This window comes from Streptomyces sp. NPDC048734 (genome assembly GCF_043198675.1).
Taxonomy (GTDB): domain Bacteria; phylum Actinomycetota; class Actinomycetes; order Streptomycetales; family Streptomycetaceae; genus Streptomyces.
Genome location: NZ_JBICUZ010000023.1, coordinates 1 through 56,277 on the forward strand (window position 1 = coordinate 1; position 56,277 = coordinate 56,277).

At 73.9% G+C, this 56,277-nt stretch carries 51 protein-coding genes; 36 read left to right on the top strand and 15 right to left on the bottom strand.

What is annotated here, in order from left to right; all coding sequences use genetic code 11:
• From ACGFQC_RS33955 to ACGFQC_RS33965, 3 genes are all read left to right on the top strand, one after another.
• Positions 1-176, top strand: a 176-nt coding sequence (locus ACGFQC_RS33955) for a carboxyl transferase domain-containing protein (protein ID WP_363092576.1), incomplete at its 5' end; no start/stop codon positions are given.
• 13 nt (positions 177-189) lie between these two features.
• Entirely contained in the window at positions 190-807 is a 618-nt protein-coding gene (locus ACGFQC_RS33960) for a ScbR family autoregulator-binding transcription factor (RefSeq protein WP_363092506.1), read from the top strand.
• Positions 808-1,190: 383 nt separating this feature from the next.
• Positions 1,191-2,018, top strand: a complete 828-nt coding sequence (locus ACGFQC_RS33965) for an AfsR/SARP family transcriptional regulator (protein ID WP_363092507.1) — start codon at positions 1,191-1,193, stop codon at positions 2,016-2,018.
• Between the two features lie 179 nt (positions 2,019-2,197).
• Here ACGFQC_RS33965 and ACGFQC_RS33970 read toward each other — a convergent pair whose 3' ends face one another.
• Together ACGFQC_RS33970 and ACGFQC_RS33975 are read right to left on the bottom strand one after the other, a co-directional pair.
• Entirely contained in the window at positions 2,198-3,187 is a 990-nt protein-coding gene (locus ACGFQC_RS33970) for an AfsR/SARP family transcriptional regulator (RefSeq protein WP_363092508.1), read from the bottom strand.
• A gap of 163 nt (positions 3,188-3,350) precedes the next feature.
• The gene (locus ACGFQC_RS33975) at positions 3,351-3,647 is read right to left on the bottom strand and encodes a hypothetical protein (protein ID WP_363092509.1); all 297 of its coding nucleotides are present in this window, start codon (positions 3,645-3,647) and stop codon (positions 3,351-3,353) included.
• 309 nt (positions 3,648-3,956) lie between these two features.
• On the opposite strand from ACGFQC_RS33975, the gene ACGFQC_RS33980 reads away from it, so the two are divergent.
• Entirely contained in the window at positions 3,957-4,778 is an 822-nt protein-coding gene (locus tag ACGFQC_RS33980) for an AfsR/SARP family transcriptional regulator (protein ID WP_363092510.1), read from the top strand.
• A 31-nt stretch (positions 4,779-4,809) separates the two neighbouring features.
• Here ACGFQC_RS33980 and ACGFQC_RS33985 read toward each other — a convergent pair whose 3' ends face one another.
• Positions 4,810-5,043: a DUF6059 family protein gene (locus tag ACGFQC_RS33985; RefSeq protein WP_363092511.1), complete on the bottom strand. Its 234-nt coding sequence runs from the start codon at positions 5,041-5,043 to the stop codon at positions 4,810-4,812.
• A 1,162-nt stretch (positions 5,044-6,205) separates the two neighbouring features.
• Here ACGFQC_RS33985 and ACGFQC_RS33990 point away from each other — a divergent pair.
• From ACGFQC_RS33990 to ACGFQC_RS34000, 3 genes are all read left to right on the top strand, one after another.
• Entirely contained in the window at positions 6,206-7,183 is a 978-nt protein-coding gene (locus ACGFQC_RS33990) for an SRPBCC family protein (RefSeq protein ID WP_363092512.1), read from the top strand.
• Between the two features lie 91 nt (positions 7,184-7,274).
• Positions 7,275-9,107: an acyl-CoA dehydrogenase gene (locus ACGFQC_RS33995; protein WP_363092513.1), complete on the top strand. Its 1,833-nt coding sequence runs from the start codon at positions 7,275-7,277 to the stop codon at positions 9,105-9,107.
• A 120-nt stretch (positions 9,108-9,227) separates the two neighbouring features.
• Positions 9,228-10,187: a 4'-phosphopantetheinyl transferase superfamily protein gene (locus tag ACGFQC_RS34000; protein WP_363092514.1), complete on the top strand. Its 960-nt coding sequence runs from the start codon at positions 9,228-9,230 to the stop codon at positions 10,185-10,187.
• Between the two features lie 121 nt (positions 10,188-10,308).
• On the opposite strand, the gene ACGFQC_RS34005 is transcribed toward ACGFQC_RS34000, so the two are convergent.
• Positions 10,309-10,764 carry a nuclear transport factor 2 family protein gene (locus ACGFQC_RS34005; RefSeq protein WP_363092515.1) on the bottom strand — a complete coding sequence of 152 codons (456 nt, stop codon included), beginning with the start codon at positions 10,762-10,764 and terminating at the stop codon, positions 10,309-10,311.
• A 219-nt stretch (positions 10,765-10,983) separates the two neighbouring features.
• Between ACGFQC_RS34005 and ACGFQC_RS34010 the strand changes: the two genes are divergently transcribed.
• The 8 genes from ACGFQC_RS34010 to ACGFQC_RS34045 all read left to right on the top strand — a co-directional run bounded on the left by ACGFQC_RS34010 (position 10,984) and on the right by ACGFQC_RS34045 (position 18,948).
• Positions 10,984-12,417, top strand: coding sequence for an FAD-dependent monooxygenase (locus ACGFQC_RS34010; RefSeq protein ID WP_393289086.1), 1,434 nt, complete (start codon positions 10,984-10,986; stop codon positions 12,415-12,417).
• Between the two features lie 51 nt (positions 12,418-12,468).
• Positions 12,469-13,164 (top strand): antibiotic biosynthesis monooxygenase, encoded by a 696-nt coding sequence (locus ACGFQC_RS34015; protein WP_363092517.1) that lies wholly within the window; start codon positions 12,469-12,471, stop codon positions 13,162-13,164.
• Positions 13,165-13,281: 117 nt separating this feature from the next.
• The gene (locus ACGFQC_RS34020) at positions 13,282-13,611 is read left to right on the top strand and encodes a TcmI family type II polyketide cyclase (protein WP_363092518.1); all 330 of its coding nucleotides are present in this window, start codon (positions 13,282-13,284) and stop codon (positions 13,609-13,611) included.
• Between the two features lie 101 nt (positions 13,612-13,712).
• On the top strand, positions 13,713-13,988 hold the full coding sequence (locus ACGFQC_RS34025; RefSeq protein ID WP_363092519.1) for an acyl carrier protein: 276 nt from the start codon (positions 13,713-13,715) through the stop codon (positions 13,986-13,988).
• Positions 13,989-14,001: 13 nt separating this feature from the next.
• Complete coding sequence (gene fabG / locus ACGFQC_RS34030; protein ID WP_363092520.1) at positions 14,002-14,787, top strand: 3-oxoacyl-ACP reductase FabG; 786 nt, start codon at positions 14,002-14,004, stop codon at positions 14,785-14,787.
• Between the two features lie 81 nt (positions 14,788-14,868).
• A complete protein-coding gene (locus ACGFQC_RS34035; protein ID WP_363092521.1) occupies positions 14,869-15,813 on the top strand; it encodes an aromatase/cyclase in 945 nt (314 codons plus the stop codon).
• 1 nt (position 15,814) lies between these two features.
• On the top strand, positions 15,815-17,320 hold the full coding sequence (locus tag ACGFQC_RS34040) for an FAD-dependent oxidoreductase (protein WP_363092522.1): 1,506 nt from the start codon (positions 15,815-15,817) through the stop codon (positions 17,318-17,320).
• A 95-nt stretch (positions 17,321-17,415) separates the two neighbouring features.
• Complete coding sequence (locus ACGFQC_RS34045; protein WP_363092523.1) at positions 17,416-18,948, top strand: FAD-dependent monooxygenase; 1,533 nt, start codon at positions 17,416-17,418, stop codon at positions 18,946-18,948.
• 434 nt (positions 18,949-19,382) lie between these two features.
• Here ACGFQC_RS34045 and ACGFQC_RS34050 read toward each other — a convergent pair whose 3' ends face one another.
• A complete protein-coding gene (locus tag ACGFQC_RS34050) occupies positions 19,383-20,465 on the bottom strand; it encodes a methyltransferase (RefSeq protein WP_363092524.1) in 1,083 nt (360 codons plus the stop codon).
• A gap of 333 nt (positions 20,466-20,798) precedes the next feature.
• On the opposite strand from ACGFQC_RS34050, the gene ACGFQC_RS34055 reads away from it, so the two are divergent.
• The 8 genes from ACGFQC_RS34055 (at position 20,799) to ACGFQC_RS34090 (ending at position 29,654) form a co-directional block, all read left to right on the top strand.
• Complete coding sequence (locus tag ACGFQC_RS34055; RefSeq protein WP_362038165.1) at positions 20,799-21,128, top strand: 4Fe-4S ferredoxin; 330 nt, start codon at positions 20,799-20,801, stop codon at positions 21,126-21,128.
• Positions 21,125-23,173, top strand: a complete 2,049-nt coding sequence (locus ACGFQC_RS34060; RefSeq protein ID WP_363092525.1) for a hypothetical protein — start codon at positions 21,125-21,127, stop codon at positions 23,171-23,173. Before ACGFQC_RS34055 ends, ACGFQC_RS34060 begins: the two co-directional genes overlap by 4 nt.
• 11 nt (positions 23,174-23,184) lie before the next feature.
• Complete coding sequence (locus ACGFQC_RS34065; RefSeq protein WP_363092526.1) at positions 23,185-24,573, top strand: amidase family protein; 1,389 nt, start codon at positions 23,185-23,187, stop codon at positions 24,571-24,573.
• A 38-nt stretch (positions 24,574-24,611) separates the two neighbouring features.
• Positions 24,612-26,129 carry a glutamine synthetase family protein gene (locus tag ACGFQC_RS34070; protein WP_363092527.1) on the top strand — a complete coding sequence of 506 codons (1,518 nt, stop codon included), beginning with the start codon at positions 24,612-24,614 and terminating at the stop codon, positions 26,127-26,129.
• 51 nt (positions 26,130-26,180) lie between these two features.
• Positions 26,181-27,467 (top strand): adenylosuccinate lyase, encoded by a 1,287-nt coding sequence (gene purB / locus ACGFQC_RS34075; protein WP_363092528.1) that lies wholly within the window; start codon positions 26,181-26,183, stop codon positions 27,465-27,467.
• On the top strand, positions 27,451-27,855 hold the full coding sequence (locus ACGFQC_RS34080; protein WP_363092529.1) for a GNAT family N-acetyltransferase: 405 nt from the start codon (positions 27,451-27,453) through the stop codon (positions 27,853-27,855). Before purB ends, ACGFQC_RS34080 begins: the two co-directional genes overlap by 17 nt.
• 256 nt (positions 27,856-28,111) lie before the next feature.
• The gene (locus ACGFQC_RS34085; RefSeq protein WP_363092577.1) at positions 28,112-28,777 is read left to right on the top strand and encodes a response regulator transcription factor; all 666 of its coding nucleotides are present in this window, start codon (positions 28,112-28,114) and stop codon (positions 28,775-28,777) included.
• Positions 28,778-29,237: 460 nt separating this feature from the next.
• Positions 29,238-29,654, top strand: a complete 417-nt coding sequence (locus tag ACGFQC_RS34090) for an enediyne antibiotic chromoprotein (protein ID WP_363092530.1) — start codon at positions 29,238-29,240, stop codon at positions 29,652-29,654.
• A 125-nt stretch (positions 29,655-29,779) separates the two neighbouring features.
• Here the strand turns inward: ACGFQC_RS34090 and ACGFQC_RS34095 are convergent, their stop codons facing one another.
• Positions 29,780-30,412, bottom strand: coding sequence for a glyoxalase (locus tag ACGFQC_RS34095; protein ID WP_363092531.1), 633 nt, complete (start codon positions 30,410-30,412; stop codon positions 29,780-29,782).
• A gap of 329 nt (positions 30,413-30,741) precedes the next feature.
• Between ACGFQC_RS34095 and ACGFQC_RS34100 the strand changes: the two genes are divergently transcribed.
• The gene (locus tag ACGFQC_RS34100; protein WP_363092532.1) at positions 30,742-31,605 is read left to right on the top strand and encodes an AraC family transcriptional regulator; all 864 of its coding nucleotides are present in this window, start codon (positions 30,742-30,744) and stop codon (positions 31,603-31,605) included.
• Here ACGFQC_RS34100 and ACGFQC_RS34105 read toward each other — a convergent pair.
• From ACGFQC_RS34105 to ACGFQC_RS34115, 3 genes are all read right to left on the bottom strand, one after another.
• Entirely contained in the window at positions 31,594-32,724 is a 1,131-nt protein-coding gene (locus ACGFQC_RS34105; protein ID WP_363092533.1) for a ParB N-terminal domain-containing protein, read from the bottom strand. The genes ACGFQC_RS34100 and ACGFQC_RS34105 overlap by 12 nt on opposite strands.
• A 195-nt stretch (positions 32,725-32,919) precedes the next feature.
• On the bottom strand, positions 32,920-33,759 hold the full coding sequence (locus ACGFQC_RS34110; protein ID WP_363092534.1) for an ABC transporter permease: 840 nt from the start codon (positions 33,757-33,759) through the stop codon (positions 32,920-32,922).
• Complete coding sequence (locus tag ACGFQC_RS34115) at positions 33,756-34,682, bottom strand: ATP-binding cassette domain-containing protein (protein WP_363092535.1); 927 nt, start codon at positions 34,680-34,682, stop codon at positions 33,756-33,758. The genes ACGFQC_RS34110 and ACGFQC_RS34115 overlap by 4 nt, the downstream gene beginning before the upstream one ends.
• A 226-nt stretch (positions 34,683-34,908) precedes the next feature.
• Between ACGFQC_RS34115 and ACGFQC_RS34120 the strand changes: the two genes are divergently transcribed.
• A complete protein-coding gene (locus ACGFQC_RS34120) occupies positions 34,909-35,679 on the top strand; it encodes a gamma-glutamyl-gamma-aminobutyrate hydrolase family protein (protein ID WP_363092536.1) in 771 nt (256 codons plus the stop codon).
• A 42-nt stretch (positions 35,680-35,721) separates the two neighbouring features.
• Positions 35,722-36,243: a carboxymuconolactone decarboxylase family protein gene (locus ACGFQC_RS34125; protein WP_363092537.1), complete on the top strand. Its 522-nt coding sequence runs from the start codon at positions 35,722-35,724 to the stop codon at positions 36,241-36,243.
• Positions 36,244-36,319: 76 nt separating this feature from the next.
• Here ACGFQC_RS34125 and ACGFQC_RS34130 read toward each other — a convergent pair whose 3' ends face one another.
• The 3 genes from ACGFQC_RS34130 to ACGFQC_RS34140 all read right to left on the bottom strand — a co-directional run bounded on the left by ACGFQC_RS34130 (position 36,320) and on the right by ACGFQC_RS34140 (position 39,467).
• Positions 36,320-37,702 carry an NDP-hexose 2,3-dehydratase family protein gene (locus tag ACGFQC_RS34130; RefSeq protein ID WP_363092538.1) on the bottom strand — a complete coding sequence of 461 codons (1,383 nt, stop codon included), beginning with the start codon at positions 37,700-37,702 and terminating at the stop codon, positions 36,320-36,322.
• Positions 37,699-38,679 (bottom strand): dTDP-glucose 4,6-dehydratase, encoded by a 981-nt coding sequence (gene rfbB, locus ACGFQC_RS34135; RefSeq protein WP_363092539.1) that lies wholly within the window; start codon positions 38,677-38,679, stop codon positions 37,699-37,701. Before rfbB ends, ACGFQC_RS34130 begins: the two co-directional genes overlap by 4 nt.
• A gap of 434 nt (positions 38,680-39,113) precedes the next feature.
• The gene (locus tag ACGFQC_RS34140) at positions 39,114-39,467 is read right to left on the bottom strand and encodes a VOC family protein (RefSeq protein WP_363092540.1); all 354 of its coding nucleotides are present in this window, start codon (positions 39,465-39,467) and stop codon (positions 39,114-39,116) included.
• Between the two features lie 162 nt (positions 39,468-39,629).
• On the opposite strand from ACGFQC_RS34140, the gene ACGFQC_RS34145 reads away from it, so the two are divergent.
• Positions 39,630-41,177: an alpha/beta fold hydrolase gene (locus tag ACGFQC_RS34145; protein WP_363092541.1), complete on the top strand. Its 1,548-nt coding sequence runs from the start codon at positions 39,630-39,632 to the stop codon at positions 41,175-41,177.
• A 205-nt stretch (positions 41,178-41,382) separates the two neighbouring features.
• Here the strand turns inward: ACGFQC_RS34145 and ACGFQC_RS34150 are convergent, their stop codons facing one another.
• The gene (locus ACGFQC_RS34150; RefSeq protein ID WP_363092542.1) at positions 41,383-42,702 is read right to left on the bottom strand and encodes an activator-dependent family glycosyltransferase; all 1,320 of its coding nucleotides are present in this window, start codon (positions 42,700-42,702) and stop codon (positions 41,383-41,385) included.
• Between the two features lie 81 nt (positions 42,703-42,783).
• Positions 42,784-44,004, bottom strand: a complete 1,221-nt coding sequence (locus ACGFQC_RS34155) for an MFS transporter (RefSeq protein WP_363092543.1) — start codon at positions 44,002-44,004, stop codon at positions 42,784-42,786.
• Between the two features lie 77 nt (positions 44,005-44,081).
• Between ACGFQC_RS34155 and ACGFQC_RS34160 the strand changes: the two genes are divergently transcribed.
• A complete protein-coding gene (locus ACGFQC_RS34160; RefSeq protein WP_363092544.1) occupies positions 44,082-45,359 on the top strand; it encodes an ATP-grasp domain-containing protein in 1,278 nt (425 codons plus the stop codon).
• Positions 45,360-45,396: 37 nt separating this feature from the next.
• On the opposite strand, the gene ACGFQC_RS34165 is transcribed toward ACGFQC_RS34160, so the two are convergent.
• Positions 45,397-46,197 (bottom strand): phytanoyl-CoA dioxygenase family protein, encoded by an 801-nt coding sequence (locus ACGFQC_RS34165; protein ID WP_363092545.1) that lies wholly within the window; start codon positions 46,195-46,197, stop codon positions 45,397-45,399.
• 321 nt (positions 46,198-46,518) lie between these two features.
• Between ACGFQC_RS34165 and ACGFQC_RS34170 the strand changes: the two genes are divergently transcribed.
• From ACGFQC_RS34170 to ACGFQC_RS34205, 8 genes are read left to right on the top strand one after another with little or no spacing between them, the layout of a single operon-like run.
• Positions 46,519-47,886, top strand: a complete 1,368-nt coding sequence (locus ACGFQC_RS34170; RefSeq protein ID WP_363092546.1) for an SUMF1/EgtB/PvdO family nonheme iron enzyme — start codon at positions 46,519-46,521, stop codon at positions 47,884-47,886.
• Positions 47,886-49,292: an MBL fold metallo-hydrolase gene (locus ACGFQC_RS34175; protein ID WP_363092547.1), complete on the top strand. Its 1,407-nt coding sequence runs from the start codon at positions 47,886-47,888 to the stop codon at positions 49,290-49,292. Before ACGFQC_RS34170 ends, ACGFQC_RS34175 begins: the two co-directional genes overlap by 1 nt.
• A complete protein-coding gene (locus ACGFQC_RS34180; protein ID WP_363092548.1) occupies positions 49,289-50,293 on the top strand; it encodes an alpha/beta hydrolase-fold protein in 1,005 nt (334 codons plus the stop codon). The genes ACGFQC_RS34175 and ACGFQC_RS34180 overlap by 4 nt, the downstream gene beginning before the upstream one ends.
• Positions 50,281-52,125, top strand: coding sequence for an asparagine synthase-related protein (locus tag ACGFQC_RS34185; RefSeq protein WP_363092549.1), 1,845 nt, complete (start codon positions 50,281-50,283; stop codon positions 52,123-52,125). Before ACGFQC_RS34180 ends, ACGFQC_RS34185 begins: the two co-directional genes overlap by 13 nt.
• On the top strand, positions 52,064-53,164 hold the full coding sequence (locus tag ACGFQC_RS34190) for a hypothetical protein (protein ID WP_393289084.1): 1,101 nt from the start codon (positions 52,064-52,066) through the stop codon (positions 53,162-53,164). The genes ACGFQC_RS34185 and ACGFQC_RS34190 overlap by 62 nt, the downstream gene beginning before the upstream one ends.
• Entirely contained in the window at positions 53,161-54,564 is a 1,404-nt protein-coding gene (locus ACGFQC_RS34195) for an aldehyde dehydrogenase family protein (RefSeq protein WP_363092551.1), read from the top strand. Before ACGFQC_RS34190 ends, ACGFQC_RS34195 begins: the two co-directional genes overlap by 4 nt.
• A gap of 4 nt (positions 54,565-54,568) precedes the next feature.
• Complete coding sequence (locus tag ACGFQC_RS34200) at positions 54,569-55,687, top strand: GntG family PLP-dependent aldolase (RefSeq protein ID WP_363092552.1); 1,119 nt, start codon at positions 54,569-54,571, stop codon at positions 55,685-55,687.
• The gene (locus ACGFQC_RS34205; protein ID WP_363092553.1) at positions 55,684-56,142 is read left to right on the top strand and encodes a pyridoxamine 5'-phosphate oxidase family protein; all 459 of its coding nucleotides are present in this window, start codon (positions 55,684-55,686) and stop codon (positions 56,140-56,142) included. Before ACGFQC_RS34200 ends, ACGFQC_RS34205 begins: the two co-directional genes overlap by 4 nt.
• Positions 56,143-56,277 lie beyond the last annotated feature (135 nt).

Here is a 56,277-nt window from a genome sequence, read left to right on the forward strand (position 1 = left end):
TGGTCAAGGAGTACAAGTCCGAGCTCATGCACCCCTACTACGCCGCCGAACGCGGCCTGGTCGACGACGTCATCGACCCCGCCGAGACCCGCGAGGTGCTGATCAGGTCCCTGGCGATGCTGCGCACCAAACAGGCCGACCTTCCCTCACGCAAGCACGGCAACCCCCCGCAGTAATGGAGCACCTTGAATGGTCAAACAGGAACGAGCGCTGCGTACCCGCGAGGCTCTGATCGAGTCGGCCGCCACGGTCTTCGACCGGGACGGCTTCAGCGTGGCCTCGCTCACCGCGATCAGCTCGCTGGCCGGAGTGAGCAACGGAGCGCTCCACTTCCACTTCGCGAGCAAGGCCGGCGTGGCCGACGCGGTGGAAGAGGCCGCGTCGGAACGGCTGAGCCGCATCGTCGCGGCGCACGAGGGCGCGGTCGGCAACGCCCTGCAGCTGCTGGTGAACGCCTCGCACGACCTGGCCCGCCGGCTCGGCGAGGACGTGGTGCTGCGCGCGGGCTTCGACCTGAGCCGTGAACAGGTCCACCAGGGCGGGCAGGACCTCTACCGCCAGTGGCACGACTGGGTCGAGGGGGCGCTGAAGCGCGCCGACGGCGAGGGCGTGCTCAACGAGGTCACCCCCGAGCAGGTGACGTCCTCGGTGGTGGCGGCCACCACCGGCTTCGAGGTGCTGGGCGCGCGGGACCCGCACTGGCTCTCGCGCCACACCGTCACCAGGTTCTGGCAGCTGCTGCTGCCCCGGCTGGCCACGCCCGCCGTGCTCGGCGATCTCACGGCGGCCGGCGGCCCGCCCCGGTGACCACCGCCTGACCACCGCCGGCGGGCGGAGGGGCACCGGGATCCGTGGGACGACCCGGAGGGTGCGGGGCCGGGTCCCCGCCTTCCGTTCGCTCCCGCCGGTCCTCCGCCCGCACGCGCGTCCAGAACCTCCGGAGGGCCTCGAAGGCCGTTCCCCCGGGGGCTCTGAGGGCTGTCCGGACCCTGTGCGAACGCGAAGCGGACCCTCCGCCGGCGGCGGTGTGCGCGCCGGGGGGACATCTTCACTTCTCATTGACAAACCGACTGTGCTGTTTTTTACTCGTGCTCAAGCAGAAGCCTTGGCGCACCGTCCAGGCTTCCAAGCGGTGGTCCCCGCGGCATGGACTCATACGCAACCGGCACCGGACAAAGGGGGAGAAGACAGTGGACATCGAAGTTCTGGGCGCGCTGTCGGTAAGCGAGCACGGCATCTCTGTCACACCGACGGCTCCCAAGCCGCGGCAGGTGCTGGCCCTGCTCGCTCTGCACGCGGACCGAGTGGTCCAGGTCTCCTCCCTGATCGAGGAGCTGTGGGACGACGAACCGCCGCGCAGCGCCCGCACCACGCTGCAGACGTACGTGCTGCAACTGCGTGAACTCATCGGTGAGGCGCTGGCCAAGGCAGGCGAGAAGGGCGTCACCGCCAAGGACATCCTCGTCACCCTCCCCGGCGGCTACCGTCTGAACACCCGCGGCGGCCGGGTCGACTTCCGCGAGTTCGAGAAGCAGGCCGGGGCGGGCTACCGGGCCATGGACGCCGACGACTTCTCCGGCGCGGCACGGCGGCTGCGCGAGGCACTGGCCCTGTGGACCGGCCCCGCGCTCGCCGACGTCACCGCCGGCAGCCGGATCGGCCTCGAGGTCAAGCGCCTGGACGAGGCCCGGCTGTGCGCCCTGGACCAGCGCATCGAGGCCGACCTGCGACGCGGCCGCCACCGCGAGCTGCTGTCCGAGCTGACCGTCCTGGTGAACCGGCACCGCATGCACGAGAGCCTGCACGGCCAGTTCATGGTGGCCCTGCACCGGTCCGGGCGGCGCGGTGACGCCCTCAACGTCTACCAGCGGCTGCGCACCACGCTCGTGCGCGAGCTGGGCCTGGAGCCGTCGGCGACGCTCAGCCGGCTGCAGCGCTCCATCCTGATGACCACCCCGGAGACCGTCCCGGCCCGCGACCCGGAGATCACCGGACCGCCCATGGCCCGGGTGGGCTGACCCGCGCCTTGCCCGACCGGGCCGGCCGCCCGGTGCCGAGCGGTCCCGTCACCGGACCCGCGCCGACGCCGCCGACGCCGGCGGGGCCGACAGGTGGTCGAGGCGGCGGATCAGGGCCTCCTGCTCCACGGTGAGGCGCTCCACATGGCGCCGCAGGCGGGCGATCTCGTCGGTGAGGGTCAGGACCGCGGCCTCCTGACAAGGGTCCGGTGCCGGGCAGGGCACAGAGATGACCGGGGCGACTGGGGGACGGCCGCCGGGAACGGATCGGCGGGGCCGGGGAGCGCGAGCGCCGGGTCGTGGTGGAGGATCGCCTCCCTCCGGCCGCGCAGCACCGGACCGGGCTCGACGCCGAGTTCGAGGGCCAGGCGCTTGCGCGCCCGGTCGTGGACGCCGAGGGCCTCCGCCTGTCGGCCGCAGCGGTGCAGGGCCACCATCAGCAGGTCGTAGAAACGTTCCCGCACGGGTGGGGCGCCGGTCAGTTCCTCCAGCTCGCCCGTTGTCCCGGCGTGCCGGCCGGTCCGCAGGCACACGTCGTACAGCGCCTCCGGCACCGTCAGCCGGTTCTCCTCCAGCAGGGCCGCCTCGGCCGCGCAGACGTCTCCGCGCACGCTGCCCTCCAGGGCCCGCCCCCGCCACAGCGACAGCGTCCGGCGCAGCAGGCCGGCGGTGCGTCCGGGATCGCCGACCGCCGCGGCCCGGCCCTCGGCCGCCGGGCGGTTGAAGAGCTCGGCGTCGGCGGTGGCCCCGCCCAGCCGCAGCGCATGACCGAGGGAGCGGGACATGACCCCGTCGTGGTGCGGCTCGCCGGCCGCCCCGGGCACCGTCGGCAACAACCGGCGCAGCCGGGCCACACGGGTCTGCAGGGCGTTCCCCGCGTGCGCCGGAGGATGCCCGCCCCACAGCTCGTCGATGAGCCGGTGGGCGGAGACGATCTGCCCCGCCTTCACCAGGAGCACGCCCAGCAGAGCCCGCTGCTCGGCCCCCGGGGGCCGGATCCGCAGCCCGGCGCGCTCGTCGTGGAACTCGACGGGGCCGAGGACCCGGAACCGCACCCCCTCCACGGCTCCGGGCCCGGCCGTCTCCGGCCCCGTACCGCCGTACCCGCTCACGCCGCCGTACCCGCTCACGCCGTCGCTCTCCGGACCGGGGACCGGAGAGGAGTGCACACCGCATTCCATGGATGGCTCCGTCTGGTGATCCGATTCCGGTCGGCCGGGAAAAGGAAAAAGGGCCCTTCAGTTCCCCCGGCTGTCGGACCATAGACGCCGCACGCGAACGGCGGGTAAAAAAACCGCTCCAGCTCCAGCGGAATTCCGGAGTTCTTCGAGTTCACGTCATGCGGCGTGCGCGGCTCACCGGTGGGCGCCGCCGGCCGCAGGCCGGAATCGCCGTCAGCTCGGGAAATCCGACCTCGATGCCGCGCCGGTGCAAGGCGGAGACCAGTTCCATGAGGGCGATCGAATCCGGGCCCCGGTACGTCGATTCCGTGCCGGGGCCCGGCGCGTCGTGCCCCGCGTGCCGGACGCGGGGGGCGGTCATCAGCCGCAGCAGCTGGTGCGTCAGCGGGTCCGGGCCCGCCGGTCGGCCCTGCCCGCCGTCCCGCCCGGTGCTCTCGGTGGCTTCCATGGCGCGGAAAGCCAACAGCGAGGGTCCGCCCCGCGGAAGACGGCGGGCTCGTTTTTCTCCCGGCGGCCAGGGACGCATCAGGAATATGTCAGTCCGCCCCCGGCGGACGGGACACGACAAGAAGCTCACTCAATGACTCCTCGATTATATTCGAGGGCCGGGTTGCGGCGGGATACGGTGCGCCTCGTACATGCGTCGCGGGAAAGGACGTCCGGTCCCCGCGTGGCGCAATATCGACGAACCTCGGGCACTGATTCGCACGCCGGATCGGAAAACCGACTACAGCCGTCGAGGTACGGGGAGGAAACCATGAAGATTCGTGTTCTTGGTCCACTGAGTGCCGACGTCAACGGGATGTCGATCGTCCCGACGGCCGGGAAGCCGCGCCAGATCCTGGCCCTGCTCGCCCTCTACCCGGGCCGGGTCATGCCCGTGCCCACGCTCATGGAGGAGATCTGGGGCACCGACCTCCCCCAGAGCGCCCTCACCACCCTGCAGACCTACATCCTCCAGCTGCGGCGCCGGCTCGGTACCGCCATGGGACCCGGCGCCCCCGGCGCCGCCAAGGACGTGCTCGCCACCCGGCACGGCGGTTACCTGTTGCAGATACCGGCCGACGCGGTCGACGTCCACGAGTACGAGTGCCTCGTCGCCGAGGGCCAGCAGGCCTTCGAGAAGGGTGACGACGAGCTGGCGGCCCGCACCTACCGCCGGGCGCTGGACCTGTGGCAGGGGCCCGCCCTGGTCGACGTACGCGTCGGCCCGGTGCTGGAGATCGAGGCGATGCGGCTGGAGGAGAGCCGGCTCGTCACCCGGGAGCGCCGCATCGACGCCGACCTCCGGCTCGGCCGGCACGCCGAGGTCACCGCCGAGCTGATGGACCTGACCGCCCGGCACCCCGAGCACGAGGGACTGCACTCGCAGGCCATGGTGGCGCTGTACCGCTCCGGTCGGCAGGCCGCCGCGCTCGACGTCTACCACCGGCTGCGCCGCCGCCTGGTCGACGAGCTGGGCGTGGAACCCTCGCCGCAGTTGCAGCGGCTGCACCAGGCGATGCTCGCCGTCGACCCCCAGCTGGACGTGATGTCCGGTTCCCGGCGCTCCTCCACCTTCGACCTGTACGCGGCCTGACGCCGCGGCGCCGCCGGGCACTCCGGTCCGGTCAGTCCGCGGGGCCCAGCTCCCTCAGCAGGGCGCGCTCCAGCGCGGTCAGGGGCAGGTCCGGACGCAGACGCTCGGGATGGCCCGGCGGTGGTGCGTGAAGCAGCCGGGCGGCATCGGCCCGGGCCGCCTCGCCCGCCATGTGGACGGCGCCGGCGGCCACCAGGCACTGCCAGACGCAGGCCGCCAGGGCGCGGGCGGCCCGCCGCACGCGCCGGGCACCGGAAAACGCCATCAGAACTCCTTCGGGCGGCGGACACCGTTCCCCGTCCGTCAGATTCGGTCCGTGCACTCGTGAACCGCCTGACACGGTCTCGAGCGCGGAGCCGGCGGAAGCGCCGGGGCCGAACAGCGGCCCGGGACCGCCCGGCCGCGTGTGCGCGACCAGCGCGCGGTACTCGGTGCGCACGGTGCCGTCGGCCCGGGGAAGGCCCGGAGCATGCCGACCGGGGGGAGGGGGCGGGCCCGGCGGTGCTTACTTCCGACGCCGGGCGGGCCGCGTGCTGCGCGACCCGCCGCGCTGTCGCCGGACCGCGCGGGAGGTGCCGGGGCGCGCGGGAGGTGCCGGGGCGGCGGTCCCGGATCCGCGAAGAGCAGGTCACGGGTCACGGATCACGGGTCACGAGTCGCGGGTCGCGCAGGCGTGCACCGCCCCGGCCGGGGCCGGGAGAGCGGCAGGCCGCCCCGGACCACGGCCGCCCCGCCGGCACTCGTCGGCAGCCGGTGCCCATCGGCAGCCGGTGCCCATCGGCAGCCACTGCCCTGCCGGGAAGGACGTGCGGCAGAACGCCCCGTCGGTACACCGCCCCGCGGGCAGAACGCCCCGTCGGTACACCGCCCGCTCGGTACACCGCCCCCTCGGTACACCGCCCGTCGGCCCGGCCGAAGCACATCCGACGGGACACAACTCACCCGGAACGGCGGCGGCGACGGGCCGGCGGCAGCCAGGGGTGACGACAACCACGGGCGACCCCACCCAGTAGCGGGCGACCCCAGCAGCGGCAGGAAGGGCCGTCGAAGCCCTCAGTACCCCGCCGGTACCTCCTCCCGTCCTCCCGTCCTCCCCGGCACCCCCTGCATCCCGGCACCCCGGACGTCCGCTGAAGGAAGCGAGGCGGAGCCCCCGTCCTCGCCCGGTCGGCACCCCCTGCTCCCGGCCGGGGCCGCAGGGTCGGCCGGAGCGGTCGGGCCCGGGTCGAGCCGGCGTCGAACGGGGCGCCCCGCGGACGGGCCCGCCGGCGCCGTGCTGGGGATTCGAGCGTCGGTCCAGCGGTGGCCGAGGTGTTCTCCACCCGATCAGGACACAGTCCATGGCGAGCCTGTACGGGCCGGACCGGTCGCGGCGTCCCGTGGCCGGCCCGGCCTTCCGGACGTCCGAGACGAGAGGGGTGTGGTGGATGTACCTCGCGCCTGTGCACCGTATGGCCCAGCACGCGGAGGTGGACGCCCCGGCCGGCGTACTCTACGGCCTGATCGCGGACGCCCTGCGCTGGCCCGTCTTCCTGCCGCCCACGGTCCACGTCGAACAACTGGAGTTCGACGGTGGGTCGGAGCGGCTGCGGATGTGGGTCACCGCCAACGGCGAGATCAGGTCCTGGACCACGCGGCGCGTCCTGGACCCCGTGGCACACCGCGTCGACTTCCGTCAGGAAGTGCTGCCCCGCCCGGTGACCTCCATGGGCGGCAGCTGGACCGTCGAGCCCCGCGGCCCCGGGAAGTCCCTCGTCACCCTGCGCAACGACTTCGCCGTCACCGACAACGTGCGCGCGGACGTCGACTGGGTCAAGCGGGCCACCGCCGCCAACACGCGTGCCGCGCTCGCCAACCTCCGGCAGCTCGCCGAGCGCTGGCACCGCCTGGACGCCCTCGTCCTGTCCTTCGAGGAATCGGTGCGCATCGACGCGGCCGTCGAGCCGGTCTACGACTTCCTGCACCGCTTCGGCGACCGGGCCGACGCCGTGCCCGGTGCCACGAGGATCCACGTGTCCGAGCGCGCCCCCGGGGTGCAGCTGATGACCGTGGAGCTGCCCGGCACCGACGGCACGACGCGGACGACCGAATCGGTGCGGATCGGCTTCCCGCACGCGGGACGCATCGTCTACAAGGACGTCCGGGACACCGAGCAGCCCGCGCTGCTCGCCGCGCGCACGGGGGAGTGGTCGGTCGAACCCGACGCCTGGGGCGCGGGGGTCACCCTCGTCGCGCGTCACCACGCCGTGCTCGACGAGGACGGCGTGCGGGAGCGGTACGGCGACGGGGCCGAGGCGGTGCGCGTCGCGCGGGAGGCGCTGCGCTCACGGCTCGCCCGGCAGAGCGTCGCCGCGCTGCGGCTGGCCAGGGAGCACGCCGAGGGCGCACCCGCCCGCAGGGCCTGAGCCGTGCGGCCGGTCCGGCCGCCGCAACCGTGCTCATCGCGCCGAACGGTCCGTCCGCACTGGCCGGACGGGCCGGAGTTGGAGGTCCCACGTGAACGACAACCTGACCGCGGGCGCCGTCGCGCCCGGGTCCGCGGTACGGCCCACCGCCCCCCGTCCCCCCCGTTCCTCCCGTCCCCTCCGGGTCCCCGGTGACGGTGCCGCACGGGCCCAGTACGTCGAGGACCTGCTCGGTGACCCCTTCGCCGACGACAACCCGCACGGCCAGCGGGCGCTGCTGGCCGCCGACGAGCGACGCGAGGCGCCTGCGGCCACCGAGGACCTGCTCGACCGCTTCGGCCTCGCCGCGGAGTTCGTGCCGAGGTCGCTGGGCGGCCGCCTCGCCGGCGTCGAGGAACTCGCGCAGGTGCTGCGGCCGGTGTTCCGGCGGGACGTGGCGCTCGGCTTCGGCGCCGGGATCACCGCCCTGTTCGCCGCGTCGGTGGTGTGGGCCGCCGGCGACGGGCGGCAGCGCCGGGACACCGCGCGGCGACTGCTCGGCGGCGGCCGCATCACCATCCTGCACCGCGAGTTCGCGCACGCCAACGCGATCCTGCGCGGCGAGTACAGCGCGCGCCCCGCGCCGGGCGGCGGTTACGTCGTGGACGGCCGCAAGGAAGTCGTCATCAACGCCGACCGCGCCGACGCCTTCGTCGCCTACGTGCGCACCGCCCCCGGCGACGGCCCGGACAGCCACTCCGCGTTCCTGCTGGAGACCGACCGGCTCCCGGCGCACGCCGTGCACCGGCTGCCGCGTGCCCGCACCCACGGCATGCGCGGCGCCCACTACGCCGGACTGGACCTCGCCCACTGCCCCGTGCCCGCCGACGCCCTGGTCGGGGAGCTCGGTGAGGGCATCTACCTGTCCCTGCGCACCTTCCAGGTCAGCCGGGCCCTGGTGTCCGGCGGCGCCCTGGTCGGCGGGATGGACAGCGCGCTGCGCTACGCCGTGCGGGCCGTCAGCGAGTCCCGCCGCGGTCTGGTGCTGCGCGGACGCCGCGGACGGGTGCTCGCCGGGGTCTTCGCCGACCTGCTCGCCTGCGACAGCCTCGCCGTCACCGGGCTGCGGCTGCTCGACCTGGCCCCCGAGCACGCTCTTGTCCCCTCGGCCGCCGTCAAGTACGCCGTGTCCGCGCTGCTCCACGAGGACCTCGACGAACTCGCCGCGGTGCTCGGCGCCCGCGGCTACGAACGCGGCCCCGCCTACGGCGGCTTCCAGAAACTCGTGCGCGACCTGCCGGTGGCCGGGCTCGGGCACGCCGGCACCGCCGACACCCAGGCCGTGCTCGTCCCCCACCTGCGCACCCTGGCCCACGCCGCCCGGCGTGGCAAGACCGGGCACGAGGCCCCCGCCGCCTTGTTCATCCCCGGCGGCCGGGGCGCCACGCTCGACTTCCGGCGGCTGGACGCCGAGCCCCGCGACCCGCACCGCGGCTGCGACGGGCTGCTCGCCGCGCTGCTCGGCGCCGCCGCCCGGCTCGACGGCAAGCGCGCCCGCGGCCCGAGGTGGGCGGCGCTCGCCGACCTGGCCCGCGCTTTCGCCGCCGAGGTGCACAGCCTCGCCGAGCGGTGCGCCGCGCTCTCCGGGCGCCCGGAGAGCGCGGCGCCCGCCCCGGCCGCGTACGTCCTCGTCGACCGGTACTGCCTGCTGCTCGCCGCCGCCTCCTGCCTCGCCGTCTGCGAGAACGCCACCCCCGGTACCCCGGACGGCGCCCTGCTCGCCGAACCCGACTGGGCGCTGCTGGCCCTGACCCGGTTCGGCCGCCGCCTCGGCCTGGAGGTGCCCGAACCGCCGGACGGCGTCGCGCAGGACCTCGCCGCCGGGCTCGTGGACCGGTACCGGCGCGGGCGGAGCTTCGACCTGTACGGAATGCGGCTCGCGTGACACCCCACCTCGACAGACGTGACACCACACCTCGACAGAAACGATTCGGCTCCGCAGGGGACGGCCCGGGAGCCCCAGGAGAGCGGCGGGCCGGAAGGGCCACGGAAGGAGGCGAACGCCGTGCACCACGGTGAGCCCACGGACGTGCGCGGCGGCGGCCGCGTCACGGACGACATCGACGCCCGCGACACCGCCGGCGTCCTCGCCACCCTGCACCGCCTGAGTGCCCTCGGCGCCGTCGCCACCGCGCGGGGCTCCGCCGTCGCCCCGCCCGTGCACATCCCGCGCCCCGACGGTTCCTGGCTGCGGGTCCGGGAGAACCTCCTGGACCGCGGGGCCACGGTGGCGTACGCGACCTGGACCGAGTGGCTGCCCGCGGTGCTCACCACACCGCGCCTCAGGCCGCTGCTCGGCCGCGACTGGAACCGCTACGACAACACCCACGACCCCGCGGTCCGCTGCCGGTTCGCCGCCTCCCGGCTGCTCATCAAGTACACCGCCGCGGCCGCGCTCGGCATCGGACCCGAGGACATCGACATCGCCTACCGGCTCGGCGGCCGTCCGTACCTGCGCGGACTCGACCAGGTGGAGGTGGGTCTGACGCACACCGGGGAGCTGATGGCCGTGGGCATCAGCCGGATGGGCCGGATGGGCCTGGACGCCGAGCGCGCGGACCGCCGCTTCGACCTCGACCTGATGCGGCGCGGGATGTGCACCCCGGCCGAGGCGACGGAGCTCGACGCGCTGCCCGCGGACCAGCGGGCGGCGTGCCTGCTGCGCCTGTGGACGCTGAAGGAGGCCTACACCAAGGCGCTCGGGCAGGGCATGCGCCTGCCCTTCACCGAGTTCGGCTTCGGCCTCGCCCTCGGCGGCCTGTGCACCCCCGACGGCACCGCGGCCCTCGGCGACGAGTGGGCGTTCGCCACGCACCCGGTGCTCGGCCGCTACCTCGTCAGCGCGGCCTGCCACGACGCCGGGCTCGACCCGGCCGGGGACACCTCGGTCGGCACCATGCTGGACCGGCGGCTGCTCACGGCGATGACACCGCCCGGGCAGGACGCCCCGACGGTGGACATCTGAGCCCGCGCCGGAACCCGGCGGGTGGTGCGGCTTCGTGCGGCCGGGCGGGTGGTGCGGCAGGCGGTGCCGGGCCCGGCGGCGGGGTGCCTGGCCCGGCACCGCGGGCCGGCACCCCGCCGGCTCAGGCCCGGTGCGGAGGCTCTCCCTCGGTGAAGAGCACCCGGAACGACAGCTCGCCCATCCGCCACCCGGCCGGGGTCCTGCGGGCCTCGCCGGAGGCGAGCGTGCCCGCGCGGAACAGCGGCGGCCCGTCACCGCCGGGACGGTGGACGTGCGTGGTCAGCACGTTGGCGCGGAACACGGCCCGGTCGCCCTCGACGGTCACCACCGGCGGCGAGCCCAGGTGCTGGGTCCGGACGAACGCCGCGAGGGAGGCGCGGTGCCACTCGGCGAGCCCGGCGCACCCCGCGTGGCGGCTCATCGGGAAGGTGACGACCGCGTCCTCGGTGAACAGGCTCCGGGCCCAGGCGTCGTCGAGTTCCCCGTCGTCGAGCGCGATCAGGTAACGGCCCAGCAGGTCCCCGACCAGAGCGGCGTCGGCGGCCGGGACCGAGGCGGCGAGATGGTTGGAAGTCACCGCCCGAGCATGGTGCCCGGCGCGCTCGCGGGACCAGGTTCCTGCCGAAGATCTGACATTGCCGACAGAGTTCTGTAATGGATTGCATGAAGCCTGTACCGCATTCTCTTTACCGTCCTCCCGTGGCCCGGCAATACTCGTCAAACACCAGTCGGGAGAGGGCAGATGAATACCTTTGACGCGGACGTGATCGTAGTCGGAGCAGGTCCCACCGGACTCATGCTCGCAGGTGAGTTGAGTCTCAATGGAGTCTCCGCCCTGGTCGTCGACCGGCTTGCCGAGCCCATCAGGGAATCCCGTGCCCTCGGCTTTTCCGCGCGCACGATCGAGGAATTCGCCCAGCGCGGACTCATTTCCCGGCTCGGTGACGTCGACGTCATTCCCTTCGGTCATTTCGGCGGTGTGCCGCTCGACTACCGTGCCCTTCCGGGCGGTTCCTACGGCGCCCGCGGCATCCCCCAGTCGCGGACCGAGGCCATGCTCGCCGGCTGGATCGCCGAGCGCGGCGTCGAGGTGCGCCGCGGCACCGAGGTCACCGGCGTCGAGCAGGACGACGACGGGGTCACCGTCCGCGTCGCCACCGGGGACGGCACCGGCGCGCTGCGCGCCCGCTACGTCGTCGGCTGCGACGGCGCCCGCAGCGTGGTGCGCACCAGCGCCGGCATCGACTTCCCCGGCACCGCGCCCACCGTCGAGCTGCGCTTCGCCGACATCACCGGCGTACAGCTGCGTCCGCGGTTCAGCGGGGAGCCGGTGCCCGGCGGCATGGTCATGGTGCTGCCGCTCGGCCCGGACCGCAGCCGCGTCATCTACTACGACCGTGCCCAGCCGCTGCGCACCGGTCCGGGCCCGATCACCTTCGAGGAGGTCGCCGAGGCCTTCCAGCGCCTGTCCGGCGAGGACATCAGCGGCGCCACGCCGCTGTGGGTCTCCTCCACCACCGACGTCAGCCGGCAGGCCGCCGAGTACCGCAGCGGCCGCGTCTTCGTCGCCGGTGACGCCGCCCACATCCACCTGCCGATCGGCGCCCAGGGCATGAGCGCCGGCATCCAGGACGCCGTCAACCTCGGCTGGAAGCTCGCCCTCGACATCAAGGGCCACGCCCCCGAGGGACTGCTCGACACCTACCACGCCGAGCGCCACCCGGTCGGCGCCCGCATCCTCGCCAACACCCTCGCCCAGCGCACCCTCTACCTCGGCGGTGACGAAGTCGACCCGCTGCGCCAGGTGTTCGCCGAGCTGGTGCGGCACGAGGAGGTGCAGCGCCACCTGGTGGGCATGGTCACCGGGCTCGACATCCGCCACGACGTCGGCGGCGACGGCCACCCGCTGCTCGGCCGCCGCCTGGCGGACCGGCAGGTCACCCGCGACGGCGTCAAGCAGAGCGTCCTCACCCTCCTCGAGTCCGGGCGCGGTCTGCTGCTCGACCTGGCCGGCAGCGCCGAACTGCGCGCCGCGGCCCGGGGGTGGTCCGACCGGGTCGACACCGTCACCGTCCAGGGTCCCGAGGACGAGGACGGCCCGGCCGCCCTCCTGGTCCGCCCCGACGGCTACGTCGCCTGGGTCGGCGGCCCGGACGGCGGCCCCGGCGCCGGGACGAGCGGCATGCCGCTCACCGACGCGCTCGGCCGCTGGTTCGGCCCGGCCCACTGACCGGGGCCCGCCCCCACCGCACGTCACATCCCTCGAGGAAGCGAAGGAACCATGCCGATCATCTCCACCGAGGACAACTACCTGACCGTCCTCAACCTGTTCACGACCGACACCCCCGAGCACCAGGACCAGCTGCTCACCGAGATGGGCAAGATCGTCGACGCGGCGGCCTACGAGGGGTGGATCTCCTCCACCGTGCACGCCGGGCAGGACAGCCCCGGCACCGCCAACCTGATCCAGTGGCGCAGCGGCGAGGACCTCCAGAAGCGGTACTCCGGCGAGGAGTTCAAGCACCGCACGCTGCCCGTCTTCCGGGAGATCACCACGGCGATCCGGCTGCTGCAGAACGAGATCGTCTTCACCCAGACCCACCCCGCCCTCGGCGGCCGCGTCGAGGTCTCGCCGGACCGCGACGACTACACCGCCATCGAGGTCCACCGGGTCGGCGAGGCCGACCAGGCCGATCTGATCAAGCTCCTGGGCGAGGACCGGCACTGGCTGGTGGACGTTCCCGGCTACCGCTCGCACTGCGTCTTCAAGGGCCTGCGCGCCATGTTCGTCGAGGGCGCCTTCGTCGTCGTGTACTCGCAGTGGGACAGCAAGGAGAGCTACGACGCCTTCCGCGGCCTGCCCGACGAGCGCAAGCCGGAGCCCCGCCGCGCCAACGACGAGCGCGTCGCCGAGCTGACGGTCGAGAGCGACGCCAACACCTACCGCGTGGTGCACACCCGCGCCGCGGGCGAGTAACCCCCGCGCCCCCCACCGGGCGGGCACCCGGCAGCCCGCCCGGCCCCCGGCGACCGGGCCGACGGCGCGGATCCGCCCTCCGCGACACACCGCACCCCTGCCAAGGAGCGAGAACCTATGCACAGCACGCTGATCGTGGCCCGCATGGCGCCCGGTTCGAGCGCGGACGTCGCCAGGCTGTTCGCCGAGTTCGACGCCACGGACATGCCGCACCGCATGGGCACCCGGCGGCGCCAGCTGTTCGCCTTCAACGGTCTGTACTTCCACCTGCAGGACTTCGACGAGGACAACGGCGGCGAGCTGATCCAGGGCGCCAAGGACGACCCGCGCTTCGTGAGGATCAGCGACGACCTGAAGCCGTTCATCGACCCCTACGACCCCGCGACCTGGCGTTCCCCGGCCGACGCCATGGCACAGCGCTTCTACCGGTGGGAGGCGTCCGCCTGAGCCGGCGGCGCGCCGCCCCGCCGGCACACCGGGCCGCTGTGCCCGCGACCCACGAAACAGATCAGCTGGGGCCCCGGCCCCGAGACCGAAGGAAGTACCCCATGGCCAGCACCCAGTTCACCCTCGACGACCTCAGGCGGATCCTCCTCGAGGCCGCGGGCGCCGACGAGAACGTCGACCTCGCCGGAGACATCCTGGACACCTCGTTCGAGGTGCTCGGGTACGAGTCCATCGCCCTGCTGGAGACCGGCGGCCGCATCGAGCGCGAGTACGGCATCGTCCTGGACGACGACGACCTCAGCGAAGAGCTCACGCCGCGTGACCTGATCGACGCCGTCAACGCCCAGCTGGCCCCGGCCGGCGCCCGGGCCGCCTGAGGGGAGCACACCCATGTCCGACACCACCGGGAGGGTCGCCCTCGTCACCGGGGCGACCAGCGGCATCGGCCTGGAGGTCGCCCGCCTGCTGGCCCGCCAGGGCCACCGGGTCTTCATCGGCGCACGCGACGCCGACAACGTCGAACGCACCGCCAAGGCACTGCGCGAGGACGGCCTGGACGTCGACGGCCGGCAGCTCGACGTCCGCGACGCCGACTCCGTCAGGGAGTTCGTGCGCGGCGCCGTCGCCGCGTTCGGCACCGTCGACGTGCTCGTCAACAACGCCGGGCGCTCCGGCGGCGGCCCCACCGCGGACATCACCGACGAGCTGTGGGACGACGTCATCGAGACCAACCTCAACAGCGTCTTCCGGATGACCCGCGAGGTGCTGACCACCGGCGGCATGCGGGCCAAGGACCGCGGCCGGATCATCAACATCGCCTCCACCGCGGGCAAGCAGGGCGTCGTCCTGGGCGCCCCCTACTCGGCCTCCAAGCACGGCGTCGTCGGCTTCACCAAGGCGCTCGGCAACGAACTGGCCCCGACCGGCATCACCGTCAACGCCGTCTGCCCCGGCTACGTCGAGACACCGATGGCCCAGCGGGTGCGGCAGGGCTACGCGTCGGCCTACGACACGACCGAGGACGAGATCCTCAAGAAGTTCCAGGCCAAGATCCCGCTCGGCCGCTACGCCACCCCCCAGGAGGTCGCCGGCCTGGTCGGCTACCTGGCCTCCGACACCGCCGCGTCCATCACGTCCCAGGCCCTCAACGTCTGCGGCGGTCTCGGCAACTTCTAGTGCCCCCACGGACGACGTCCGTCCCGCCGGAGCCCCGCTCCCCGCCCTCCGCACCGCCGGTACCACCGAGGAGAAGCCGTCATGACGACTCGTGAGGTCGAGCACGAGATCACCATCAGCGCGCCCGCCGCCGCCGTCTACCGCCTCCTCGCCGAGGTGACCAACTGGCCGCGGATCTTCCCGCCCACCATCTACGTCGACCGGGAGGAGACCGGCACGCACGAGGAGCGCATCCGCATCTGGGCCACCGCCAACGGCGAGCCCAAGACCTGGACCTCGCGCCGCACCCTCGACCCCGGGGCCCTGCGCATCACCTTCCGCCAGGAGGTGCCGGCGCCGCCGGTCGCCGCCATGGGCGGAACCTGGATCGTCGAGCCCCTGGACGAGGGCGCCTCCCGCGTCCGGCTCCTGCACGACTACCGGGCCGTCGACGACGACCCGCACGACCTGCTGTGGATCGAGCGGGCCGTGGACCGCAACAGCACCAGCGAACTCGCCGCGCTGAAGGAGAACGTCGAGCGGGCCCACGCCGCCGAGACGCGGGAGCTGACCTTCTCCTTCACCGACACCGTGCGGATCGAGGGCTCGGCCAAGGACGCCTTCGCCTTCGTCAACGAGGCGGGGCTGTGGCCCGAGCGGCTTCCGCACGTGGCCCGCGTCCGCTTCACCGAGGACACCCCCGGCCTGCAGGAGCTGGAGATGGACACCCGCGCCAAGGACGGCTCGACGCACACCACCAAGTCCTACCGGGTCGTCCTCGGCCACCACCGCATCGCCTACAAGCAGGTCACCCTGCCGGCGCTGATGACCCTGCACACCGGGGTGTGGACCTTCGAGGAGACCGAGGACTCGGGCGCGACGGCCAGCTCCCAGCACACCGTCACCCTCAACACCGCGAACATCGCCAGGATCCTCGGCCCCGAGGCCACCGTCGCCGACGCCCGCGCCTACGTGCAGGGCGCGCTGAGCACCAACAGCCTCGCCACCCTCGGCCACGCCAAGGAGTACGCGGAGCGGAACCGCTGACATGGCCGCCGCCCCGCACCCGGACGACCGGACGCCGCGCACCGGGCCCGCGGAGACGATCGACACCCAGGTGATCGTCGTCGGCGCGGGCCCCGTCGGCCTGCTCCTCGCCGGTGAACTGGCCCTGCGCGGCATCCGGGTGACGCTCGTCGAGCGGCGCCACGGCCCGACCACGGAGTCCCGCGCCTCCACGCTGCACGCCCGCACCATGGAGCTGCTCGACAGCCGCGGCCTGCTCGCGGACCTCGGCAACCCGCCGTGCGAGCCGCGCGGCCACTTCGGCGGCATCCCCCTCGACCTGACACTGCCCGGCCCCTACCCCGGCCAGTGGAAGGTCCCGCAGACCAGGACCGAGTCCGTCCTGGAGGAGTGGGCCCTCGGCCTGGGCGCCGACCTCAGGTGCGGGCACACCCTGCACGCCGTGGACGACCGCGGCTCCCACGTCGAGGCCGCCGCCACCGGCCGCCACGGCGGCCGCGTCACGCTGCGCGCCGACTACCTCGTCGCCTGCGACGGCCAGGACTCCACCGTGCGCGCCCTGACGGGTGCCGGCTTCCCCGGCACCCCGGCCGCCCGGGAACTGCTGCGCGCCGACGTCGAAGGCCTCGACATCCCCGGCCGGCGCTTCGAGCGGCTCCCCGGCGGATTCGCCGTCGCCGCCCGCAACCCGGCGGGCGTCACCCGGGTGATGGTCCACGAGTTCGGCGCCGCGGTCCGCGAACGCGCCGGCGAACCGCACTACGACGAGGTCGCCGCCGCGTGGAAGCGGGTGACCGGCGAGGACATCACCGGCGGCACGCCGCTGTGGGTCAACCGCTTCGACGACGAGAACCGGTGCCTGACCCGCTACCGGCACGGCCGGGTGCTGTTCGCCGGAGACGCCGCCCACCGCCAGATGCCCATCGGAGGCCAGGCCCTCAACCTCGGCCTCCAGGACGCCTACAACCTCGGCTGGAAGCTCGCCGCCGCCGTCGACGGCACCGCCCCCGCAGGCCTCCTGGACAGCTACGACACCGAACGCGCCGCGGTGGGCGCGGCCGTCCTCGGCAACATCCGCGCCCAGGCGCTGCTGCTCCTGGGCGGCCCCGAGGTCGAGCCGCTGCGCACGGTCCTGGCCGAACTCGTCACGCACGAGGACGCCCGCGCCCGCCTCGCCGGAATGATCAGCGGCCTCGACGTCCGGTACGACGTCGGCGGTCCCGAGCACCCGCTGCGCGGGGCCCGCCTGCCGCACGTCGGCCTGCGCACCGGCGCGATCGTCTGCACCGCGGCCGACCTGCTGCGCTCCGGACGCGGGCTGCTCCTGGGACTGGGCGGCCCCCCGCCGCGCGTCGACGCCGCCCCCGCCGACCGCATCGACACGGTCACCGCCGAGGCGGTGACCGGCTCGCCGCTCGACGCCGCGTCCGCCGTCCTGGTCCGGCCCGACGGCCACGTCGCCTGGGCGGGCGGACCGGACGGAGACGGCCTCGCCGAGGCCGTCGGACGCTGGTTCGGGTCCCCCTGACACGCCGCTCCCGGCCCGCGCGGCCCGCTCCGGCTTCGCCACCCCCCCGCCCCCACCGAGCACGGACCACCGATGACTGAGAGGGATCCCACGACATGCAGGACACCACGATGGACGCCGACGTCATCGTCGTAGGCGCAGGTCCGACCGGACTGATGCTCGCGGGCGAACTCCGCCTGGGCGGGGCCGAGGTGATCGTGCTCGACAAGCTGGCCGAGCCCACCGGCCAGTCCCGCGGTCTCGGCTTCACCGCCCGCGCCATGGAGGTGTTCGACCAGCGCGGGATCCTCCCCCGCTTCGGGCAGGGCGAGAGCCTGGAGGTCAGCCCCGTCGGCCACTTCGGCGGCGTCCAGTTCGACTTCACCGCCCTGGAGGGCGCCCACTTCGGCGCCCGCGGCATCCCGCAGAGCCAGACCGAGGCGGTCCTCGCCGGGTGGGCCGCCGACCTCGGCGCCGAGATCCGCCGCGGACACGAGGTCCTCGCCCTCGCCGACGGCTTCCTCCACGACGACCACGCCGAGATCACCGTCGGCACCCCGGACGGCGTACGGCGCATGCGCGCCCGCTACCTGGTCGGCTGCGACGGCGGCAAGAGCACGGTGCGCAAGCTCGCCGGGATCGGCTTCCCCGGCACCGAGGCGACCCGCGCCATGTTCCTCGCCGACATCACCGGCCTCGACCTCAAGCCCCGCTACCTCGGCGAGACCCTGCCCAACGGCATGGTGATGGCCGCCCCCCTCAAGGAGGGCGTGCACCGCATCATCGTCTGCCCGCACGGCGCCGCCGCCCGCAGCGCCGACGACACCGTCACCTTCGAGGAGGTCGCCAAGGCGTGGGAGCACATCACCGGCGAGGACATCAGCGGCGGCGGCGCCGAGTGGGTCAGCTTCTTCAGCGACGCCACCCGCCAGGCCGCCGAGTACCGGCGCGGCCGGGTGCTGCTCGCCGGTGACGCCGCCCACATCCACCTGCCCGCCGGCGGCCAGGGCCTGAGCACCGGCGTGCAGGACGCCGCCAACCTCGGCTGGAAGCTCGCCGCCGTCGTCACCGGCCGCGCCGGCGACGCCCTCCTCGACACCTACCACGCCGAGCGCCACCCGGTGGGCCGCCGCCTGCTGATGAACACCCGCGCCCAGGGCATGGTCTTCCTCGGCGGCGACCGGGCCGAACCGCTGCGCAGGATCATCACCGAACTCACCGGCCACGACACGGTCCGCCGCCACCTGGCGGGCGTCGTCTCCCACCTCGACATCCGCTACGACCTCGGCGAGGAGGGCGCCGCGGACGACGGCGACGCCGCCCACCCGCTGCTCGGACGCCGCCTGCCCAGGATCCCGTTGACCGGACCCGACGGGGGGACCGACACCTTCCGGCTGCTGCACGCCGGCCGCGGTGTGCTGCTCGACCTCGGCGACGACGCCCGCGTGCGCGAGGCCGCGGCGGCCTGGTCCGGCCGCGTCGACGTCGTCACGGCCACCGCCTCCCCGTCCGACCGCGGCGCGGTCCTCGCGGGCGCCGAGGCGGTGCTGGTCCGCCCCGACGGCCACGTCGCCTGGACCGGATCCGGTGGCACCGGCGGCCTCGGCACCGCCCTCGCCCGCTGGTTCGGCGCACCCGCCGGGGACTGACGGCGAGGAGGGCGGGGAAGCCGTTCACCGTGGCGTGGATCTCCGCCGCGCAGACGTCGGGAGCCCCGCGCTTGCTGCGGCCGGCCTCCCGGTTGTCGTGGGCGAGTTGCAGGATGCGGCGCCGGAGCGGGGAGAGTCCGCGTCCCCATGAGTTCCTCCTGATCGGTTGTGCGGACCGTAGGCGGCCTTTCACGGAAAGTTGCGGATGAGGGGGCCCGTCGGGCGGGGAGGTCGTCCGCGTACGGGCCGCACAGCGCCTTTAGGGGGCATCTGGGCGGCCCGCACCGGTCCGGGCGGGCCCGCACTGGTGTCAGAACGGGGCTGCGGCGGTCTGGCCTGGCGCGTCCCTCCGCGTCGCGCCAGGCCAGGTACTCCGCGCCGGGAGGACCGACCCGCAGGCCCTCCTCCTCGCCGCCCGGACCACCGGGCGGCCGCTACCGGACGCTCGCCTCCACCACCGAGATCGCCCCCGCGGTCTCCACCACCCGCTCCAGCCGGAAGCCCGCCTCGGCCAGCAGGTCGGCGTACTGCCCGGCCGTGCGCTCCCTGCCGCCCACGAGCAGCATCAGCCACAGGTCGACCAGCTTCGAGGCGTGCGCGGCGTTCGGCTTGGACGGCACGACCATCTCCATCAGCAGCAGCCGCCCGCCCGGCCGCATCGCGGCCCGGACGTTGCGCAGGATCTGCAGGGCCTGCTCCTCGGGCCAGTCGTGCACGATGTGCTTGAGGACGTAGGCGTCCCCGCCCTCGGGCACCGGCCCGAACAGGTCGGCGGCCACCACCTCGCACCGGTCGGCGACCTGCTGCTCGGCCAGGTACTCCGCCGCACCGTTGTCGTCCACCCGCGGGTCGGCGAGGATCCCCCGCACGCCCGGCGACTTCCGCAGGATGCCCGCGAGCAGTTCGCCGCGCCCGGCGCAGAAGTCCACGACCGTGCCGAACCGGGAGAAGTCGTACGCGGCCAGGACCGGCTCGGTCTCGGTGGCGGACATGGCGCCCATGCCCTTCATGAACACCTCGCCGTACTCCGGCTTGGCCTCGAGGAACTCGAAGGCCGTCATGCCGCGCAGCTTCGGCAGGCTCGGCTCCCCGGAGCGCACCGCGTCGACGAAGTGCGACCAGTCCTCCCAGTGGATCGGGTGCCCCATGAGCACCGCGATGCCGCGCATCGACATCGGCGCGTCCTCCAGCAGCGCCTCCGCCATCGGGGTCAGTTCGAAGCCGCCGTCCTTGCGCTCGGCGAAGACGCCGTTCGAGGCGAGCAGCCGCAGCAGCCGGTGCAGTGTCTCCGGGTGGGCGCCGACCCGCTCGGCGAGCCGCGCGACGGGCAGCGGGCCGTCGCGGAGCGCCTCGGCCACGCGCAGTTCCGCGGCGGCGTAGATCGCCTGGCTGAGCATGGCGCCCTGCACCATCTCGAGCAGCGAGAACGGTGCGGGGGCCAGCTTGCGCACCAGCCTCTGCAGACCGGTACGCACGCCTTCGACGGCTCGGACGACACGGGCGGGCGGCAGCGGCATGGGTTCCTCCGTGGTGGGCGGCGGGCGGCCGGGTGGTCCGCCCGCGGCGGACAGGTCGGCGCGCCCGCGGCCGGCGACCGCCGGGCGCGCCCCGGACACCGAGGGTCCGGTGGCGCGGACGGGCCGCGCTCGCGGACGGCTGGAGCCACGCCCGTGCCGAGCGGGACGGGGCTGTCGGCGGGAAGGGGACGGCCGCGGGCGGCGTCCGCCGGGGCCCGCGGGGCTCCAGTTGGTCCCCACCCGCGCTCCGGGGGCAGTCGAGACAGCCCGGTGACGATGGGCACCGTCCGTCTCGGCCGTGGCCGAGAAGAGTCCCGGAGGGGGCCCGATCCCGTGAAGAAGCTTGCCTCGTCTGCCGCGCTGTCGGAGCGCGCCGATCGCATCGCCCGACGCTCGCGCGCCGACAACTGGAAGAAGCCGCCGCGGCGCATCGAACCGTCCGAGTGCATCACCTGCGACAGCTGCCTGCGCGGCTGCCCCGCGGAGTTCGGCGCGGTCTTCGACCGCGGCCTGGACGTGGTCATCGTCCCCGAGCTCTGCTCGGGCTGTCCCGCCTGCGTCCTGGAGTGCCCGGTCGACTGCATCTACGTCGACGAGGACTGGACCCCCACCGACGACGCGATGTGGAACCACATCGAGCTCACCGCCGAGAGTGCCGCATGAAGGATCCCGCAGGACGCCAGGAGTCCCGCCGCGCCGCACACGCGAGGAAGCGGATCAGCCGCCGTCCCAGCCGGCTCGGCCTCCCCGCCGGGAGCACGCTCGCACCGGACCGCGTCCGCGAACCGGACGCCGGGTTCCCCGGACTGCTCCAGCGCGTCTGGCGGCGCGCGGCCGAGGCCGGGGACCTGCGGTCGGGTCTCGACGTGCTGCTCACCCTCGACGGGCACGTCCCCGGAGACATCCAGCTGCGGGCCCTGAACTCCGCCGAGCAGGCCGCCCTCATCGCGCTGTGCGGACTCGACTGGCGCGATGAGGGCGGCGGCGCCGAGGTGTCCGCCGACGCGGCCGGGACCCGGGCGGCAACGACCGCGGAACCCGGCGCCGAACCCGGTGAACCCGCCGAACCCGGTGAACCCGCCGAACCCGGTGAACCCGGTGGGCCCTCCGAACCGCCCGCCTTCCGCGGCGAGATCGGCCTCACCACCAGCGGCCGCATCGCCGTGCGCACCCCCGGTGCCCGCCCCCTCGACCCCCGCGACCTGGTCGGCGGTGTCCGCCGCGTGCCGTGGAGCCGCGCCGTCCTCGCCGTCTACCGGCGTGAACTGGACCGCGCCCGCGAGCGGCGCGCCGCCTCCGCCGCCGACTGCCGCGCCTGGCTCGCCGGGCAGGGCCCCGAGGGCCGCGACGCGCTGGTCGCCCAGGCCAGGGAGGCGGCCCTGCGCACCGCCCCGTTCGTCCTCTACCAGGAGGACACGCAGTACACGAACTTCCGCGGCCGCAACACCCTGACCGGCAAGACCCTGTGGCCCGGTCACCCCGACTGCGCCCTCAGCGCCCTGCACGGCCTGCCGCTCGACCTCTGGTCGGACCAGGACACCCAGCTGGTCGTCTGCCTCACGCTGCTCATCCGCTCGGCCGGCTTCGGCCGGGTCGAGGAGGCCAACGGCACCCAGCTGACCGTCGACCACGTCGCGCACACGCTGGAGCGGGTGCGCCGCGCCTACAACGCCGTACCCGTGCCCGGGTCCGAGCCGGTGCCCGCCGCCGCCTCCCACCGCGTCGCCGACCTCGACCGGCTCGCCGTCGCACTGCGCGAACGCCGGCGGTCGGTGGGCCGCGGCGCCCAGTTGTACCGCGAGATCCACGGCGCGCTGATGCACAAGGTGGAGCGCGTGGCCGCCGCTCCCGGCCCCGCCGCCCGGGCCCGCCAGGACGCCGTCGCCGAGCACCTGCGCGCGCGGCTGCCGCTGACCGGCGGCACGCTCGCCGACCTCGGCCGGGACCTGGCCGCCGCGCCCGGCTGGCTCGCCCGGCCGCACGGCGCCTTCGGCACCGGCCTGGAGTCCCTGGTGTACGAGAGCGTGGCCGCGACCGTCACGGCCTTCGACGCCGACTTCGCGATGAGCCGCGGCATGCGCTCCCTGCCCGGCCTGGTACGCGCGCTGCGCGGCGAGAACTGGGCGGAGATCTGCGACTGGGACATCACCCACTTCTTCTGCTGTGTGGTGCCGCGCCCGCAGGCCGCCGCCCACTTCGGCGGCTCCGAGGCCGCGCTCGCCGACGCCGCCTGGGCGATGTCCTCGCGGATGCAGTACAACTCCTGGCACTTCGTGGCCGGCAACCTGCCGCGGGTGCCCGAGGTGGCGGCCCGCGACCACTTCGTGCCGCCCGTCATCCCGGACCTCGCGTTCTTCTCGGACCAGCACCACCACGGGCACGTCAACAACAACGTGCGGTTCTCCCTCCGCTCCCCGCAGGCCGTCGAGGTCGACGGACGCCGGTTCGACGGCTTCATGGACCTCAGGCTGCTGCGCTGCGCCGGTGACCCGTTCGGCGAGCAGGACCTGCTCGCCGCGCACCAGGTGTCGGCCTTCGTCGCCCGCGCCACCTCGCTCGCCGCCGGGCTGGTCGCCGCCGGGTCCGAGCTGGAGGTCACCGCGTTCGACTCCGGCTGGCACTGGACGGCCGTCACGGGCCGGCAGCCCACGGGCCGGCAGCCCACGGGCCCGGACTCCCTGGCCGGCCAGATCCGCCGAGCGTCCTGAAGGGGAGAACGATGACCGCCCGCGGCGTCAGCCACACCAGGGAACTCCTGCGGCGGGGCGAACTGTCCGCCGTCGAGCACACGACCGCCGTCCTGACCGCCGCCCGCGAGCGGGACACGCTCGACGCGTACGTCGCCGTCGCGGGCGAGGAGGCGCTGCGCGCGGCGGAGCGCGCCGACGCGCGGATCCGCGAACTCGGCGCCGACGCCTGGCGGACCCTGCCGCTGCTCGGCGTCACCGTCTCCGTGAAGGACCTGCTGCAGACCCGCGACCTGCCCACCGTCCGCGGCTCGCTGCTGCCCAACCACCGCCCCCGCGAGGACGCCCCGGCCGTGGCCCGGCTGCGCGCCGCCGGCGCCGTCGTCGTCGGCAAGACCGCCACCTCCGAGTACGGCTGGAGCGCCTCCACGCTCAGCCGCGTCGCCCCGCCCACCCGCAACCCCCACGACCCGCGCCTGACCGCGGGCGGCTCGAGCGGCGGCGCCGCCGCCGCGGTGGCCGCGGGCCTGTGCGACGGCGCCCTGGGCACCGACGGCGCCGGATCGATCCGGATCCCGGCGGCGTTCTGCGGCGTCGTCGGCTACAAGCCCACCCTGGGCCGCATCCCGTACGTCCCCAACAGCGCCGACCGGCTCGCCCACCAGGGCCCCCTCGCCCGCACCGTCGCCGACGCGGCGCTGCTCGGGCAGGTCATGGCGGGCCCGCACCCGGCCGACCCCGACTCCGGCCTCGGCTCCCTCGACGCGCCGCGCGCCGACCGGGTGCTCAGGATCGGCTGGATCGAGTACGACGGCACCGCCGACGAGGTCCGCCGGGTCGCCGGACAGGCCCGCCTGGCCCTGCTGGGCCAGGGCCACCTGGTCGAGGACGTCGAGGTGCGCTGCGACCGCCTGTACCCCGCGCTCGTCGACCTCCTCGCCGCCTCCGAGGCGGCCGGGGCCCGCCCCGAGGACGACGAGTGGGCCGACCCCGGCCGCCTCGAGGTGATCCGCTACGGGCGCACCCTCGGCGGCGCCGACGTGATCCGCGCCGAGGAGGTCCGCCAGGGCCTGCGCGCCACCCTGCGCACCGTCATGGACCACTACGACGTCCTCGCCATGGCCACCGTGCCCGTCGAGCCGTTCGCCGCCGACGCCGTCGGCCCGCCCTGGGCGGCCGACCCGCGGGACCTGCGGTGGCTGGCCTGGGCTCCCGCCTCGTACCCCTTCAACATGACCGGCCAGCCGGCCCTGTCGCTGCCCGCCGGACTCACCCGCTCCGGCCTGCCCGTGGGCCTGCAACTGGTCGGCCCCGTCGGCGGGGACGACCTGGTCCTCTCGCTCGCCGGGCGCCTGGAGTCGGACCTCGGCACACCGGTGCCGCCCACCGCGCGGGCCCTGGAGCCCGCGGCCGCCCGGTGACCCACGCCCCACCCCACCCCCGTGGAAAGGACGTTCCCGTGTACGTCAGGTCATGGTCCTCGCCCGCCGCGGAGGGCAGTGTCGGGCGGCCCTCCTTCGTGGCCGATCACGGGCTGTGGGACGAAGCCCGCACCGCAGCCGCCGAGCGGATCGAGGCGAGCCTCGCCGACTTCGACCTCGTCCGCCTCGTCTTCGGCGACCCGCACGGACTGGCCCGCTCCAAGACCCTCACCGCCGAGGCGTTCCGCGCCGTGCTGCGCAACGGCATGAACTTCAGCCCCGGCCCGTTCGTCTTCGACACCGGGCACGCCGTCGCCGTCGACTTCCTCGGCGACCACGGCATCGGCGTCGACGAGATCGCCGGCGCCGGGAACTTCATCCTCGTCCCCGACCCGCTCACCTTCCAGGCGCTGCCCGGCGGCGACGCCCGCACCGCCTGGGTGATCGGCGACGAGTACCTGCGCGACGGCAGCCCGCACCCGCTGTCCTCACGGGCCGTGCTGCGCCGCGTCGTCGACCGGTACACCGAGCACGGCCTCGCCCCCGTCCTCGGCCTGGAGGTCGAGTGGTACCTCACCCGGCGCCTCGACGACGAGCCCGGCAACACCGGCAACGGCTTCGGCCTCCAGGGCCGGGCGCCGCGCGTGGCGGCCCTGAACGCCGGCTACCAGTTCAACCTCGACGCCCACTACGACACCGTCGCCCCCCTGACCGACCCGCTCGCCCTGCACCTGCTCGCCCTCGGCCTGCCCCTGCGGTCGATGGAGCACGAGTCCGGCCCCGGGCAGGTCGAGACGACGTTCAGCCCGATGTCCGCGCTGGACACCGCCGACGCGATGCTGCTCTTCCGCACGGTCGCCAAGAGCTGGTGCGCCCGCCGCGGCCACCACGCCTCCTTCATGTCGCAGCCGCTCCTCGACGCCGCCGACCCCAGCGGCTGGCACCTCAACCAGTCGGTCACGGACCTCGCCTCGGGCGGCAACCTGTTCGGCACCGAGGGCCCCTCCGGCGGACTGTCCCCGCAGGGCAAGGCGTACGCCGAGGGACTGCTGTCCTGGGCGCGCGAGCTGTTCCCGCTCTCGGTGCCCACCGTCAACGGCTACCGGCGGCTCGCCGCCGAGCACGCCCTCGCGCCCACCCGGCTCGGCTGGAGCCAGGAGGACCGCAGCGCGATGCTCCGCGTCGTCGGCCACGGCGCCGGGGCGCACATCGAGAACCGGATCGGCGAGCCGTGCGCCAACCCGTACCTGAACATCGCCGCGCAGCTGTTCGCGGGACTGGAGGGCCTGACCGCCGGGGCGGCGCCCGCGGACGCGGCAGCCGCCGCGTCCGCGGGCGCCGAAGCCGCCGGCCTGGTGCCGCAGCAGCTGCGCGAGGCCCTCGACGCCTTCCGCGCCGGCCGCGCCGCCCGGCTGCTCGGCGAGCCGCTCGCCGCCTGCCTCGTCAAGCTCAAGGAGAGCGAGCTGCGCCGCTACGAGGCCTGGTGCGTGCAGGCGGCGCCCGCCCCCGGGCAGGTCACCGAGTGGGAGCAGCGCGAGTACTTCGGTGCCTACTGACCTGCGTCGAGCCCCTCTCCCCTGCCGCTCCTCTCCCGACGGAGGCCTCGCATGATTCCCCGTTACACGCTGCCCGAGATGGCCGGCCTCTTCTCCGACCGGTTCCGCTACGCCACCTGGGTGCGGGTGGAGATCCTCGCCTCCGAGGCGCAGGCCGCCCTCGGCCGCGTACCGCACGAGGTGGTCGAGGACATGCGCCGCGCCCGCGTCCCGGACCCGGAGCGGGTCGCCGAGATCGAGCGGGAGCGCGACCACGAGGTGCTCTCCTTCCTCGCCGCCTACTGCGAGGACCTCCCCGACTCCTCCGCGCGCTGGGTGCACCTCGGCATGACCAGCTACGACCTCGTCGACACCGCGCTCGGCCACACCCTGGCCCGCGCCACGGACCTGCTCACCGGCGCCGCCCGGCGGCTGCGCCGGGTGCTGACCGAACGGGCCCTGGAGCACTGGGACACCGTGATGGTGGGCCGCACCCACGGCATGCACGCCGAGCCCACCAGCTTCGGGCACAAACTCGCCGGACACGCCTTCGCCGTGGACCGCTCGCTGCGCCGGCTCGCCGCCGCACGCGAGGCCGTCGCCGTCGGCACCGTCTCCGGCTCCGTCGGCACCTACGCGCTGATCGACCCGCGCGTCGAGGAGCACGTCTGCGCCGCCCTCGGCCTCGCCGTCGAGCCCGCGCCCAGCCAGGTCGTCGCCCGCGACCGGCACGCCCAGCTCCTGCAGGCCGTGGCCACCCTGGGCGCCTGCGTGGAACAGATCGCCCTGGAGCTGCGGCTGCTGCAGCGCACGGAGGTCCGCGAGGTCGAGGAGGCGCGCACCAGCGCCTACCAGGGCTCCAGCGCCATGCCGCACAAGCGCAACCCCACCACCAGCGAACGCCTGTGCGGACTGGCCCGCCTGCTGCGCGGCTACGCCGACACCGCACTGGAGAACGTGGCGCTCTGGCACGAACGCGACCTCGCCCACCAGTCCGTGGAGCGGGTGATCCTGCCGGACAGCCTCTGCGTCGGCCACTTCCAGGTGACCAAGGCCGCCGACCTGGTGGCCTCGCTCACCGTCGACGCCGACCGGATGCGGGCGCACATCGACCAGACCGACGGCCTCGTCTACAGTTCCTCGGTCCTCGCCGAACTCCTCGGCGACGGCATGGAACGCGAACGCGCCTACCGCAGCGTGCAGGCCGCGGCCGACCACACCCTGGCGACGGGCGAGCACTTCGGCGCGTCCCTGGCCAAGCAGGGCATCGACCTGGCCGGACTCGGCCCCGAGCGCTTCCTCGCCCACCACGATGTGATCCGCACCCGATTGGAGAAGCTGCATGAGCTGGAAGATTGACCGCGTCGACGGCGCCGCGCTCGACCTGGACGAGGTCCTCGGCGTCTACCGGGCCTCGGGCCTCGGCGAGCGGCGCCCGGTCGGGGACCGGGAGCGGTTCGCGGCCATGGTCGAGCACGCCAACCTCGTGCTGGTCGCCCGCGACGACGAGGGCACCCTCCTCGGCATCGTGCGCGCCGTCTCCGACTTCTCCTACGTCACCTACGTCTCGGACATCGCCGTCGTACGGGACCGCCAGCGCTCCGGCATCGGCCGCGCCCTGATCGACGCCACGCGCGGCGAGGCCCCGGACGCCAAGCTGGTGCTGCTGTCCGCGCCCGCGGCGGTCGACTACTACCCGCACATCGGATTCACCCGTCACGAATCGGCCTGGGTGCTCAACCCGTAACACCCCCGAGACCCGTGGAACCCGCCCCTCACGGGGGCAGCCGGGGCTGTACCGGGGCTCGACCGCGCTTGCCTAGATTCAGGGCCAGGGCGGGACCCGGACCCGCGCACAGCACCGCACCCCCGGGGGAGGCATCACCGTGACATCGGCACAGGCGCTGCTCGACACCCGCCCGCCCGCCGGCCCCGCCCCGGCCGTCCCCCGGCCCGCGGGGGACCACGAGCCGGCGGCCACCGGCCACGGCGCCGCCGTCTCGATGCCCTCCGGCCGCCGCGTCCTCGTCGTCGACGCCGACACCGCCTGCGCCGAATCGCTGGTCACCCAGTTGCGCCGGCACGGTCACGAGGCCTTCGGCGTCCGGCGCGGCGAGGCCGCGCTGCGCGCCCACGAGGACGCCGATCTCGTCCTCCTGGACCTCGAACTGCCCGACCTGGACGGTCTGGAGGTCTGCCGCGCCGTCCGCGCCGTCAGCCGGGTGCCCGTCATCATCGTCACCGCCCGCGCCTCCGAACTGGACTGCGTCCTCGGCCTGCAGGCGGGCGCCGACGACTACGTCGCCAAGCCGTACGGCCTGCGCGAGCTGATGGCCCGCATCGAGGCCGTGATGCGGCGTGCCGAGTGGCAGCCGGCCGCGGCCCGCGAGATCCGGCACGGCCGTCTGCACATCGACGTGGGTTCCCGCGAGGTCCTGGTCGGCGGCGAGGAAGTCGCCCTGACCCGCAAGGAGTTCGACCTCCTGTGCCTGCTGGCCTCGCATCCGGACACCGTCATCCCGCGCAAGCAGCTCCTCCAGCAGGTCTGGGGCGACTCCTGGTCCCGCCGCACGGTCGACACCCACGTCAGCAGCCTGCGCGGCAAGCTGGGCGACAGCGGCTGGATCGTGACGGTGCGCGGCGTCGGCTTCATGCTCGGGAACCCCTGAGCGACTGTTCGTGAACACCTGAGCGACATCTCGTCGATCCCCGCCTCGGGCCGGACGAGCGCTGCGGCCTGCGCTCTCCGGCCCGCACCGCGTCCTGTGCCGCGACCTGCGCTCCGACCTGCGCTCCGACCTGCACCGCGTCCTGTGCCGCTGCCCGTGCTGCGGCAGCGGGGCGGCGGCCGGCTGCCCGGACGGCTCGCGGTCCGGCCCGTCCGCTTCCGCCCCCCGGACCTCGGCCAGGAGCCGGCCACGGGCCCGGCGCGCGGGCGGCGGCCATGGCTTGATCCACCACCACACCGCGAACGGCGTCGCCCGCCGCACCCCGCACCCCCCGGAAACTCGAGCGGACCGCGAGTGGATCTCAAGCCGGTCTCATGCGTTCCGGTCGACTCTGGGTGAGGCGTGATCACCAGAACGCGCCGTTCCACTTCCGCTTTCCGCACTCCATGAGGAGACGAACATGCAGATCCGCTCGCGTCTGACCAAGGCCGGCATGCTGGGCTCCGCCGTCGTGGCCGCCATCGCCATCTCCACCGCTCCGGCCTCCGCGGCCGCCGCCGTCACCGCCTCGCCCAGCAGCGGCCTGGCCGACGGACAGACCGTGACCGTCACCGGCACCGGGTTCCCGGCGGGTGCCGAGGTCGCCGTGTCGCAGTGCCGGGAGAACACCACCTGCACCGACACGCTGACCAGGGCCACCGTCGGCGCCAACGGCACCTTCACCGCGCCCTACACCGTGCGCAAGCAGTTCGCGGCCACCGACTGGAGCACCGGCACCGGTACGTCCGTGACCGTCGACTGCGCCGTGGCGCAGTGCCAGCTGGTCGCCTACCTGGAAGCCACCGGCCCGGTCGGCACGAAGATCTCCTTCGGCTGAGGCGCGCCCGGTCCCCTCGGACAGCAGCCCACCGCGCGGTGCCCGCGACCGGCTCCGCCCGGTGGGCGCGTTCGTGTTCCGGCCGTCCCCGGGGTGAGACGTCCTCAGGCCGGGGCGAGACGTCCTCAGGCCGGGGCGGACGTCACCGGCACGGCCTCCCAGGCGAAGCCGTCCGGGTCGGTGAAGGCCCCGGCGGTGCTGCCGAGCACGACGCGGTGCGAGCCGCTGCCCTCCTCGGGCACCCCGACGTCCTTGGCCAGGCCCCGGCGCTTGTACAGCGCCAGCTTGACGGGGGCGGCGTCGTCGGAGGCGAACTCGACGTACTTGCCGCCGAAGCTCTTCGCGACGGACAGGCCCTGCCCGACGTAGAACTGCTTGCTCGCCTTGACGTCCTCGACGCCCAGCAGGAGCACGAGTTCGTCGACCTTCCGGTTGGCGGGGCCGGTGTTCTTCTTCGACGAGGTCGCCATCTTCCAGATCGTGCCGTCCGGGGCCTGCACGACGCCGCCGTAGCCCCACAGGGACTTCGCGGCCGGCTTCAGCGTGGTGGCACCGGCCTCGAGGGCGGATGCGATGAAGCTGTCGACGTCGGCCGGCTGGGAGACGGTGATCGACATCGTGAACCCGCGGAATCCGGTCGTCGGCGCCTCGGAGGCGCGCAGACCTAACCGCGGGCCCAGTCCGAAGGCGGCGGAGTAGAAGCGTTCGGCGGCCGCGAGGTCGGCCACCTCCAGGGTGACGGATGTGAGGGAGATCATGGCGGTCACTCTAGTCCCGGGTATTCGGGGGAGTCGGGCGATCCGACGCCCCGGCGGCACGAGGACGCCGCCGGCCGGCCGGCGGGAACGCGCCGGGGCGCCGGTGCGCCCGGCCGCCGCGATCGTGCCGGGAGCGGCGAACCCGCCGGGGACCGGGCAGCTCCGGCCGCATCACGCCGGCCGCGGGCCCGCCCCCGGCGCCTCTCGATCCCCGGCTTCCTCCCGGCGGGGGCCTGTAGCGGTTCCCGAGCGGGACTCGAGCGGATCACGATGCCCGCGAGCCACCCTGTTGAGTGGACCGACACGTGGTGAGGCGAGCGAGGTGAGCCGTGGACGCAGCAGTGGAGAGGGCGGTCGTGTACATGCGTGAGCGGTTCGGCGATCCGCTGACCGTCACGGACATCGCCCGGAACGCTCTGCTCAGCCGTTTCTATTTCTCGCGCGTATTCAAGGAGGAGACCGGGGTGAGCCCCGGGAGATTCCTCGCCGCGGTCCGTATTCACGAGGCGAAGAAACTGATCGACCGCACCTCGATGACCATTGCGGAAATCTCCGCCGCGGTCGGATACACCAGCCTGGGCTCGTTCACCCATTCCTTCACGGCCGGGGTCGGCCTGTCTCCCGGCCGGTTCCGCCGGCTGTGCCGTGACGGGGGGGAGGTGCCGCCGGGACCGGAGCCGGGCCCGTACCCGCGCCACGGCTCGGTCGCGGGCACGGTCAGGCTGCCCCAGGGCCACGGGAACGCGCGCGTGTTCCTGGGGGCCTTCGCCACGCCCGTCGTTCAGTACCCGCCGCTCGCCTCGGCCGTCGTCGACGTACCGGGCGACCGCCCGTCCTGCTACTCCCTGCGGAACGTCCCCGAGGGGCGCTGGCACCTGCTCGCGGTGGCGGTGGCCGCCGGCACCGGTCACGATCCGCAGGCCGTGCGGACCGCGCTCGTCGGGGGCGGCGGCACCACGACCGTGACCGTCACCGCCGACGCCGTCACCAGCGCGGCGGTGCGGCTGCGTCCGCCCCGCCGGGTCGATCCGCCGGTGCTGCTCGCGCTGCCCGCTCTCGAACCGCCGGCGACCGTCGTGCCGCACCCCGGATGCGCCGCCGTCACCCCGGATCCGGCCGGCCCGGGACGGGGCCGGGCCGCCGCGGGCCGGCTGCGGGTGGTGCCCGCCGCGCCGGTGCCGTCAGGGACCTGAGGGCGACAGCTTGCGGCACAGCTCCTGCCGGGCCTTCAGCCGCTCGGCGAGCAGGCACCACTCCTTGCCGATGTGCTCGGCGATCGGGGCGACGACGCCGAGCCAGTGCGGCGGGACGGTGTCGACGAACCGCCGCCAGTCCTCGCCGGGCTCGGTGCCGTGGGACTGCATCCAGCGCAGCAGCTCCCGGCCGCCCGCGGTGTAGCGGATGGCGGGGTCGGTGGCCATCTTGGCCGCGACCGCCGCCCAGGTGGGCGGGGTCTCGGTGTGGTTCCTGCGCTGCGGCGGCGCGGCCTCGACGCCCGCGGCCACCTGCAGCGGCACCCGGCGGACGCCGTCGGCGGCCACCCCGGCCGGCGCCGTCACGTCGTCGGGCGGGGGTACGGACCGCACGGGCCGCACGTGCTGCGGGCGTGCGCCCCGCGTGCGGCGCCCGTTCCGTTCGGGCTCCTCGCCGCGCCGCAGCCGTGCGCTGACGTCGTGCACCGTGCCCAGCGACACGTCGGTGGCCCTGGCGACCTGGCGCAGCGGGGCGTCCGGATGGGCGGCGATGTACTCGGCGGCGCGCCGCCTGCCCTCGCCCGCGTCCACCGGGCGCCGCCTGCCGTCCTGGCCGATGCGCTTGCCGCCCAGCGGCGTCGCGACCGCCGACCGGTCGCGCAGCGACGCGATCGTCTTCGCGCTCAGCCCGGCGATGCCCGCGATGGCGCGGTCGGACCAGTCGGGGTGGGAGCCGAGGACCCGCTGGGCCCCGGCGACGCGGTCGGCCCGCGACAGCGGCAGGCCGTGCACGCCGTTCGCCTTCATGGCGATGACGAGGGCCTCGGAGTTGGAACAGTCGAGGAAACGGGCCCGGATGCTCTCGTCGCCCATGAGCCGGGCGGCCTCCAGCCGGTGCAGCCCGTCGATGACACGGCAGCCGTCCACCTGGACGAGAATGGGAGGAAGCTCCGCCGAATCCGCGGCGTCGACGAGAAGCCGGACGTGAGCGGCGTCCGTTCCGCCCTGGCGCAGGGAAACTCCGGGAGAGAGCGCGGCGATGGGAACTTCACGTGCCGGGAGTTTCTCGAAGTTCTTCAGGTCGAATTCGCTGTGCGCCGACGATCCGACGCCCTCCATCCGGACGAGACTGAATGCACTCGTTAGCGAGACGGCTTGCGCGTTCCTCTGGGACATTCCGGTGACTCCCTCTCTGCTGCCGCTGCCGACGAGGGTCGCAGGAGGGTCTCCAGCCGCAGTGGAGGGCAGGTCGACGTTCCCTGGAAACACGGCACCGCGGGCGCCCGCCGAGGGGGAGCGGACGCCCGCGGGGGATCAGGCGTCCCTGCGCCGCAGCTGCACCGCCGCGACGGCCAGCAGGACGGCCGTCCAGAGCGCGAGCACGCCGAGGCCCTCCCACGGTCCCAGCAGATCGCCGGCGCGGGCGTGCTGCTGGGTGACCATGAAACCGGCCTCCGTGGGGAGCCAGGCGTGGATGTGCTCGCCCACGCTGCCGGGCAGCAGGCCCGCCATCGGGGTGATCACCAGGACGAAGCCGATGACGACGGTGATGCTCGCCGCGGTGTGCCGGATGATCGCGCCGACGGCGAGGGCGAACAGGCCGAGCAGGGCGAGGTAGAGGCCGCAGCCGGCGACGGCCCGCAGGACGCCCGGGTCGCCGATGGCGACCGGCGCCTTGTCGTCCATGATCGGCGCGCCGATGAAGAAGGAGCCGAACGCGGTCAGTTCGCCCACCGCCAGGACCAGCAGCGCGAACACCGCCCCCTTGGCCGCCAGCACGGGCACCCGCCGGGGCACCGCGAGCAGGCTGGCGCGGATCATGCCGGTGGAGTACTCGGAGGCGATCGCCATCACGCCCAGCACGCACACCGCCAGCTGGCTGAGCAGGATGCCGCTGCCCAGGATGGTGCCCGTCGGGTCCAGCCGCATCTCGGCCTGCTGGGCGGGATCGGTCTTGTCCCAGTTCGCCATGCCCATCTTCAGGAACAGCGCGGTGAACACCAGGGTGAGCACGACCAGGATGGCGAGCGACCAGACGGTGGAGCGGACGGAGCGGATCTTCGTCCACTCCGAGAGCATCAGGTTCCCGAAGCCCGGCCCGCGGTTCTCGGCGACCGAGCCGGACGCGGCGACGGGTGCGGTCGTGGCGGTCACTTCACACCTCCGGCGGTGGGCACGCCGGCGTCGTACTCGACGGCGTCCTTGGTCAGTTCCATGAAGGCCTCCTCGAGGGAGCCGCGCCGGGTCGACAGCTCGTGCAGCACCAGGCCGTCGGCGGCGGCGAGTTCGGCGATGCGCGGAGCCTCGAGCCCGGTGACGTCGAGGTCGCCCTCGTCGGTGCGGGTGACAGTGGCGCCCCGGCGCTCGAGCAGCTCGGCGAGCTGCGCCCCGTCGGGCGTCCGGACCAGGACGGAGCGCTCGGTGCTGCGCTCGATGAACTCCTCGGTGGAGCAGTCGGCGACCAGCCGGCCGCGGCCGATGACGATGAGGTGATCGGCGGTGACGGCCATCTCGTTCATCAGGTGGCTGGAGACGAAGACCGCGCGGCCCTCGGCCGCGAGCGACTTCATCAGGTTCCGGATCCAGAGGATGCCCTCGGGGTCGAGGCCGTTGACGGGCTCGTCCAGGACCAGCGCGGCGGGGTCGCCGAGCAGCGCGGCGGCGATGCCGAGCCGCTGCCCCATGCCGAGCGAGAAGCCGCCCGCCCGCTTGCGGGCCACCGAAGCCAGCCCGACCTGCCCGATGACCTCCTCCACCCGGCGCCTGCCGATGCCCTGGGTCTGCGCGAGGCAGAGCAGGTGGTCGTAGGCGCTGCGGCCGGTGTGGACGGCGCGCGCTTCCAGCAGAGCCCCGACCACCCGCAGCGGCCGGGCCAGGTCGCGGTAGGGCACGCCGTTGATGGTGGCCGTACCGGCGTCGGGCCTGTCGAGTCCCAGCAGCAGTCGCATCGTGGTGGACTTTCCTGCGCCGTTGGGGCCCAGGAAGCCGGTGACCCGGCCGGGCTCGACCGTGAACGACAGGTCGTTCACGGCGGTCTTGTCGCCGTAGCGTTTCGTGAGGTTCTTGGCCTCGATCATGGTCACCTCGGTTGAATGGCCTGCGAGAGTTTCGCTGGGGCAAAATCCCCCGGCCACCTGTGATATCAGGATCGCTATCTGTTCAGTAGTCGCAGCCTGGAGCGGCCCGTGAACGATGGCCCGCGCATCGCGACACGGATATTTTGGCGGCTCCGACCGTCTGGGGAAGCGCGTGTTTCATCTGCTCACTTTCCTCAGTTGAACCCGGAAACCCACGAGGGTGGTCATGAATTCATTCACGAACGGTCCGGTGGCCGCCCGGCGGCGGCCGGTGATCGGGATCTGCGCGCGGACGGCGCCGGTCACCCTCCAGGGCGGCGACCTGGTCGTCTCCCTGGCCCTCCAGTCGCACGTGGCCTTCCTGGCCGAGGCGGGCTGCACGCCCCTGCTGCTTCCGCTGCTGCCCGGGGCCGGGGAACTGGTCGGCCGGCTCGACGGACTGCTGGTCCCGGGCGGCCCCGACCTGGACCCGGCGCTGTACGGCGCGGACCCCCACCCGGCGACCCGGGCGATGAGCCCGGACGCCGACCGCGTCGAACTGAACCTGCTGCGCCGGGCATTGGACGCCGAACTGCCCGTGCTGGCGATCTGCCGCGGCATGCAACTGCTCAACGTGCTGCACGGAGGCACCCTCCACCAGCACCTGTCGGACGTCACGGGCCACGACGGCCACCGTCCGCCGACGGCGTCCTTCACCCTCGGCCGCCAGCCGCTGGAGCTGCTGCCCGGCAGCCGGATCGCCGCCGTCCTGGACGAGGACGAGCCGGAGACGGCATGCCACCACCACCAGGCGGTGGACCGGGTCGGCAGCGGCCTCACCGTCACCGGACGGGCCGGGGACGGGACGGTCGAGGCCGTGGAAGTCACGGACCATCCCTTCGCGATCGGTGTGCAATGGGAATCCGGGCACACGGCCGACAAACGACTTCACCAAGCCCTCGCGCACGCCGCCGGACGCCTGCGGAAAGAGCCGGCCGCCGCAATTTCGATTCATTGAGAAAAGGCGGCCCCGAGGGCAAACTGATTTCCGATCCCCACCATGCGAAGGAGAATTATGTCGCCGCGGATGCCGAACCCCTCGTTGGTGGTTCCCGACGTTCTTCCGCCCATGCGCGCGCTGGTCAAGGCCGTCAACAGCGTCGGCGTTCCCCTGCAGACGCTCGTGCTCGTCCACCTGAGGGTGAGTCAGATCAACGGCCGGACGGTCCACCTGCCCACGAAGCCCAAGGAGTTCGAGGAGGCGGGGGAGGAGGACCGCCGTCTGCCGCTGGTGGAGACCTGGCGGGAGCAGACCTGCTTCACCGACGCCGAACGCTCGGTGCTGGCGCTGGCCGAGGCCGCCACGCGCATCGACGGCCGCGAGGACCCGGTGTCGGACGAGGTCTGGGACGAGGCCGCCAGGCACTGGACCGAGGTGCAGCTGGCCGCCGTGGTCCTGCACATCGGGCTGGTCAACCTCTGGAACCGGGTCAACGTCGTCACCAAGCAGGAGGCGGTGGACTGGCGCATCAACCCCAAGAAGTGGACCCCGATGACCAGCCGGCTCACCGCGGCGCAGTAACCCCTCCCGACCTCGTCAGGCCCTGTCCGGTGGCACCCCGGACAGGGCCTGACGTCGTTCGCGGACCTGCTCCGGCTCAGGGGGCGCCGCCGCCGCGGACCGCCGCGTCGAGGACGGCGAGCAGCGTCCTGGCCTGCACGTTGACGTAACGGCTGTGCTCGGCGAGCCAGTTCAGCTGGCCCGGCGTGACCCAGTGGTACCCCGGGGGCGGCTGGGTGGGCGTCGTCGCCTCGTCGGTCTCCACGATCAGGTAGCGGCTCTCGGCGTTGAGGAACCGGCCGCCCTCCTCGGAGTGCACCGTCGAGTAGCGGACGCGGTCGGGCGGGGCGTCCAGCACCACGTCCAGGAAGGGCGGGCGGTCCGCGGCCGGGAGTGGGGCGTAGTTCGACGGCACGCACTGCACGGTCGGAGCGAGCTCGACGGTGTCGAGGAAGCCACCCTCGACGCGCGCGTGCGCCAGGACGTGCGGGACGCCGTCGAAGACCCGGTAGGCGAAACCGACCACGCCGCGCTCCACCGGTTCGATGATCGGCTGGGTCCAGCCGGCCACCTCACGGCCGGCGCCCTCGACCGACACCGCCACCACCCGGAAGAACCTGCCGTCGGCACGGCTGACGGAGTGCCCGTCGGTCCGCCACCCGGCGATCTCGCGCAGCGGCATGAGACGGGCGCGGACGTCGTGCCGGGTCCGCTCCCCCGTGAACCAGGCCAGCAGGTCGGAGTCGGACGACAGCGCCCTCGTCTCGGCCTGCACCGCCGGAGCACTCGCCAGCACGGTGCGCGCGTCCATGTTCACGACGTTGTCCAGGCGGAGCAGCCGCAGGATCTGGCCGAGGGTGAGCCAGCGGAAGGCGTCGTGGACGGGCACGTCGCCGTCCACCTCGACGATCATGTTGCGGTTGCGCTTCCGGAAGAACCAGGCGCCGTGCTCGGACTGCAGGACGTCCGTGAGCACCTGCTCCCGCCGGGGGGCGAGGAAGTGCTCCAGGTACGTCACCCCGGCTCCGCCGTGGGCCTTGGTGTAGTTGCTGCGGGTGGCCTGCACGGTGGGGGAGAGCTGCACCAGGTTGGGGTTGCCGGGCTCCATCTTGGCCTGCATCAGGAAGTGGAGGACCCCGTCGAACTCCTTGGCCAGGATGCCGAGGATGCCGATCTCCGGCTGCACGATGATCGGCTGCTGCCACTCGGCCTGCGGCCTGACCACGTGCAGTCCCTCGACGGTGAAGAACCGCCCGCTGCTGTGCCGCAGGTCGCCGGTGTCCGGGGCGAACGACCAGTGGTCGAGTGCGGCGAACGGGATCCGCCGGACCACCGTCCCGCCGCGGCGCCGGTGCAGGTCCAGCCAGCCCGGCACCTCGGACGTCGCGGTGTGCGCCCCCTCGGCCGTCGCGGCCGACAGCGCCAGGCGCTCGGCGATTCCCGCCCGGGCACGCGGAACCAGCTGTGCCGGGGCGCTCACGGCCGACCACCGCTCTCCTTGAGCGGCTTCCACCAGCGGGGGTTGTCCCGGTACCAGGCGACGGTCTCGGCCAGCCCGGTGCCGAACGCGGTCAGCGGCCGGTGGCCGAGCTCCCGCTCGATCCTGCCCTGGTCCAGGGCGTAGCGCCGGTCGTGGCCCTTGCGGTCGGTGACGTGCCGGACCATGTCCCGCCCCGCCCCGCACAGCTCGGCGATCCGGTGGGCCAGCTCCAGGTTCGGCACGGCCGTGCCGGCGCCGATGTTGTAGGCCTCGCCGGCCCTGCCGCCGGTGAGGACCCGCTGCACCGCGCGGCAGTGGTCGTCCACGTGCAGCCACTCGCGGACCTGCCCCCCGTCCCCGTAGACGGGTATGGGGCGTCCTTCGAGCAGGTTGGTGACGGCGAGCGGGATGAACTTCTCCGGATGCTGGTGGGGCCCGTAGTTGTTGGAGCACCGGGTGACCGAGACGTTCAGCCGGTGGGTGCGGAAGTAGGCCAGGGCGATCAGGTCGGAGGCGGCCTTGGACGCGGCGTAGGGCGAGTTGGGCAGCAGCGGGGACTCCTCGGTCCACACGCCCTCCTCGATGGAGCCGTACACCTCGTCGGTCGAGATGTGCACCACCCGCTCGACGCCGGCCGTCAGGCAGGCTTCGAGCAGCGCCTGCGTGCCCTCCACGTTGGTGCGGACGAACGCCGCGCCGCTGGCGATCGAACGGTCGACGTGGCTCTCGGCCGCGAAGTGCACCACCGCGTCCTGACCGTCGAGCACGCCGCCCAGCAGCTCCCGGTCGAGGATGTTCCCGTGTGTGAAGGTCAGCCGCGGATGCGAGGCGGGGAGGTTGTCACGGTTCCCCGCGTAGGTCAGCGCGTCCAGGACGGTGACGTGCGCGTCCTCGAAACCCGGATATCCCCCGTCGAGCATGGTCCGTACGTAATGCGAGCCGATGAATCCGGCACCGCCGGTGACGAGGATTTTCATGAGATCACATCGCAGTCGGAATTCCACGCTCGGAGCATGTCCTTTTCCCTTTTCCTTGAGGGGACGGATGATGTGCCGCGGGCCCTGTCGGCCGATGCCGACGGCCTGGCCGGCGATCGCGACGGCCTCCGGCCCGCGCTCCGCCACCGGTGCGTGTCGCCCTCGTCGCGCGGCCGCGGCCCGTTCGCCCGCCGGATGCCGTGCGGGGGCGGGCCGGTGGCGGGCCCGTCGAGGAGGCGGGCGGTGCCGGTGAGCGCGGAGCCGGGGCGGCGGACCGTCTTCACGCGCCGCTCGTCGTCTCTCCGTCTCCCGGGACGACGACGCCCGCGCGCACCCTGTCCGGTGAGGGTGGACGACCGCCCTCGAAGCCCTCTCGAGACGGACTCGACGGGCTTCGAGGGCGGCGGGGGGACGCTCGGTCGCAGGACGCGTCGTCAGCTGTCCTGCAGCAGTCCGAGGACGTTGCCGTCGAGGTCGGTGACGGTCGCCACGCGGCGGCCGCCGCCGACCTCCTTGGCGGGGCTGCTCACCGTGCCGCCCGCGGCGGTGACCTCGGCCAGCTTCGCGTCGAGGTCGGCCACGTGCCAGTAGGCGACCTGCGAGGTGATGTCCTGCGCCCCCGCCGGCACCAGCCCGATGTGCTGACCGGCGACGTCGAACCCGACGTAGTACTCCGAGTCGGTCTGCGGCTCGATGCCGAACAGGGCGGCGTACAGCTTCTTGGCCGCTGCCACGTCCGCCACCGGGTGCAGCACGGTCTTGATTCCTTGGATGGCCGCGTCAGCCATTCTCACTCCTGGGGGTTGGGATCACGTCGCTCAATGCTAGGGAGATCCGGTGAGCCGTCGCATCTTCCCCACGTCGCCTCAAGGCGGTTTCCAGACGTTCTCGAGCGTGAGCCGACAGGCCGGTGCCACGCTGCGAGCGCGCTGAATTAGGAGGGGAATTACGTGAGAAAGCTTGCATTGGCCATACCGGTGATGGCGGCCGCGCTGGTGGGCTCGGCCGTCGTCCCGGTCGCGGTGGCGAACGACGCGGCCGCGCCGGCCGCCGGCAGCGTCGCCTGGGTTCCGTGTCCGGGCGGCGATCCGGTCCTCGGCGACATGCTCAAGAACCTGGAGTGCGGCACGGTGCAGGTGCCGCTCGACTACGACGCCCCCGAGGGCAGGAAGATCAGCCTGGCGCTGACCCGGGCCAAGCACACCGTCCCCGACAGCGAGTACAAGGGCGTCGTGGTGCTCAACCGCGGCCAGTGGCCCGGCGGCATCGGCCGTGACCTGCCCACCCGGTACGCCGCGGGCACCACCGGGCTGGCCAAGGACGTCGGCGCCGCCTACGACTGGATCGGCTTCGACCCGCGCGGCGTCGGCGCCAGCGAGCCGGCCGTCGTCTGCGACAGCGACTACCTCGACCCCGGGCACGCGCAGCCGGACCCGGTGCCCGCCACGCCCGCCGCCGAGCAGCAGTGGGTGGAGCGGGCCCGCGCCTACGCCGAGAGCTGCGGCGAGAAGTACGGCGACGTGCTCGAGCACCTCGGCACCGAGGAGGCGGCGCGCGACCTGGACCGGATGCGGATCGCGCTCGGCCAGGAGAAGATCACCTACTTCGGCACCGACTGGGGCACCTACCTCGGCTCGGTCTACGCCACGATGTTCCCGCACCGGCTGGAGCGGATGGTGCTGGACAGCGTGGTGCGTCCCAGCCGCGTGGGATACCGCAACAGCCTGCGCAAGAACGCGCTGTCCGAGCGCAACGCCGAGATCTTCTTCGCCTGGGTCGCCAAGTACGACGCCGTCTACCACCTGGGCACGACCGCGGCCGAGGTCGAGGCCAACTACTACAAGGGGCGGGACGCGCTCGCCGCGGCGCCCGTCGACGGCGCGATCGGCCCGTCGGAGTGGGCGGACATCTTCGAGCCGGTCGTCTACCGCAGCTGGACCTGGCTCTCGCGCGCGAAGGTGCTCTCCGACTGGGTGGTGCGCAAGGACCCGACGTCGCTGCGGGCCGGCTACTCCCCGCCGGGCTTCCCGCACCAGAACCGGCACGCGATGACCAACGCGGTCAACTGCATCGACGGCCCCTGGCCGCGGAACTGGAACCGCTGGAGCGCGGACCACTCCCGCCAGCACGAGGCCGGTGCGCGGTTCCTGACCTGGACCAACGCCTGGTACAACGCGCCGTGCGCGTTCTGGCCGCAGCCCGCGAGGAAGAAGCCGCTGACGGTCGGCGACGACCAGGTGAGCGTCCTGCTGGTGCAGCCGCAGTTCGACACCGCGCACGGCGTCGCCGGCGCCGTCGAGACGCACGCGCTGTTCCCCAACTCCCGTCTGGTGGTGGAGAAGGGCGGCCACAACGTCGGCGCGGCGCTGTCGGCGAACAACAACACCTGCCTCAACGAGTACGTCGGTGACTTCTTCCGGGACGGCACCCGTCCCGCCTCCCGGAAGGGGACCGACGCCGTCTGCCAGGCGTCGGCCGACCCGGTCCCCGCGTCCTGACACACCGGACGAACGGGCCCCGCGTGATCGTCACGCGGGGCCCGTCTCCGTTTGGTCCGCGGGTCCTCCCGGTTCTCCTGGTCCTCCCGGCCCCTCGGGTCCGCGGGTCCTCCCGGTTCTCCCGGTCCGCGGGTCCTCCCGGTCCTCCCGGTCCGCCAAGTCCTCCCGGCCCCTCGGGTCCGCCGGTCCTCCCGTGCCCGCCCGGTCAGCGCAGGGCGGGCACCGGGCCGGCCCGGTGGGCGGCGACCAGGGTCTCCAGGGTCCGCGCCAGTTCGTTGGGCGAGGGCATGGCCAGCATCTCCTCCCGCAGCCGTACGGCGTTCGCCCGCACGGCCGGGTCGTGGAGCAGCCGGACGAGTGCGGCACGGACCGCGGGCCCGTCCACCTCCGCGGGCGTCATGGCGAGCCCCGCGCCCGCGGCCTCGAGGCACCGGAACTTCAGCGGGGCGTCGAACGCCCGGCCGATCAGCAACTGGGGCACGCCGTGGCGCAGCGCGCAGCCGAACGACCAGGTGCCGCCGTGGTGCACCACGGCCGAGCACGTCGGCAGCACCTCGGCCAGGGGGACGGACTCCACCAGGCGGGTGTTGGCCGGCACCTCGCGCAACTCCCGCCGGGCGTCCGGCGGCAGGGCCAGCACCAGCTCCATCTCCAGGCCGGCCACCGAGTCGAGGATCTCCTGGACGCGTCCCACGGGCAGCGGGAGCCGGGCCGGCCCGTCGTCGACCGAGTCGCCGAACGTCATCAGCACCCGCGGTGCCGCCGGCGGCACCGCGAGCCACCCGGGCACGACGGCCGGGCCGTTGTAGGGAACGAACTGCACGGGGAGGGTGGTCGGCCGCGCGTCGGGCCGGAAGGCCCCGGGAAGCGGGGCGACGGTGAACCGGCCGTTGACCAGGTCCTCGGAGAACCCGACGCCGTACCTGCCCGCCCAGCCCGCCAGCCAGTCCCGCATCGCGTCGGTGCGCCGCTCCGGCGGCTGCAGGGCCCTGGCGTGCAGGAAGTCCTCCCGCATGCGGGTGTAGACGTCGACGGAGTACAGCACCCGGGCGTGCACCGCGCCCACCGCCTCGGCGGCCACCGCTCCCGCGAACGCCTTGGCGCCCCAGAGCACCAGGTCCGGCCGCCAGGCGCGGGCCACGGCGACCAGGTCCTCCATCATCGAGTCGTTGGACCGCCGCGCCTGCGGAAGCACCAGGTCGTCGAAGACCCTGGAGGCCTGCTCCCAGCCCAGCCGCTCGCGGTCCGGCCGTATGTCGAACAGCGGGTCGAGTCCCTGCTGCGGGGACCGCTTCGCCGCGGCGGCACGCTCCGACGTCTGGCGCCGGTCCAGTTGCCTGCGCACCTCCGGCGTCTCGCCGGGGCCGACGCCCACGGCCGTCAGCCCGGCCGAGGTGACGGCGTCGAGCAGGTCCGGCCAGCAGGCCACCCGCACCTCGTGCCCGGCCGTCCGCAGCGACCACGCGAGCGGCACCAGGTTGAACACATGCGTCTTCCAGGGGAACGGCACGATGAGGACCCGCACGATGGCACTTCCTTGACCTCGGGGACGGGGATCACGGGCGAACGCCGTACTTCTCGGCCTTCGCCGCCCTCCCCATCCTGGTCAGGCGTCCCGCACGCGTCTTCTCCAGGCGTGCCCGGTGGTTCCGGTCGAGGCGGTGACGAGGACGGTGACCACGGCCACCACGGAGGCGGTGGACAGCGGACCCACCAGGTCGCAGAGCGCGCCCAGCGCCAGGATGGAGACCGCCACGCCCGAGGGGAGCAGGGTGGCGCGGAGCGTCACCACCGACGGCAGGTCGGCGGCGGAGGCCGTGGCCAGGAGCCGGTTGTTGTAGTGGAGGTAGGCCACCTCGAAGAGGATCAGGAAGAGCGCGTACAGCACGAGCGTCGGCACGGTGCGGCCGGCCAGCAGCGCCGCCAGCAGGGGCGGCATGGGAAGCACCGCCCAGACGGCCGAGGGCACGCGGGAGAGGTGGCGCTGGACCGGCAGGGCGGCGAGCGAGCCGGCGAACAGGGCCACCGAGGAGACGGCGACGAACACCCCCACCAGGCGGGTGCCGCCGCCCAGCACCTGGACGGGGACGACGGTGACGGCCACCGTGTGGAAGCCCTGCCAGAAGGACACCAGCAGGAAACGCGCGAACAGCCTGCGCAGCACCGGGTCGTCGACGCGCGGGCGGGCGGCGGCCGTGGCCCCGGCACCGTCCGGGGAGGCCTCGGCACCGTCCGGGGCGGCCTCGGCGGCCTGCTCCGGCGCGGACGGCAGCGCCCGGGCGAGCAGCGCGCTGAGCACCAGCGTCGCCGCGTTCACCGCGATCAGGCCGCGCAGCGACAGCACCGCCGAGGCCGGACCGGCCAGCGCCGCGCCGACGCTGAGGCCGGTCAGCTTGCCGATCTCGGCCACGGTGTTGGCCCGGTCCAGCCGCCGCGGCGGCACCGTGTCGCGCAGCACGAGCGCGGTGGCCGAGCGGGTGACCGCCTCGAAGAACCCACGGACCAGGAGCAGTACGGCGGCGACCGCGAGCAGGGCGCGTTCCGGCGTCAGGAGCGTGGCCGCGGTCAGCGCCAGGCTCGCCGCCTCGGCCAGCCGGACGAGCCGTTCCGGGGCGCGCCGGCCGAGCAGCCGGTTGAGCGGCCCGGCCAGCAGCAGCGCGGGCAGCCACGGCGCGCTCAGCACGGCCGCGGCGAGCAGCCCCGACCCGGTGGCCGACCCCACGAGCGTGGAAAGGCTCACCAGCACCAGGAAACTGCCGAACGTATTGACGAACAGCAATGCCGGAGTGCAGTGCGGCGACCGGAACCCCGTGGGAAAAGACGTCATCAGGTATTCCTCCGAGGGGGGAGGATCTCAGAGTTGAACGTCTTTCGGCGAGGGACGGCCCTCTCTACTTTGAACACATGACAGCAGCTATCGAGGGCCGCCCCTGCATCGTGATGGTCGACGCCTACGCCGCGGTCCGCTCACTCGTTCTGACATTCCTGGAACAGGGATGTTCCCTTGTCCGTGTGCAGAGCACCCGTGAAGTGCCTTACGTCTACCGGGCGTCGCCGTTCGTCCCCGAGGATTTCGTCGCCGACATCGTCCACGACGGCGACCTGGAAGCCACGGTCGAGGCCGTCAGGGCGTTCGCGCCGGTCGCGGTGATAACGGGCGGGGAGAGCGGGGTGGAGTTCGCGGACCTGCTCGCGGAGCGGCTCGGCCTGCCGGGCAACGGCACCGCCCTCAGCGCCGCGCGGCGCGACAAGCATCTCATGGTCGAGGCCGTACGCGCCGCGGGACTTCGCGCGGCCCGGCAGCTGCGCGCCACCGACGCGGACGAACTCGCCGCCTTCCACCGCGACCTGGGCGGACGCGTCGTCGTCAAACCGCCGCGCAGCGCGGGCAGCCAGGGCGTCTTCTTCTGCGACACCCCGGAGGAGTCGGTGGCGGCCTTCCGTTCCCTCGCCGACGCCGACGACGTCTTCTCCCGGCCCAACAGGGGGGCCGTGGCGCAGGAGTACCTGCCGGGCACCGAGTACATGGTGAACACCGTCAGCCGCGACGGCCGTCACCACCTGTGCGACGTCTGGCGGACCGGCCGCCTCAGCGCGAACGGGGTCGTCGACCTCTGCGACGCCCTGTCGCTGATCGAGTCGGAGAGCCGTGTCGTGGCGCCCCTGCGCGACTACGCGTTCCAGGTGCTCGACGCCCTCGGCATCCGCCACGGCCCGGCACACCTGGAGATCAGGATGACCCCGCACGGGCCGTGCCTGGTCGAGGTCGGCGCCCGGATCGCCGGCGGCGGCATCCCGGCCTGCGCCGGCCTCGCCATCGGCGAGTCGCAGCTGGAGTGGACCGTCGACGCCTACCTGCGGCCCGAGCGGTTCCACGCCCGCGCCGGAACCCCGTACCGGGTGCGGCGCCACACCGCGATCGTCGGCATGGTCTCGCCGGTGAAGGGCGTGCTCAGCGAGTACCGGGGCATCGAGGAGATCGAGCGGCTGGAGAGCTTCCACAGCCTGATCCCGCTGGTGAAACCGGGTCAGGAGATCGACCGTACGGTCGACGACCTCACCTATCCGCTCGTCGTGACGCTGCTGCACGACCTGGAGGAGGTCGTGCAGCGCGACCTGAACACGATCCGCCACCTCGACGGTGCCGCGTTCTACGGCCTCGACGGCGCGGCGGGCTCCTGACGCCCGCGTTCGACCGCGGACCTGCCGCAGTCGAACGTCACATCCGGGCGACGGCGGCCGGCTCCGTCCGGGTCCACGACGGCCGCGGCACCCGGTAGACGAAGCTGACGGCCGTGCGCGGCTCCGCCGTCGTCGTGTTGGGCGCCGAGCGGTGCAGCACCATGCCGTCGAACATGACGGCCGAACCGGGATCGAGGGGTACGGCGACCGGGTCGGCCGTGCGCGGCAGGTGCTCGTCCGCGACGTGCGGCTCCACCGCGCCCGCCCGCGGCGGCTCGCCCGGCAGGCGCTCGCGGTCCCCGGTGTGCGGGAACAGCCCGAGCAGATGGGAGCCGGGGATGAACTCCAGGCAGCCGTTGCGCACGGTGGCCGGCTCCAGCGCGATCCAGATCGTCACGATGCCGTGCTCCTCGGCACCGAACGAGGGCGGCGCGAAGGCCATGTCCTGATGCCAGGGCTTGGCCGACCCCACCACGGGCGGCTTGGCCCACAGGAACGCGTTGACCAGCGTGCCCGGGCTCCCGGCCGCCCCCGCGACCGGCCCGCCGGCCAGGTCCAGCGACCGCTGTACGGCCTCGAACCCGGGAACGTGCTCGTGGATGCGGTCGGCCGACCGCAGCACCCCCGGGAGGGCCCGGGCGCCCTGCTGCCAGGCCGCCCAGCCGCCGATGCCGGGCGCCTCCAGGACGAAGTCGCCGCTGGAGACCGTGCGGTCGCGGGCGAGCTCCTCCAGGTCGGCCACCGCGCTCCGCAACCGAGCGAGCGCCTCGCCCGCCGCCAGCCCGGGGAGCCGCACGAATCCCTTTTCCCGCACTTCACGGTAATGCGTGTCGCCCATTCTTCTCTCCCTCTCCCTTTCCTCGCCCCGGATCGTCGCGAACCGACCCGCGCATATCACGGAAATGTTCATGTTCAACGTCCGCGTATCAAGGCCGTTGCCCCGCCTTCCGCGTTCTCCGTATGATTCCGGGCCGTGCGGCCGATCCGGCCCGCGACAACTCGATACGGCGGAGGGAGTGACAAATGAGCGACCGCGACTTCATCGACACCCGTGACGCTGAGCAGGAGACCAGCAAGTGGTAATCCGCTGACCAGCGAAACGCGCCGCCCGTATGGAATCGAATCCGTACGGGCGGCGCGTCGTCCGAGAGAGGCTGAGATGGTAGGCAATCGCGTTTCAGAAGTCATCGACATTCCCGCCGAACTGCTGGTGACCGACGACTCCACCGACGAGCGCTACTGGGCGTCGGTGGAACGCGTCGTCGCGCTGGCCGAGGACCGGGGGCGGGCCGCCGACGGGATACCGCTGCTGGCGTCTGTCGCGGTCACCCATCCCGAGTGGCCGGTGCGGGCCGGCGCGGTACGGCTGCTGGCCAGGCACCACGCGGGCGATCCGGCCGCCGACGCCGCCGTGGCCGCCGCCACCCACGACACCGTCGACTGGGTCGCCTTCACGGCGCTGAAGGTCATCGCGGAGCACCGGATCGCCGCCGCCGTCCCCGACCTCATCCGCATCTCCGGCTGGCCCAGCAACTTCACCCGCCCCGACTGGACGCGCAAGCCCGTCGGCTGCGGCGCGGCGCTCACCAAACGGGCCCTCATCGCGGTCTTCGGCACCCGCGACCCGGCCGAACTGCGCCGCCTGGAGGACGAGTACTTCTCGGACATGCGGGCGCGGATCGAGGCCGCGCGCAAGCGCCCCCGGCGCAACACCGACGTCGTCCTGGTGCCGGGCGGCCCGGCGATCATCGGCGCCGAGGAGGAGCCCGACGCCTTCCGCATGGCGCAGGACGACAGCACGCTGCGCGCCGTGGACGTCCCCGCGTTCCTCATCGACCGGACCACCGTGACCAACGCGCGCTACCGCGAGTTCCTCGACGAGGCCGGTGACTCCGGCGAGTTCGACCACCCGGACCAGCCGCTGGAGCGCTCGCACCGCCCGGCGCACTGGCACGACCCGCGCTTCAACGCGCCCGACCTGCCGGTCGTCGGCGTCGACTGGTACGACGCGTACGCCTTCGCGAAGTGGGCCGGCGGCTCGCTGCCCAGCGAGGTCCAGTGGGAGAAGGCCGCGCGCGGCGCGGACGGCCGCCGCTACCCGTGGGGCGAGCAGTGGGACCCGGACCGGGTGAACTACGTGGAGCGGTCCTTCGGCGAGGAGGTGGCCGACCTCGACTCCCTGGAGGCGCTGCTGGTCACCATCGAGCAGGGCGACAACCCCGCCCACCCGGTGCTGCCCGCCGACGCCCTCCCGCAGGGCGCCAGCCCCTACGGCGCCCTGCAGATGTCGGGCAACGTCTGGGAGCTGACGCGGACCAACTTCTACACCGGCGACGACATGGACCCCTTCTTCAAGGGTCGGCACCCGCTGGACTTCATGAACCGCAAGGAGGCCTTCCACGTGCTGCGCGGCGGCACCTGGACCTCCCCGCCGTCCTGCCTGACCACGTTCTACCGGGGCAAGGACCTGATCACCGACCGGCACAACGAGGTCGGCTTCCGCTGCGTGTACGGGACGAGTGACTGATGCGACTGACCTCCCTCGGCCACGCGGCCGTCCTCGTCGACACGGGGACGGAGCGCATCCTCTTCGACCCGTGGCTCACCCAGCGCCTGGACCGCTTCTGGGAGCACCACCCGGCGCTGCCGGACCGGCTGGTGCGCGAGGTGCTCGACGACGGGATCGACTACGTGGTGCTCAGCCACCACCACTTCGACCACCACCACTTCCCCTCGCTGCTGCGCCTGGTCGACGGCGCCGACGTGGACTTCGACGACAGTCCGCGCCAGAGCTCCGGGGTCACCTGCATCTACCCCGCCGGTCCCGTGCCGCCGCAGCTGACCGCGTCCGGGCTCGGCCACCAGGCGATCGCCTGGACACTGCGCCGCTTCGGCTACGAGAACCTGCAGCCGGTGACGCCGGGCGACACGATCACCCTGGGCGGGGCGACCCTGCGGACGTTCCCCTCGGCCGTGTCCTTCCCCGAGATGAGCGTGCTGGTGCAGACCGACGACGCGGCCGTCATGCTGTGCGGCGACGCGCTCCTGCACGAGGACACCGTGGCGGCCTTCCGTCGTCCCGACGCGCCGAGGCCGGACGCCCTGTTCGTCCCCGCGCACAGCATCTCGCCGCCCGGCGTGCTCACCGAACGCCGCCCGCTGACCGACCCGGACGCGGCGCGCGCCCGCGCCGTCGCCAACTTCGACCGGTACGTCGACGCGATCCCCGCGGCCGTGACCGTGCCCTCCTCGTTCGGCTGGCGCATCAGCGGCGACGGCGAACGCGACTACGACTGGTGCAACCGCACGATCTTCCCCTTCACCCCGGCCCAGGCACTGCGCCGCCTGGACGAGCTGGGCCGCGACGGCCTGCTGTGGGGCCCGGGCCAGGTGATCGAGGTCAAGGACGGCAAGGCCGTCCCGGCCGACGGGCCGGTGGCACCCGGCGCGTACGACTTCGACGAGGTCTACGCCGCGGTGACGCTCGACCCGGACACCCCCGTGCCGCCGTTCGACGCCTCCGCCGACCGCTACGGCCGTCAGACCCGCGACGCCGAGGACATGCTGCGCGAGCTGCTGGACCGGCTGGTCGCGACCGACTACTGGTACCGGGCGCTGGACCACGGCGCCGGCCGCCACGTCGTCTCGCTGTACGAGGACGACGGCGGCGAGACGTCCTTCCTGCTCGACCCGGTGGCCGGCCGGGTCACGCGGCTCGGCCCGGGACCGGCCCGCGACCACCTCGCCGGCGGCGAGGGCTGGACCGAGATCGCGGCCTCCACGCTCGAGGCGATGCTCGACGCCGACCTGCTGTTCGGCAGCTCCTTCGGACTGTGGGCCAGCGACGGCGTGCTGCTCTCCGCGGTCTTCCACCACCCGTCGTTCTACACCCGCCACGTGGAGCGCGCGGTGCGGGAGGAGAGCAGGCCATGAGCGAACCGGTCGTGCTCGACCACGAGAGCGCCTGCCTGCGCGGCAACCCGCTGGGCGACCCGCACCGCCGCCGCGTCGAGGTGCACCTCCCGCCGGGGTACGACGGCGTCCGGCGGTACCCGGTGGTGTACTGGCTGCCGGGCTTCGGCGCCCACCCCAGCCTCACCCACCGGCCGCTCGCCTTCGGCGGCTCCGTCGCCGACCGGCTCGGCCGGGCGATGGCGGACGGCCGGGTGCCGCCCGCCCTGCTCGTCGTGCCCGACTCCACGACCGCCTACGGCGGCTCGCAGTACATCGACTCCGCCGCCTGCGGCCGCTACGCCGGCCACCTCGCCGAGGTCGTCGCCGAGGTGGACCGGCGGTTCGCGACCCTGCCGGAGCCCGCCGGACGCGCCGTCGCGGGCAAGTCCAGCGGCGGTTACGGCGCGCTGGTCGCCGGCATGACGTCCGAGCTGTTCTCGGCGGTGCTCGCCTTCTCGCCCGACGCCGGGTTCGAGCACTGCTACCTGCCGCTGCTGCCCGCCGCGCTGGACACCGTCCGGGCGGCCGGCGGCGTCGGGGAACTGCTGGCCCGCCGCGGCACCGGCCCGCACGACGTGCCGTTCATGGTGGCGATGAGCATCGTCGCGATGGGCATGTGCTACGCCGACGCCCCCGGGACCACGCCCTCCGACGCGTTGCCGTGCGACCCCGTCACCGGCCTGTTCCGCGACGAGGTGTGGCAGCGGTGGCTGCGCCACGACCCGGTGCGGATGCTGCCCGCCCACGCCGGCCGGCTCGCCGGCCTCGGGCTGCTCCACCTCAGCGTCGGCGAACGCGACGACTACGGCATGCACTGGGGCGTCCGCGCGCTGCACGCCGCCCTCGACGCGCACGGCGTCCCGCACGCCTACCGCGAGCACGAGGGCGGACACCACGGCATCGAGCACGTGTTCACCGAGGCCCTGGCGCAGCTGTGGCGGGTGTGGAGCGGGACGGAGGCCGGCGCATGTGCGGCATAGCGGGTTTCGTCAGCTTCGAGGGACGCCGGGACACCGACTGGATGGACGCGCTCGGCCGCACGATGACCGGCGCCATGGCGCACCGCGGCGAGGCGGCCCGCGCCCCGTACGTCTCGGCCTGCGGCACCGTCATGCTGTGCGCGACGCGCCTGGCGGTCCGCGACCGCACCGAGGCGGGCGACCAGCCGATGACCGACCCCACCGGACGGATCGTCCTGGTGCACAACGGCGAGGTCTACGGCTCCCGTTCGCCCGCCGCGCCGCTGTGGCCCCGCCGCACCGCCTGCGACACCGAGTTCGTCCTGCAGCAGGTGTGCCGCGAGGACGACCCCGCGGCCGCGCTGCGGCCGCTGTCGGGCATGTTCGCCCTCGCCTGGCACGACACCTGGACCGGCCGCGTGGTGCTCGCCCGCGACCACTTCGGCGTCAAACCGCTGTTCTACGCCTTCGCCCACGGCGGGATCCTCTTCGCCTCCGAGCCGGGAGTGCTCCTGCGCACCGGCCTGGTGACCCCCGAGGTGGACCCCGAGGAGTACGTCCTGCGCTCCTGGATCCGGATGGACGCGGCCGACGACCACACCTGGCTGCGCGGCGTGCGGGCCCTGCAGCCCGCCGAGTACCTGTCGGTCGACCGCCCCGGCACCAGCACCCACCGCTACTGGCGGCCCACGCCGGTGGACGGCCTGGTGAGCGCCGAGGAGATCCGGGCCGCCTTCGACCGGGCGGTCGCCGAGCGGGCCGTGTCCGACGTCCCGCGGGCGGCGGTGCTCAGCGGCGGCGTCGACAGCACGGCGGCCGTGGCGGCCCTGACCGCGCTGGGCGTGCCCGTGGAGGGGTACGTCCTGCGCTACCAGGACGGCATCGGCGGCTCGGGCGACGACGTGGTGCACGCCGCCGAGGCCGCCGAGCGTCTCGGCGTGCCGCTGACCGTGTGCGACCTGGACCGCCACCGCGCCGCCGAACTGGTGCCCGTCCTGCCCACCCGGCTGATGCGGCCGCTGCTGCACGGCGCCGAGCTGGCCATGCACCACCTCTACGGCGCCATCTCCCGCGACCGCAACGTGGTCGTCTACTCCGGTCACGGCGCCGACGAGCTGTGGGGCTACCAGTCCGGCCGCTACTTCCCGGTCGTCGACCCCTACGCGCCCACCTTCATCCACGGGCGCCACTACCTGACGCACCAGCTGTACTCCGACGAACGGCCCGTCTGGGCACGGCTGGTGAGCTGGATGGCGCGGGAACTCGGCGTCGACATGACGGCCGTCACCGACCTGGTGTGGGAGCGCACCATGGACGAGTACCGGGCGATCAAGACGGCCTCCCCGCTCAAACGCGGCCGCCACCACCTGCTGCGGCGCTTCCTGGTCTACGTCAACGACATGGTCGACGCCACGTCGGCGACCTTCACCCTGGAGGACCGGCCCGTCTTCCAGGACGTCGCCCTCGCCGAGCTGGCCTTCCGCTGCCCGGAGCACCTCAAGGACTCCGGCGAGCCGGGCACCAGCCACAAGGCACTGCTCAAGGAGGCGCTCGCCGACCTGCTGCCCGACTCGGTGCGCCACCGCCCCAAACAGGGCTTCCCGACCCCCACCGACCCCCGTTACGTCCGCCGGCTGACCGACCTCGCCGACGAGTTCGGCACCCCCTTCGGCCTGCCGCCGCTGCCGGCCGGGCTCCGCGCCGAACTGGGCGTCGGCGAATGGATGTTCCTTGCTTCGACCTCCGCCTGGCTCGGTCACCTCGCGGAGCTTCGCACCGACCCGAGGAGTCATGGTGAGCAGTCCCCCACCCCTGTGGCGCTGGCAGGCCCTGGACCGCGCGGCCGATCTTGACCGGGTGCCCCCGGCGATCGAGGAGACGCGCGCCCAGGGCTGGTGCAACTTCGTGCTGTGGCGGCCGTCCCGGCTGCCCGAGGGATGCGACACCGCCGTCGGAACACTGCGCCGCGAGGCGCCCCCCGGCCGGGTGGAGGCCGAGGGCCGCACCCCGTGGAGCGACGCCAACCCCGCCGGCTACCGCACCGAGATCTCCGGCGGGGGACGGCGGCTGCGCCTGAAGCAGTTCCTGTACGACTGGGCGTTCCCGGCCGCCGACCACCCCTGTCTGTGGGGCAGCGAGACCCGGCCGGCCGGGATCGGCGGGGGCCGCGTGGTCTGGCTCGGCACCGACTACCTGGGCCACCGGGCCGCGAGCGCCCGGCTGGCCCGCACCACGGTCGAACTCTCCGTGCTGGAGGGCGAGTTCACCGACGACGAGCTCGTCGCGCTGTTCGCCGCGCTGCGCCCGGCCGTACCGGACGCCGTACCGCGGGTGCTGGCCACCCCGTTCGCCGAACTGAGCTACTGGGCCAGGCACCCGGCCGACATGGTGTCGGTGCCCACCGGCGTCTTCCACTTCCACCGGCGCGGGCGCGCACACGAGGGCGACTGGGTCCCGTCCGGGGAGGTCGTGGACTTCCTCACCGCCCAGGGAGTGCCGGTGACGGCCGGGGAGTTCCGGGCCGAGAGCGCCGCCGTCTTCGGCGACGGCGGCGCCGTCGCCGAACTGGACGTCGTCTACTCCTCGCCCTTCGGCGGCGAGCTGCGCCTGACGGCGCAGCGCACCGGCGGCGGCCGGCTCGCGTTCCCGCCGCAGCGGGACAAGCACCCCGCCACCGCCGAGATCCGCGACCTCGGCGGCCGCCCGCTCCACCTCGGTTACTCCAGCGCCGAGTTCGGGGCCTGCGACGCCTGGTGGCAGCACCCCGACGGGTACGACCTCAGACTGCTCGGCAGCGCGGGGGCGGGGCTCGGCCCGGAGGCGTTCCACGGCCTGGCCGACGCGATCGACCGCGGGCTCCGGCTCGCCGGCAACGCGGCGGTGCTGGGGTGACCGCGGCGGGCCGTGCGGTCCTCGACCCCGCCACCGGCCGCACCGTCACCCACGTGCCCGACACCGACGCGTCCGGTGTCGCCGCCGCCGTGGCCCGGGCCGGGACGGCGTTCCACGAGATCTGGGCCGACACCTCCCCGGCCCACCGCTCGCGCCTGCTGCGCGAACTGGGCGACCTGCTGCGCGAGGACCGCGACGAACTCGCGGCGCTGGAGCGGCTGAGCACGGGCAAGCCCACCGCCCGCGCCCTGGGAGAGGTCGACTTCGCCGCCGGGGTGGTCGACTGGTTCGCGGCGGCGGCCCGGTACCCGGTGGGGGAGACCCATCCGGCCGGCCCCGGCATGCGCACCTACACCGACCGGGTGCCGGTCGGGGTGTGCGCGGCCATCGCCCCGAACAACTACCCGCTCCTGCTGGCCGTCTGGAAGATCGCCGCCGCGCTCGCCCACGGCAACACCGTCGTCGTCAAACCGGCGCCCGAGACACCGCTGTCGCTCCGCCGCCTGGTCGGCCGCGCCGGCGAGGTGCTCCCCGACGGCGTGCTCACCGCCGTCCACGGCGGCGCCGCGACCGGCCGGCTGCTGTGCGACCAGCCGGCCGTCGGCATGGTCACCTTCACCGGCTCGACGGCGGCCGGGCGCGAGGTCGCGCGGCGCTGCGCGGACGGCCTCAAGCCGGTCTCCCTCGAACTCGGCGGCAAGAGCCCCGTCGTCGTCTTCCGCGACGCCGACCTCGACGCGGCCGCGCGGGCCGTCGTCACCGGCTTCACCGGCAACACCGGCCAGGTGTGCGTGGCCGGCTCACGCCTGATCGTGGACCGGGCCGTGCACGAGGAGTTCGTCGGCCGCGTGGCCGAACTGGCGGCCGCCCTGAAGGTCGGCCGGCCCGCCGACCCCGGCACCGACCTCGGTCCGCTGATCAGCCGGGCGGCCGCCGACCGCACGGCCGAGGTGGTCGCGCAGGCTGCGGCGCGCGGTGCGCGGGTGATCCTCCCGCCCGGCCGCTCCTCGGTCCTGCACGACCTCGACGGCGGGTTCTTCGTCCACCCGGCGATCGTCGACCGGGCGCCCCTCGACAGCCGCGCCTGGCGGGAGGAGATCTTCGCGCCGGTGCTGTCCGTCGTGCCGTTCGGCGCCGACGACGAGGCCCTGGCCCTCGCGCACGACACCGCGTACGGTCTGTCGGCGTCGGTGTGGACCTCCGACGCCCACCGCGCCGAGCGCTTCGCCCGGACCCTGCGCGCCGGCATGGTGTGGGTCAACACCTGGGGCGACACCGAGGAGACGGTCAGCGTCGGGGGCCTCGGCCAGTCCGGATACGGCCGGGAGCTGGGCCTGCACGCGGTGGAGGGCTACACCAGGCCCCGTGCCGTCTGGGTGGCCCACCGGCCGGGGCGGTAGAGCCGTGGCGCGCACCGGCTCCCCGCACCTGGACTTCCGCAGCGACACCCGCACCGTGCCGGACGCGCGGATGCGCCGGGCGATGGCCGAGGCGGAGGTCGGCGACGACGTGTACGGCGACGACCCGACGGTCGCCCTCCTGGAGGAGCGGGTCGCCGGCCTGCTCGGCACCGAGGCCGCGCTGTTCACGCCCACCGGCACGATGGCCAACCTGCTCGCCCCGCTCGCCGCGTCCGGCCCGCCCGGATCGCCCGCCCCGCGCGTGATCGCCGGGGCGGACACCCACATGGCGTTCCTGGAGGCGGACGGGCTGCGCCGCTTCGGCGGAATCGAGCTGCTGCCGGTGCGCCGGAGCACCGACGGCCTGCCCGACCCCGACGCCCTGGCCGCGTTGCTCGCCACCCGGGCGGACCCGCCGACCGTGGTCTGCGTGGAGAACACCAGCATGATGTGCTCCGGCAACGCCCTGGACGCCGAGGCGACGCGCGCCGTGGCCGAGCTGGCCCACCGGCACGGCGCGCACCTCCACCTCGACGGCGCCCGGCTCGCGAACGCGGCCGTGGCGCTCGCAGTGCCGCCCGCGCACCTGGCCGGGCCGGCGGACAGCGTCACCTTCTCCGTCTCCAAGGGGCTCGGCGCCCCCGCCGGCGGACTGCTGTGCGGATCACGCGAGTACGTCGACCGCGCCCGCGAGCTGAGGGGATGGCTGGGCGGCTCCCTGCACCAGGCGGGTGTCCTCGCGGCGCCCGCCCTGGTGGCGCTCGACCGCCTGCCCGACCTGGCCGCCGACCACGAGCGGGCCGCCGCGCTCGCCGCCCGGCTCGCCGCGCTGCCCGGCGTCGAGGTGATGCGCCCGCCGCGGCCGACCAACATGGTCATGGCGCGGCTGCCCGGACTCACCGCCGCCGAGTGCGCCGAGCGCCTGGCCGACCGCGGGGTGCGCGTCCTGCCGCTGCCGAACGGACACGTGCGCTTCGTGACCCACCGGGCGCACGACATGATCGGGGTACGCGCGGCCGTCCGGGCGCTGGCGGCCGTGGCGGCCACCGTGTCCGGCACCCGGCCGACCGGCGAGAACCATCCGGAGGGGACCTGCCCCCCCACACCGACGGAGGAAGCATGACGACGAAGCCACCCGCGCGCGGACTTGAGGAAAGGCTGAAGGACACTCGGGCGAGACTGGAGAACGACGTCGACCTGTGGGTGGCCACCGCGGGTGCCGCCCACGGCGTCCACCTGATCCCGCTGTCCTACCTCTGGGACGGGACCGCGATCCTCGTCTCCACGCCCCGCGACTCGGTCACCGGCCGCAACCTGCTGGCGGACGGCCGGGTGCGGCTCGGCCTCGGGCCGACGCGCGACGTCGTGATCGTCGACGGCGTCGCGGAACCGGTCGACGTCGCCGAGCTGGGCGAGGAGTCGGCCGACGCCTTCGCGGCCAAGACCGGGTTCGATCCGCGCACGCTCGACGAGCCCTACCAGTACTTCCGCATCCGGCCCCGGCGCATCCAGGCCTGGCGGGAGGCGAACGAGCTGGCCGGACGCTCCCTCATGCGCGACGGCGCCTGGCTCGGCTGACCCGCCGCACCCCGCCCCGCCCGCGCCGGCCGGCCACCCGCGTGACCGGCCGGCGCCGCTGCGGTCCAGCCGTGCTTGACCGGTGCTGAAGACGGCTTTGCCAGGCTGCGACTGGCAAGGCATCGGTCGATCCTA

Excerpts from the sequence above, each read along its gene's own strand:
- ACGFQC_RS33960 (WP_363092506.1), top strand. The coding sequence starts at position 190 with ATGGTCAAACAGGAACGAGCGCTGCGTACCCGCGAGGCTCTGATCGAG.
- ACGFQC_RS33975 (WP_363092509.1), bottom strand. The coding sequence starts at position 3,647 with ATGGAAGCCACCGAGAGCACCGGGCGGGACGGCGGGCAGGGCCGACCG.
- ACGFQC_RS33980 (WP_363092510.1), top strand. The coding sequence starts at position 3,957 with ATGAAGATTCGTGTTCTTGGTCCACTGAGTGCCGACGTCAACGGGATG.
- ACGFQC_RS33985 (WP_363092511.1), bottom strand. The coding sequence starts at position 5,043 with ATGGCGTTTTCCGGTGCCCGGCGCGTGCGGCGGGCCGCCCGCGCCCTG.
- ACGFQC_RS33990 (WP_363092512.1), top strand. The coding sequence starts at position 6,206 with ATGTACCTCGCGCCTGTGCACCGTATGGCCCAGCACGCGGAGGTGGAC.
- ACGFQC_RS34010 (WP_393289086.1), top strand. The coding sequence starts at position 10,984 with ATGCTCGCAGGTGAGTTGAGTCTCAATGGAGTCTCCGCCCTGGTCGTC.
- ACGFQC_RS34015 (WP_363092517.1), top strand. The coding sequence starts at position 12,469 with ATGCCGATCATCTCCACCGAGGACAACTACCTGACCGTCCTCAACCTG.
- ACGFQC_RS34020 (WP_363092518.1), top strand. The coding sequence starts at position 13,282 with ATGCACAGCACGCTGATCGTGGCCCGCATGGCGCCCGGTTCGAGCGCG.
- ACGFQC_RS34025 (WP_363092519.1), top strand. The coding sequence starts at position 13,713 with ATGGCCAGCACCCAGTTCACCCTCGACGACCTCAGGCGGATCCTCCTC.
- fabG (WP_363092520.1), top strand. The coding sequence starts at position 14,002 with ATGTCCGACACCACCGGGAGGGTCGCCCTCGTCACCGGGGCGACCAGC.
- ACGFQC_RS34035 (WP_363092521.1), top strand. The coding sequence starts at position 14,869 with ATGACGACTCGTGAGGTCGAGCACGAGATCACCATCAGCGCGCCCGCC.
- ACGFQC_RS34040 (WP_363092522.1), top strand. The coding sequence starts at position 15,815 with ATGGCCGCCGCCCCGCACCCGGACGACCGGACGCCGCGCACCGGGCCC.
- ACGFQC_RS34045 (WP_363092523.1), top strand. The coding sequence starts at position 17,416 with ATGCAGGACACCACGATGGACGCCGACGTCATCGTCGTAGGCGCAGGT.
- ACGFQC_RS34050 (WP_363092524.1), bottom strand. The coding sequence starts at position 20,465 with ATGCCGCTGCCGCCCGCCCGTGTCGTCCGAGCCGTCGAAGGCGTGCGT.
- ACGFQC_RS34060 (WP_363092525.1), top strand. The coding sequence starts at position 21,125 with ATGAAGGATCCCGCAGGACGCCAGGAGTCCCGCCGCGCCGCACACGCG.
- ACGFQC_RS34065 (WP_363092526.1), top strand. The coding sequence starts at position 23,185 with ATGACCGCCCGCGGCGTCAGCCACACCAGGGAACTCCTGCGGCGGGGC.
- purB (WP_363092528.1), top strand. The coding sequence starts at position 26,181 with ATGATTCCCCGTTACACGCTGCCCGAGATGGCCGGCCTCTTCTCCGAC.
- ACGFQC_RS34080 (WP_363092529.1), top strand. The coding sequence starts at position 27,451 with ATGAGCTGGAAGATTGACCGCGTCGACGGCGCCGCGCTCGACCTGGAC.
- ACGFQC_RS34085 (WP_363092577.1), top strand. The coding sequence starts at position 28,112 with ATGCCCTCCGGCCGCCGCGTCCTCGTCGTCGACGCCGACACCGCCTGC.
- ACGFQC_RS34090 (WP_363092530.1), top strand. The coding sequence starts at position 29,238 with ATGCAGATCCGCTCGCGTCTGACCAAGGCCGGCATGCTGGGCTCCGCC.
- ACGFQC_RS34095 (WP_363092531.1), bottom strand. The coding sequence starts at position 30,412 with ATGATCTCCCTCACATCCGTCACCCTGGAGGTGGCCGACCTCGCGGCC.
- ACGFQC_RS34105 (WP_363092533.1), bottom strand. The coding sequence starts at position 32,724 with ATGGAGGGCGTCGGATCGTCGGCGCACAGCGAATTCGACCTGAAGAAC.
- ACGFQC_RS34115 (WP_363092535.1), bottom strand. The coding sequence starts at position 34,682 with ATGATCGAGGCCAAGAACCTCACGAAACGCTACGGCGACAAGACCGCC.
- ACGFQC_RS34120 (WP_363092536.1), top strand. The coding sequence starts at position 34,909 with ATGAATTCATTCACGAACGGTCCGGTGGCCGCCCGGCGGCGGCCGGTG.
- ACGFQC_RS34125 (WP_363092537.1), top strand. The coding sequence starts at position 35,722 with ATGCGAAGGAGAATTATGTCGCCGCGGATGCCGAACCCCTCGTTGGTG.
- rfbB (WP_363092539.1), bottom strand. The coding sequence starts at position 38,679 with ATGAAAATCCTCGTCACCGGCGGTGCCGGATTCATCGGCTCGCATTAC.
- ACGFQC_RS34140 (WP_363092540.1), bottom strand. The coding sequence starts at position 39,467 with ATGGCTGACGCGGCCATCCAAGGAATCAAGACCGTGCTGCACCCGGTG.
- ACGFQC_RS34155 (WP_363092543.1), bottom strand. The coding sequence starts at position 44,004 with ATGACGTCTTTTCCCACGGGGTTCCGGTCGCCGCACTGCACTCCGGCA.
- ACGFQC_RS34160 (WP_363092544.1), top strand. The coding sequence starts at position 44,082 with ATGACAGCAGCTATCGAGGGCCGCCCCTGCATCGTGATGGTCGACGCC.
- ACGFQC_RS34165 (WP_363092545.1), bottom strand. The coding sequence starts at position 46,197 with ATGGGCGACACGCATTACCGTGAAGTGCGGGAAAAGGGATTCGTGCGG.
- ACGFQC_RS34170 (WP_363092546.1), top strand. The coding sequence starts at position 46,519 with ATGGTAGGCAATCGCGTTTCAGAAGTCATCGACATTCCCGCCGAACTG.
- ACGFQC_RS34175 (WP_363092547.1), top strand. The coding sequence starts at position 47,886 with ATGCGACTGACCTCCCTCGGCCACGCGGCCGTCCTCGTCGACACGGGG.
- ACGFQC_RS34180 (WP_363092548.1), top strand. The coding sequence starts at position 49,289 with ATGAGCGAACCGGTCGTGCTCGACCACGAGAGCGCCTGCCTGCGCGGC.
- ACGFQC_RS34185 (WP_363092549.1), top strand. The coding sequence starts at position 50,281 with ATGTGCGGCATAGCGGGTTTCGTCAGCTTCGAGGGACGCCGGGACACC.
- ACGFQC_RS34190 (WP_393289084.1), top strand. The coding sequence starts at position 52,064 with ATGGTGAGCAGTCCCCCACCCCTGTGGCGCTGGCAGGCCCTGGACCGC.
- ACGFQC_RS34205 (WP_363092553.1), top strand. The coding sequence starts at position 55,684 with ATGACGACGAAGCCACCCGCGCGCGGACTTGAGGAAAGGCTGAAGGAC.